This window comes from Flavobacterium foetidum, assembly GCF_004634245.1.
Lineage (GTDB): Bacteria > Bacteroidota > Bacteroidia > Flavobacteriales > Flavobacteriaceae > Flavobacterium > Flavobacterium foetidum.
Window position 1 is genome coordinate 1 of sequence record NZ_SJTF01000015.1, and the last position, 57,671, is coordinate 57,671.

Annotated in this window: 33 protein-coding genes (1 of these 33 running past the window's edge); 26 read left to right on the top strand and 7 right to left on the bottom strand. The window is 36.3% G+C overall.

What is annotated here, in order from left to right:
* Positions 1–403 precede the first annotated feature (403 nt).
* Positions 404–1,537: a UDP-galactopyranose mutase gene (glf, locus tag E0W73_RS17540; protein WP_135223346.1), complete on the bottom strand. Its 1,134-nt coding sequence runs from the start codon at positions 1,535–1,537 to the stop codon at positions 404–406.
* Between the two features lie 577 nt (positions 1,538–2,114).
* Here glf and E0W73_RS17545 point away from each other — a divergent pair.
* The 7 genes from E0W73_RS17545 to E0W73_RS17580 all read left to right on the top strand — a co-directional run bounded on the left by E0W73_RS17545 (position 2,115) and on the right by E0W73_RS17580 (position 16,337).
* On the top strand, positions 2,115–4,454 hold the full coding sequence (locus E0W73_RS17545; RefSeq protein WP_135223347.1) for a TonB-dependent receptor: 2,340 nt from the start codon (positions 2,115–2,117) through the stop codon (positions 4,452–4,454).
* A 60-nt stretch (positions 4,455–4,514) separates the two neighbouring features.
* On the top strand, positions 4,515–5,627 hold the full coding sequence (locus tag E0W73_RS17550; RefSeq protein ID WP_135223348.1) for a PepSY-associated TM helix domain-containing protein: 1,113 nt from the start codon (positions 4,515–4,517) through the stop codon (positions 5,625–5,627).
* A 192-nt stretch (positions 5,628–5,819) separates the two neighbouring features.
* A complete protein-coding gene (locus E0W73_RS17555; protein WP_244248504.1) occupies positions 5,820–7,178 on the top strand; it encodes a DUF3108 domain-containing protein in 1,359 nt (452 codons plus the stop codon).
* A gap of 226 nt (positions 7,179–7,404) precedes the next feature.
* Complete coding sequence (locus E0W73_RS17560; RefSeq protein ID WP_135223349.1) at positions 7,405–11,433, top strand: PAS domain S-box protein; 4,029 nt, start codon at positions 7,405–7,407, stop codon at positions 11,431–11,433.
* 64 nt (positions 11,434–11,497) lie between these two features.
* Entirely contained in the window at positions 11,498–12,196 is a 699-nt protein-coding gene (locus tag E0W73_RS17565) for a DUF1826 domain-containing protein (RefSeq protein ID WP_135223350.1), read from the top strand.
* A gap of 465 nt (positions 12,197–12,661) precedes the next feature.
* Entirely contained in the window at positions 12,662–12,952 is a 291-nt protein-coding gene (locus E0W73_RS17575) for a hypothetical protein (RefSeq protein WP_135223351.1), read from the top strand.
* Between the two features lie 82 nt (positions 12,953–13,034).
* Entirely contained in the window at positions 13,035–16,337 is a 3,303-nt protein-coding gene (locus tag E0W73_RS17580; RefSeq protein ID WP_135223352.1) for an AsmA family protein, read from the top strand.
* Between the two features lie 501 nt (positions 16,338–16,838).
* Here E0W73_RS17580 and E0W73_RS17585 read toward each other — a convergent pair.
* Entirely contained in the window at positions 16,839–17,831 is a 993-nt protein-coding gene (locus E0W73_RS17585) for an SDR family NAD(P)-dependent oxidoreductase (RefSeq protein WP_135223353.1), read from the bottom strand.
* A gap of 400 nt (positions 17,832–18,231) precedes the next feature.
* Here E0W73_RS17585 and E0W73_RS17590 point away from each other — a divergent pair, with 400 nt between their 5' ends.
* A complete protein-coding gene (locus E0W73_RS17590) occupies positions 18,232–18,603 on the top strand; it encodes a DUF4440 domain-containing protein (RefSeq protein WP_135223354.1) in 372 nt (123 codons plus the stop codon).
* Positions 18,604–18,827: 224 nt separating this feature from the next.
* On the opposite strand, the gene E0W73_RS17595 is transcribed toward E0W73_RS17590, so the two are convergent.
* Complete coding sequence (locus E0W73_RS17595; protein WP_135223355.1) at positions 18,828–19,418, bottom strand: hypothetical protein; 591 nt, start codon at positions 19,416–19,418, stop codon at positions 18,828–18,830.
* 330 nt (positions 19,419–19,748) lie between these two features.
* Between E0W73_RS17595 and E0W73_RS17600 the strand changes: the two genes are divergently transcribed.
* The 10 genes from E0W73_RS17600 to E0W73_RS17645 all read left to right on the top strand — a co-directional run bounded on the left by E0W73_RS17600 (position 19,749) and on the right by E0W73_RS17645 (position 42,276).
* The gene (locus tag E0W73_RS17600) at positions 19,749–21,065 is read left to right on the top strand and encodes a BNR repeat-containing protein (protein WP_135223356.1); all 1,317 of its coding nucleotides are present in this window, start codon (positions 19,749–19,751) and stop codon (positions 21,063–21,065) included.
* Between the two features lie 478 nt (positions 21,066–21,543).
* Complete coding sequence (locus tag E0W73_RS17605; RefSeq protein ID WP_135223357.1) at positions 21,544–24,657, top strand: glycoside hydrolase family 2 TIM barrel-domain containing protein; 3,114 nt, start codon at positions 21,544–21,546, stop codon at positions 24,655–24,657.
* Between the two features lie 188 nt (positions 24,658–24,845).
* Positions 24,846–28,931, top strand: a complete 4,086-nt coding sequence (locus E0W73_RS17610; RefSeq protein WP_135223358.1) for a hybrid sensor histidine kinase/response regulator transcription factor — start codon at positions 24,846–24,848, stop codon at positions 28,929–28,931.
* Positions 28,932–29,355: 424 nt separating this feature from the next.
* Positions 29,356–30,510 carry a glycoside hydrolase family 88/105 protein gene (locus tag E0W73_RS17615; RefSeq protein ID WP_208730545.1) on the top strand — a complete coding sequence of 385 codons (1,155 nt, stop codon included), beginning with the start codon at positions 29,356–29,358 and terminating at the stop codon, positions 30,508–30,510.
* A gap of 836 nt (positions 30,511–31,346) precedes the next feature.
* Positions 31,347–34,679, top strand: a complete 3,333-nt coding sequence (locus E0W73_RS17620) for a SusC/RagA family TonB-linked outer membrane protein (protein WP_135223359.1) — start codon at positions 31,347–31,349, stop codon at positions 34,677–34,679.
* Positions 34,680–34,692: 13 nt separating this feature from the next.
* Positions 34,693–36,675, top strand: coding sequence for a RagB/SusD family nutrient uptake outer membrane protein (locus E0W73_RS17625; protein ID WP_135223360.1), 1,983 nt, complete (start codon positions 34,693–34,695; stop codon positions 36,673–36,675).
* Between the two features lie 237 nt (positions 36,676–36,912).
* The gene (locus E0W73_RS17630) at positions 36,913–37,767 is read left to right on the top strand and encodes a glycoside hydrolase family 16 protein (protein ID WP_208730546.1); all 855 of its coding nucleotides are present in this window, start codon (positions 36,913–36,915) and stop codon (positions 37,765–37,767) included.
* 3 nt (positions 37,768–37,770) lie between these two features.
* Positions 37,771–38,895 carry a glycoside hydrolase family 43 protein gene (locus E0W73_RS17635; protein ID WP_135223361.1) on the top strand — a complete coding sequence of 375 codons (1,125 nt, stop codon included), beginning with the start codon at positions 37,771–37,773 and terminating at the stop codon, positions 38,893–38,895.
* A 281-nt stretch (positions 38,896–39,176) separates the two neighbouring features.
* Entirely contained in the window at positions 39,177–40,202 is a 1,026-nt protein-coding gene (locus E0W73_RS17640) for a glycoside hydrolase family 43 protein (RefSeq protein WP_208730547.1), read from the top strand.
* A gap of 58 nt (positions 40,203–40,260) precedes the next feature.
* On the top strand, positions 40,261–42,276 hold the full coding sequence (locus E0W73_RS17645) for a DUF2264 domain-containing protein (RefSeq protein ID WP_135223362.1): 2,016 nt from the start codon (positions 40,261–40,263) through the stop codon (positions 42,274–42,276).
* 296 nt (positions 42,277–42,572) lie between these two features.
* Here E0W73_RS17645 and E0W73_RS17650 read toward each other — a convergent pair whose 3' ends face one another.
* On the bottom strand, positions 42,573–43,670 hold the full coding sequence (locus E0W73_RS17650) for a DUF4958 domain-containing protein (RefSeq protein ID WP_135223363.1): 1,098 nt from the start codon (positions 43,668–43,670) through the stop codon (positions 42,573–42,575).
* Positions 43,671–43,806: 136 nt separating this feature from the next.
* Between E0W73_RS17650 and E0W73_RS17655 the strand changes: the two genes are divergently transcribed.
* The 7 genes from E0W73_RS17655 to E0W73_RS17685 all read left to right on the top strand — a co-directional run bounded on the left by E0W73_RS17655 (position 43,807) and on the right by E0W73_RS17685 (position 55,397).
* Complete coding sequence (locus tag E0W73_RS17655) at positions 43,807–46,209, top strand: TonB-dependent receptor domain-containing protein (protein ID WP_135223364.1); 2,403 nt, start codon at positions 43,807–43,809, stop codon at positions 46,207–46,209.
* Positions 46,210–46,468: 259 nt separating this feature from the next.
* Complete coding sequence (locus E0W73_RS17660) at positions 46,469–46,954, top strand: (2Fe-2S)-binding protein (protein ID WP_135223365.1); 486 nt, start codon at positions 46,469–46,471, stop codon at positions 46,952–46,954.
* The gene (locus tag E0W73_RS17665; protein WP_135223366.1) at positions 46,947–47,966 is read left to right on the top strand and encodes an FAD binding domain-containing protein; all 1,020 of its coding nucleotides are present in this window, start codon (positions 46,947–46,949) and stop codon (positions 47,964–47,966) included. The genes E0W73_RS17660 and E0W73_RS17665 overlap by 8 nt, the downstream gene beginning before the upstream one ends.
* An 18-nt stretch (positions 47,967–47,984) precedes the next feature.
* A complete protein-coding gene (locus E0W73_RS17670) occupies positions 47,985–50,222 on the top strand; it encodes a xanthine dehydrogenase family protein molybdopterin-binding subunit (protein ID WP_135223367.1) in 2,238 nt (745 codons plus the stop codon).
* A 225-nt stretch (positions 50,223–50,447) separates the two neighbouring features.
* Complete coding sequence (locus E0W73_RS17675; RefSeq protein ID WP_162847724.1) at positions 50,448–52,061, top strand: arylsulfatase; 1,614 nt, start codon at positions 50,448–50,450, stop codon at positions 52,059–52,061.
* A gap of 363 nt (positions 52,062–52,424) precedes the next feature.
* Positions 52,425–53,876 carry a DUF1254 domain-containing protein gene (locus tag E0W73_RS17680; protein ID WP_135223368.1) on the top strand — a complete coding sequence of 484 codons (1,452 nt, stop codon included), beginning with the start codon at positions 52,425–52,427 and terminating at the stop codon, positions 53,874–53,876.
* A gap of 27 nt (positions 53,877–53,903) precedes the next feature.
* Positions 53,904–55,397, top strand: a complete 1,494-nt coding sequence (locus tag E0W73_RS17685) for a DUF1254 domain-containing protein (protein WP_208730548.1) — start codon at positions 53,904–53,906, stop codon at positions 55,395–55,397.
* Between the two features lie 494 nt (positions 55,398–55,891).
* Here E0W73_RS17685 and E0W73_RS17690 read toward each other — a convergent pair whose 3' ends face one another.
* The gene (locus E0W73_RS17690) at positions 55,892–56,488 is read right to left on the bottom strand and encodes a DUF2243 domain-containing protein (RefSeq protein WP_208730549.1); all 597 of its coding nucleotides are present in this window, start codon (positions 56,486–56,488) and stop codon (positions 55,892–55,894) included.
* A gap of 278 nt (positions 56,489–56,766) precedes the next feature.
* On the opposite strand from E0W73_RS17690, the gene E0W73_RS17695 reads away from it, so the two are divergent.
* Positions 56,767–57,015: a hypothetical protein gene (locus E0W73_RS17695; RefSeq protein WP_208730550.1), complete on the top strand. Its 249-nt coding sequence runs from the start codon at positions 56,767–56,769 to the stop codon at positions 57,013–57,015.
* 56 nt (positions 57,016–57,071) lie between these two features.
* Here the strand turns inward: E0W73_RS17695 and E0W73_RS17700 are convergent, their stop codons facing one another.
* Both E0W73_RS17700 and E0W73_RS17705 read right to left on the bottom strand, forming a co-directional pair.
* Positions 57,072–57,431 carry an SPW repeat domain-containing protein gene (locus E0W73_RS17700; protein WP_135223370.1) on the bottom strand — a complete coding sequence of 120 codons (360 nt, stop codon included), beginning with the start codon at positions 57,429–57,431 and terminating at the stop codon, positions 57,072–57,074.
* Between the two features lie 49 nt (positions 57,432–57,480).
* Positions 57,481–57,671 carry the final stretch of a zinc-dependent alcohol dehydrogenase gene (locus E0W73_RS17705; RefSeq protein WP_135223371.1) on the bottom strand. The gene runs 877 nt beyond the window's last position, so the window shows 191 of its 1,068 coding nt (coding positions 878–1,068); its start codon lies beyond the right edge, outside the window — the gene reads right to left on this strand; the stop codon is at positions 57,481–57,483.

Here is a 57,671-nt window from a genome sequence, read left to right on the forward strand (position 1 = left end):
TATCGAAATGCTATAAATATTTCACCCCGCTGGGGTTTCACTTCTGAGATGTTTTTTAAGCTTCGGAGAAGCTGGATGTTTATAGCAATGAATAAACGTCTACAATATAAAGCTCCAGCGGAGCGACACATTTTGGGATTATAGAACTATGTCATTCCCCTGAAGCTTTTTTTTCGAAATGCTATAAATATTTCACCCCGCTGGGGTTTCACTTCTGAGATGTTTTTTAAGCTTCGGAGAAGCTGGATATTTATAGCAATGAATAAACGTCTACAATATAAAGCTCCAGCGGAGCGGCACATTTAGGGATTATAGAACTATGTCATTCCGCTGAAGCTTTTTTTATCGAAATGCTATAAATATTTCACCCCGCTGGGTCTTTGCTTTTAGACATTTTTTTTCATTATACAGCAGTTTGCAAAAGAGTTTTGTTTTCAAGCTCTTCAAAAAGATCAAGTGCATTTTTAAAAGCCTGATCCATGCTGAAATATTTATAGTTGGCTAATCTGCCTACAAAATGTACATCTGTTAGTTGCGCTGCATCTTCTTTGTAGCGGGAGTAAATTTCGTTATTTTTTGCAGTAGGAACTGGATAATAAGGTTCTCCTTCTTGTACGGTAAATTCTTTTACGATTGTCGTTTTATCCGATTTCTGATTCCCAAAATATTTGTATTCGGTTATTCGAGTAAAATCTACATCAGTTCCTGGATAATTTACAACAGCGTTTTCTTGAAAATAGGGCGCTTCTATTGTTTCGTTTACAAATTTAAGAGAGCGATATTCGAGTGTGTCTGTCAGGCTGTGTTTAAAATCAAAATAGCGGTCAATCGGTCCGGTGTAGAACATTTTTTCGTAATTTTTATACTGATCTTTCACATCAAAAAAATCAGTATCAAGCAATACTTCTATATTAGGATGGTCCAGCATATTTTCAAACAGCTGCGTATACCCTCCGTCGGGAAGCGTCTGGCACTGCTCAGAAAAATAACGATCATCAAAGTTGGTTTTGAACGGAATCATGTCTAATAAGCCAGCATCAAGCTCAGCGGGATTTTTGTTCCACTGTTTTTTAATATAATCCTTGAATATGTTTGCATACAAAACAGTTCCCGTGCGATTAAGAATTGCTTCTTCTCCGTTGGACGGATTTACAATTGGTGTGCGATTTTGGCTAAGCCATATTTTCATATCCGTTTCATCTTTCAAATCAAGATCAAACAGCTTGTTTATAGAATTGATATTTATAGGAAAAGGAACTGTGTGATTGTTTATACGGGCTACTTCTTTGTGTTCGTACGTATACCAGTCGGCAAAGCGGTTCACGTAACGCCATACGGCTTCGTCATTGGTATGGAATAAATGTGCTCCATATTTAGAAACCAAAATGCCGTTTTCGTCTATATAATCATAACAGTTACCTCCAATATGATTTCGTTTTTCGATAACGAGTACTTTTTTGCCAATTGTGGCATATCGTTCAGCGAGTACAGCGCCTGAAATTCCAGCGCCTATTATAAGAATGTCTATATGTTTCATTTAGCGAAGAGTTTTTTAATGGATATTGTTTGAATTGGATAATTGAATCTTTGAAAACTGATTCAATACCATTGGCTTATAAGAGAGTCGATATGATGACACATATGCTTTCGCTTTAAATGACTACAGACAAGAGTCCTGTGGTGCTGAGTCTGTCCAGATAACAATTGATGTGTATTGATATTGGTGGTTTTTAAAATTTTAATCATAAAAATGTAGTTTCGTTTTCGTAAAATAGGGCTTAAGATTCTGTTACTACTGAATCTAATGGAAACAAATGTATCTTTATTAAAAAGCTTATTCTTACAAATAAAAACTTGAGCGTTATATAATTTGCATTTTTATGATGTGAAATATGTAAACGTATTGCATAACGTTTAACGCCAATCAGACTTGTTTTTGCAGGTTTTCTAGTGATCTAAGAGAATTGTTTCGACTAGAGGTTACTTGAATTTTACGCTATAATGCTCTTTTTTAATGTTTTAGTAGCGCAGAAATTAATCGGAACTATTTTTTGTGGTATTATTTAGAATTTAGATATTTGTAAAGAATCAATCTAAATAAAAATAACATTATAATGCTTCGTTTAAACGCCTTAAAAATCGACTTAAAATCCTCGATTTTCTTACTTATTCTAGTTTTTTTTGCCATCAATCTAAATGCGCAATCCCTTCGCTTAAAAATAGAGAATGAATCCAAAAGCGCTATTGCAGGCGCCTCAATTTCGTCTGGAAATAAAATTATTGGAACAACAAACAAATCAGGTGAAGTTTCGATTTCAAGCAATGATATTCAAGATAGAACCATAGCGATTTCAGCTCCACAATATCAGCCACTTTCTTATGTTTTTTCGAATCTTCAAGAAAAAAACGTAATTTCAATCGTGTTGACAAGTGAAAACGAACTGCACGAAGTTGTAGTGACTGCGGGAAGAAAACAAGAAAATATTGCTACAGTACCTTCTTCGATCACTATCATGAGTCAGAAAGAAATACAAGTACAAAGCAGCATCAACACAAATCTGTCTTCTATTTTAGGAAATGTAATTCCGGGATTAGGAACGACCACCAATAAAGCAACCAATTCGGGACAAACCTTGAGAGGCCGACAAGTACTGGTTTTAATTGACGGAATTCCGCAATCAACGCCTCTGATGAATGGAGCCCGCGACCTTCGTGTAGTAGACGCAAACGCAATCGAACGTATCGAGGTAATAAAAGGAGCAACTTCTATTTACGGAAATGGTTCAGGAGGTGGTATCATCAATTACATTACAAAGAAAAGTCCATTGGTTGATAGTTTTTCGGGAACAACAACAGTAGGAGCAACTTTTAATCCGATTCATAGCAAAGAAACATTTGGCTATCGTGTTTCGCAATTCTTTAACGGAAGAAAAAACAGATTTAGTTACGTAATTGGCGGTGCTTTTGATTACACAGGGCTTCAAAGAGATTCAGAAGGAAGACCTTTAGGACAGACAGATGGTTTGTCTAATTCGTCTCAGTCTAATGCTTTTGTAAAATTGGCTTATGATATAGACGAACATACTAATTTTAACGTAGTGTACAATTTTTACAGCAGCACTCAAAACGCCAAATACGTTAGTCAAGCTGGTGTTTACGGACAGACTCCAACAATCGGAGTAAGAGGTACAGAACCTGGTAAAAATGCAGGAACGCCTTTTAATCATAATTTTATGTTTACTTTTTCGAAGAATAATTTATTTAATAACACACAACTCGATATTTCGGCTTATCTCAATTCATTTCAATCTATGAATCGTTATGTGGCATCAGGAACAGCTTGGTATGGTCCAGGGCAAACGATGATTAATTCCAATAAAAACGGAACGAGAATTAACTTGAATACACCATTTAAAATTGGTTCTGTAGCTTCTGAAATTACCTATGGAATGGATATTCTAAACGATGTTACTTTTCAGGATTTAGTAGATGGACGTGTTTATATCCCGAAAATGGATATGCTGAATATTGCTCCTTATGCACAATTAAAAGTAGATGTTCTGGAAAACCTAATTTTCAAGGGAGGAGTTCGTTATGAAAACGCTACTGTTCGTGTTGACGATTATAATACAATTGCTTCTGGACCAGGAAATCAAGGCAGTATTTTTGTAGAAGGAGGAAAGATTCCGTATAACGCTACCATGTTTAATGCTGGTCTTCGTTTTAACAAATATGAAATATTTAATCCGTTTGTGAGTTTTTCTCAAGCGTTTGCAATCAATGAATTGGGTAGAATTTTAAGAAGTGCAGAAGAAAGCACCATTGCAAGTTTAGAAACAGACCCAATTATCACCAATAATTATGAAGCTGGTTTTTCAAGTAAATTTTACAATTTTAATTTAACGGCAGCTTATTACATCAGTACTTCAAAATTAGGAGCAAATCTGGTTGAAGTTGACGGTAGATTGGTAGCGCAACGTGAACCTGAAAAAATCAAAGGATACGAAATTACGTTGGATTATAGATTTTCTGATAAATTGAATCTTGGCGGAAGTTATTCTTATGTTGAAGGAGAAGCAGAGTTTGACGATGGAAGAACGGTTTACTTAAACGGGTCTCGTATTGCACCGCCAAAAGCAACAGCTTACATTACTTACAAACCAACTTCTGATTGGTATTTGCAGTTGTCATGGGTAAATACAGGTTGTCGTGACCGTTTTGAGCCAAATGCAAACGGAAGATACAATAATAGCGAAGGCCCTATTTCGACAGTGAATCTCCTTAATTTTGCAGGAAGTTATGCGTTTAATAAAAACTGGTCGCTTAATTTAGGTGTTGAAAATCTATTGAATAACAGCTACTATACGCCTTTAAGCCAATATCGCGCTGTAAACGCAGATTATGTAATGGGGAACGGTATGACGACCAGTCTAAATCTTCGTTATAAATTTTAATACAAAATGATATCAAGCTTTGGTTATATTTGAAAACCATTTTTTGAAACAGTAATATAAATGAAGAAAACGCTTAAAAAAAATATTGGCTTATTGCACCTTTGGCTCGGACTTGCATCCGGGCTAATTGTTTTTATAGTTGCTCTTAGCGGAAGCATATTGGTTTTTGAGGATGAACTTGATGAGTTCTTTAATCCTGAATTTTATAAAGTAGAAGCAATCGGAGACAAAAAGCTGCCAGTTGATGCTATTGTTTCTCAAGTGCAGAAAGAATTTCACCTGAAGAAAATAGACAGAATCTATACATTTTATGATCCCGAAAGAACCTTGAAAATTCTGGCAACTGATTCTGATAAGAAAAAACAGATTATTTCCTTGGATCCTTACAGTGGTAAGGTTTTAGCATCTGTACCAGCCAAAAGTCGCTTTTTTTCAGTTGTTCTTGATTTGCATCGTCATTTGGTTTTGGGAGATTTCGGACAAGCAGTTACCGGAATTAGTTGTCTTATTTTTGTTTTTATGCTTTTGTCAGGAATTGTTTTGTGGTGGCCTAATAAAATTAAGAATCTCAAACAAAGACTAACAGTAAAATGGGATGCTTCATTTAAAAGAGTAAATTGGGATTTTCATTCAACTTTCGGTTTTTATACCTTTTTAGTGCTTTTGATTATTTCGCTAACGGGCTTGACTTGGTCTTATAAATGGTTTGAGAACGGTGTCTACTTTTTGGCAGACGGCACAACCAAGAAGCCTTCAGCCAAAGTTGAAAATCCGACTAAAATTGATCCAGAAGGAGACAAGTCGTTTTTTTATCAAAACATATTTGCTAAAACAGATAGTATTTATCGTTATAAGGGCGATACGCAAATCAGGATGCCAGCCGATACCATTAACAGCATAATGGTCATCAAAATCAATCTTGAAAAAGAAATACCAAACATTGCCAGCCTTGCTTATTTTGATAAATATACAGGCAAAGTTGTAGAAACAAGACCTTATGAATCATTTAGTAATGGAGATAAATTGAGACGATTGATCTACCCAATCCATACAGGAAGTATTTACGGTTATCCGACAAAAATAATTGCTTTTATAGTATGTCTTTTTGCCGTTACGCTTCCGATTACTGGTTTGCTGATTTGGTTTGGGCGAAAAAAGAAAAAGAAATCATAATTCGAAGTTTTCTGAACTAATTACTAATCAAAAATGAACTCTAAAAGAATTTGCTTCTTTATAGAGTTCATTTTGTTTTTACGAATTGGACTAATTTTTTTTACTGGTTTGTGCCTCTTAAATTACCATGAAATCAGGTATTTTTTTTTGTTTTTGCTCTCAGTAAATTTGTGGCTAATCAAAAAAAGTACAATGAAAAGCAGTAGTCGAGATCGTTTTTTATTCGTGAAGTCAGTATTTTTAAAAAATGCAACATCAGGTTTTCTAAAGCCGCTTTTATATGCAGCGATGTTTTTTCCGTTTATCGCCTTGAGTCAAAAAGCTATAGAACCGGGCAGTAAGGATATCAATACCAAATACATCAAAGCCGAAAAGTCGCTTTATACCGTTTATTATGTGAAAGATAAAGAATGGAAAAATATGGGGTCTTTAACCTATGATATTGTTGCGGCCAATAATCAATTGACTTTAAACAATACTTACACTCCAAAAGATAACGGAAAGCCTACTACACGCATTAGCACAGCAGATGCCCAGACGCTTAAGGCAATAAGTTATGCCGACGAAACAAAGAATGCAAAATTAAATCTTAATTTCGGCGAAACGATTACAGGCAATTTTTATTCGAAGAAAACTAAAAAAGATAAAAAGTTAAAGCTCAAACCAACTGAAAATTATTTTGACTTTAATTGGACAGATCATCTCATTGGGACATTGCCATTAGATGTTGGCTATAAAGCTCGCTTTCCACAGTTTTATTATAATGATGAATCAAATGTTTTGGTAGAATATTACACCATCAAAGAGGTTAAGAGCTACGTTTACAATTCGCCAAGAACCGGCAAACATGACACATGGATTGTTTCTGTTTTAGAAGAAAGTACGGGAGGCGTTTACAATTATATTATAGACAAAAAAGACCGCCGTCTTTGGCAGCGAGAAATGTCTATGGCCAAAGGAATGTGGGAGATTACCGTAAACGAGGAACTAGATTATCAGCCTATTAAAAACAAATTTAACAAAGAGGAAGCAGCTCGTCAGATTTCTGGCGGAAATAGTGTTATAATCGGCACGGCTTACGCAAGATCTGACTCTGGCAAGAGATTGGGTGGTTTGGTTAACACTGCTAAAAAACAGTATGCACCAAGAGGAACAGAGATAACGCTTTTTCCAAGTTCGGCTTATTATGAGGAATGGGTGGAAGTCAACAAGAAAATTCGCAAGCAGAAAAAAATGCCAGAGGTTCCTCTTCATAGTGATTTTGGCTACGCTGTCAAAAAAGCCAAAGTGTATGACGATCAAGGACATTTTGAATTTTCGGACCTAATGCCAGGTACTTATGTCGTAATGGTCAGTTTTGATTTTACGAACTCTTACAATTATTCATACGTTTCGGGCTACACAAATTATTATAATTATTTTGGTTACGCAGGTTCTACAACAAATTACGGTACAGCAAGACAGTCATACACTGATAAAGCACATATTGAAAAACGGGTAACTATCGATAAGGATGGCGACAAAAAAGAAGTGAACTTAAAAGAAATGTGATCGAGATAGATTTTCTATTCATTTAATCACCATTCTTTTTTGGCCTAGTGTAACGAAATCAGATACCAAAAATATCGGCTATTATCTTTTATAACTGCAGGATGACAAAGCATTCAGGTTGATTTTACATTCGTATTTATTTAGCATAATTATTTTTAATTTTAACAATTAGGTTGCTGATTAAATAAATACTACCTTTCCCTTAAATTTAATAAATAGAAGAAAGGTGGAGTCATTAGATTGTACAGATTATAAGTATACATTTTTAAAAACGGGTGGTGATTTGGGTAGACTTATTAATGACTTTAATTGGCATGATACTGCCTTAGGTTCAATTGAATTTTGGACCGAAAACTTTTGTTCTTCTCTTAGCATTCTTCTTGGCTCATCTGTTCCTTCTTTTTTAGTATGGGGCAATGAGCATTCTTTTTTTTATAATGATTCTTTTCGTCCTTTTTTAAAAAATTCAATCGTTGATGCTGACATCTTAGGGAGACCTGTAAATGTGGTGCTTCAGGCAGAATGGAAAAAAGTTACAGCCGCATTAGAGGATATGGCTGTCAAGCATATAGCAAAATACGAAGATAATATTACAACATCTCTTGTTCATAATGGGATAGAAAAGGAGGTGTATTTGACTCTTAGTTGCAGGGCTGTATTTGATAAAAGGGGTACAGCTCAAGGCATTTTCGTAACCTGTATTGAAAGTTCTGCAGCTTTACCAACACTTGTTAAGTCAAGCAGCGTTAGGTCGCATCTTAACAATGTATTGACGAAGGCTAATGCTGGAATTGCGCAGGCAAATATTGAGGGCTTAATTATTGAAGTGAACGAGCGTTACTGTGAGATGCTTGGATACAGCCGTGAAGAAATTCTAAAAATGAATTTAGGGGATTTGACGCATCCTGATGATTTAGAACAGAATACTATGTTGATTCAGGACTGCATTCTGAATGGGAATGATTTCGTGATGACGAAGCGGTATGTATGCAAAAACGGAAAAGAAATTTGGGTAAATAATAGTGTTTCGCTGGTCGTTGACTCTGAAGATAAAAAATACATAACAGCCATTGCGATTGATATTACAGAGCAGAAAGAAAAAGAAAAAAAACTGATTACCAGTGAGAATAGTTTTAAAAGTCTTGTTGCAAAAGCCCCAGTCGGAACAGCTTTATTTCGAGGGAGAGAATTTTATGTGGACCTTGCAAATGATGTCATGCTCGGCTACTGGAAAAAAAGTAACGAAATAATTGGACAAAAAATAACAGAGGTCCTTTCAGATATTACCAATAATGAGTTTTTAGAGCGTTTGCAACAGGTTTATTCGACGGGCTCGGCCTACAAAGCATCTGGAGCTTTAATTGTAAATAAAAAAACAGGCAAGAGGAATTATTTTGATTATTCTCTGACACCGCTTTTTGATGAAAACAATGCTGTGTATGCTGTTCTTCATATGTGTTCGGATGTAACAATCAGCGTGAAAGCGCAAAATCAGATAGCCGAAAACCATAATCAGCTGGCCTCTATATTTGAGCAGTCTCCAGTCGGAATCGCTACATTGACCGTTACCGACGATCTTGTTTTTCAAAGCGCAAATGCTTTTTACTGTGAACTTGTCGGGAGAATTAAAAAGGAGATAATAGGAAAACCACTGCTTGAAGCACTTCCCGAGCTAAAAGGGCAAGGCTTCGATGGACTTTTAAGAGAGGTTATAAATACTGGTAAAGCATTTGTTGCCAAAGAAGTCGAGGTCGAACTGTTTCGCAACGGCAAACTTGAATTTGTATATGTAGACTTAACTTATCAACTTCATCATAACCTTGAAGGCTTGCCTAATATCGTTTTGGTGATTGCTACAGATGTGACCAATCAAGTGTTAAGTCGTCGAAAAGTAGAGGAAAGCGAAGCCAAGATACAAAGCATTATAGCTACTGCTCCTGCGGGCATAGGGTTATTTGTTGGCCGTGATCTGATAATTGAAAATCCAAATCAGACTTTTATTGATATTGTGGGCAAAGGGCCGAATATTGTAGGACTTCCGTTAAGAGAGGCAATGCCGGAACTCATTACGGAGGGACAAGCTTATCTGAAAATTTTGGATGATATTTTTGAGACAGGAGTTCCGTTTATTTCTCCAGCATCATTAGTAAAGATAAATCAGAACGGGGTTTTAAATGATAATTACTATAATATTTCTTATACACCTATCTATAACAATGAGGGCGAAATTTATGCCATATTAGATATCGCAATTGATGTAACAGCTCAAGTAAAAGCACAGCAGGAAAAGGAGGAAAGTGAAGCTCATCTAGAATTGCTAAGGGATACCGTTCCAGCCATGATATTTTATCTAGATAAGGAGATGCGCTACTGTTCGTATAATTCTGTTTTTATGGATTGGTTTTCTGTAGGGAAACAAGAAGCAATCGGAAAAACGGTAAGAGAATTTATAGGAGAAGCGGCTTATGCCAAAACTCTTCCACATTTAACTATTGCATACGGTGGAGAGCAGGAAAGATACGAAATGTTTGCACCCTCCAGAATGGGTGTTAGTCGATGGCTCAGCATAGTGTATACGCCTCACAAGAATGCGCAAGGAGAGGTTATCGGACTCATCGTTCATGCCACTGATGTCACACACAGCAAACAAACAGAAATGGCTCTGAGAGAGAGTGAAGCCAAACTGCTTACGGTTATAGAAGCCGCTCCTGTATCAATTTGTCTTTTTGTGGGAGATGATCTACGTATCGAGAATCCGAATCATCCTTTTATCCTAAATGTTAATAAAGGCAATAATATTCGAGGTAAATCTATTAGAGATATACTGGCAGATACACATTCGGAAGCATTAATTGAAGATGTTGAAAAAGTATATCGAACCGGCGAGAGTTTTAATGCAGATGCAATTCCTGGTATTCATTTTAAAGATAACCAGCCTACGTATTACAATTTAAGCCTAACGCCACTATTTGATGATTCCGATCAGGTTTATGCGGTTCTTTATGTAAGTTCTGATGTTACAAAAGAAATTTCATCAATCAAAAAAATTGAACAGGCAGAAGAAGCATTGCGCGCAGCCGTAGAAGTTGCCGAAATGGGTACATGGTCTACCGATATCGCTACGGGAATAACCAGTGTTTCAGCACGTCATGCTGAAATATTTGGGTATAAGACTACTATAATGCACATTGACGAGGCAAGATCGGTAATTAAAAAATCAGATTATAAAAGAGTTACCGAGGCTTTTGCTGTAGCACAGAACAAAAATACAGGAGGAAAGTACGAAGCAGAATATAAGATTATTAATGGAATAACGGGTCAGGAACGTATCATTCATTCAGTTGGGCAGACTTATTTCAATGAGGAAGGTGAGCCCCTTATCATTAGCGGAACAGCTAAAGATATTACGCTTCAAAGAGAAATGCAGTTAGCATTAGAAAATGAAGTTAAATTAAGAACCAGTGAACTTGCAAATGTTCTTGATAAGCTGCAGGAAACAAATAGGGAACTTGAGCAATCGAATTATGCGCTTAAGCATTCTAATGAAGAACTTGCCCAATATGCATATGTTGCGAGTCATGATTTGCAAGAACCTTTGCGAAAAATCAGGTTTTTTGCAGATATGCTAGAAAATGGCAACTCGTCACTTGGCGCCCAAGAAATCATAAAAAAAATAGGAACTTCTGCCGAAAGAATGAGACAGCTCATAGGTGATTTGCTTGCTTTTTCGCGCCTTGTTCAGCCTGAAAAAATTTATCAGCAAGTAGACCTTAATTCCATTATCGAAAATATATGGATTGACTTTGAACTTATGATCAAGGAGAAAAATGCCTCTATCAAGATGGACAAATTGCCTACAATACAGGCTTCTAGTCTGCAGATGAACCAGTTGTTTTATAATCTGATAAGCAACTCCTTAAAATTTACAAATCCAAGAACTAGCCCAGAAATTACAATTAGCTCATCAATTGTTACTCCAGATTTTGTCTCCAATTTTACAAAAAGTCCATTTCAGCCATTTAATTTCCATCATTTAGTTTTTAAAGACAATGGAATTGGATTTGAGAAAAGCTTTGAAAATCAAATTTTTGAGATTTTCAAACGTCTTCATCCGCAAAACATTTATCCTGGATCGGGTATTGGTCTGGCGTTGTGCAGAAGAATTGTAATGAATCATCAAGGAGTTTTGCATGCAGAATCGGAGCCAGACAAGGGCAGTTCGTTTCATGTTTTCCTGCCGATGATGGATAATTAGGTACTAAAGATGAATGAAATAGAAATTTGTACATCACTAAAACAGTTATCTGTACTATAATACAATGAATAATACATTTCCTCTCAGCAACCAAATTGCTGTTGTGTCTACTTTTTCTGAACTTGTTAATACTGATTTCAACGGAGAAATGAATGCACTGTGCTGGTACAGAAATTTTGATGTCGATTTTAAGGAGATTGTCGCCAAATTGACTTTAAAAGAGAATATTACAGAAGTTTTTCCCGAAGATTTAATGGCACTCCAGCTATCAGAAAAAGGTAATAAAGCAAGAGAAATAATCTTAAATGATTTGCAATTACTGACCGATTTTGGTGCTTCGCCCTCTCTGAATTTATTAAAGTGTTATGAACGCGACGACGAATTTGATTTCATATCTACCGATGTGTATTCGTTTCATGTAGATCGTTCTCCCCTTGCAACAGACACTTTTTTATGCACTTATCACGGAGCTTCGAGTGACATCATACCTAATTCACAAGCAGAACAGAAAATTTTGATTCCAGCAATCAGAGCTAAACTAAGAGAATTGCACGATGGATCAGACGAAACATTCGAAGACTTTTTAAAAGAAAATTATTTTGATTTGCATTATCAGCTTCACAAAGATGCAGAACCTATTAATTTAGGATTAATGCACGTTTGGCGTCTTGCGGTAGACCATCCACAACAAAAAGTGCTGCCTTGTATTCATAGAGCACCAGTTGAAAACGAAGGGGAATATCGTTTATTATTGATTTGCTAGAATTTCGTGTTTGTCTTTTAAAAGATTGGTAGCCTGACTTCCTATTAATCCTGTGCCACCGATAATAACTATTTTCATTGTTTTGATATTTAGATGATTACAGAACAAAGTTATGCTGTGGACATTAGGAAAAACTTGAACTACTTCAAGAAAAGCATTTTCTATAGAACGATGGAGATTTTTGTGAAGTATTTCTTTTTTGTACTTTCGTCTAGAAGATTAATTTTAAACAACAAATAAATGCAGGACGACCTCAAAGTCCCAAAGACTTTACACTTTAGCTCTTTTTGTTACACGAACCTTATTTATTCTGTTCCACTGATTTTCTTATTAATTATTGGCTTTGCAAAGTTGTGTTTTTACTTTGAACCCGTTTTCCAAACAAAATTGCCAACATGGCTGGCCGCAATGGTTTACATCTTTTGCATTCTCTTTTTTACTGCCTTTATTGTAAAAGTATTTTTTATGCTGAATTTACGCAGAATTGGTGTGTCTATAGACCATGAAGGTTTTGTTGTAAATAATAAAGAAAATAAAAAGAGGTATTGGAAGGAGGTAAAGTCTTATTCATTTCCAAAAGACAAATATGAATCGAGATCAAATTCATCTGCGTCGACTGTTATTTTATCTTTCGGTTTTATGAAAATAAATGTTATCAATTGCTCGACCTGGACATTGTTCAGTAAAACACGTCGACGTGAAGAGGAAGATGCGTTTAATCAATTCAAGCAAGCTGTTGTCCAATTTTGTGATTAAAAATAGGGCAGGAGGGATTGTTATTTTTGAGTTAATATTCCGTCCAACAATTATCAGTCATCATTAAATCTCTATTTTTAAAATGTTGAAATATAAGCCTCAGTTAATGATTAAGAAGTTTTTAAAAAGAACAGCAATTTTTATTGCCTCGATAGTGTTGCTTTTAGTACTAGTCCTCACCATTATCCCTTATTTTTTTAAAGATGAAATAACAGATAAGATAGAAAGTCTTGCTAATGAAAATCTAAATGCAGAAGTGCGTTTTGACGAGATCGGACTTTCTGTTTTCAAACATTTTCCCGCATTAATCGTCTATGCTAAAAATGTCGATATAGTAAACAAAAAAGTACAGTTTGCTTCAGCACATGTTGTTAAGGCAGAGACTGCAGCTGTTGGTATTAACTTTTACAGTCTTCTAAAAGGCAAAATAGTCTTAGATGCCGTTTATCTGGATGATGCCGATCTAAATCTTGAAATTGACCCAAAAGGACATGCAAATTTCAATATTGTAAAACCTTCTAAACCTTCGGCAGATACGACTCAAACCGAATTTAAGATTAAGAAAGTTGTCATCAATAAAACAAACATTTTTTACAATGATAAAAGTACTCTTTTAAAATTTAAAATTCATGAGCTAAATTACAAAGGTACCGGAGATCTAAGTGCAGCTATTTTTGATCTTAATTCTAATGTAAAAATAAAGTCGTTTGATTTTAGCGTTGCTGGCGTCGATTATGTGCGCAGCAAACCCATAAATGCTGAGATTGTGACATACGTAGATACCAAAGCACTTAAATTTAAATTTGAACGAAATGCGATTAGAATTAAAAATTTTCCTTTTTCGTTTAACGGTCATTTTGCTTTCATAAAAGGTGGATACGATTTTGACCTGCGCATGCATTCTAAAAATTCGACCTTAGAAGAGATGTTGTCGCTTGTACCGCCCGCATATGACGACTGGAGGGAGCAAATGACGATTACGGGTAATATAAATTTTGGAATTTTTGCTCGTGGCAAGTACATGCAGGATCAATCTGAAAAACCAGTTGTTTCGGCAGATCTACAAATAAACAACGGTACAATTGCTTATAAAAAAATTACAGAACCGGTAAAAGATATCAATATTTCGGCCAAAGCTTTGGTTAGGGATTTAGACCTCAACAAGCTAAAATTTGATTTAGACAATCTTTCGTTTAATCTTGGCCAAAAGAAAACCACGGCCAATTTCCATTCGGAAGGGTTTAAAAAAATAAAAATCAAAACAGCAATAAAAGCCGATTTAGATGCAGCAAAGTTTAAAGAAGCTCTAAATCTCAATAAAAACTATATTCGTGGCGATATTGCACTTGACTTAAAAGCCGATGGTATATTTTTGAGAGATCTAGGATTTAGCCCCCGCTTGAATAAGGTAGATACCATCATTAAAAGTATTCCGAAGTTTCAGCTAAACCTCAGCTTAAAAAATGGCTATTTAAAAAATACTAAAACACCAGACGCGATAAAAAACGTAAATCTGAATCTAAGTTTAATGGCTAAAGACAGCATTTTGCGCAATGTTTCAGGAAAAATAACCAATTTGAATGCAGAGGCTCTGGGCAATTTCGTGCATGGACAATTTGAACTTCATAAATTATATCCTTTTACGGTAGATACCGAATTAGAATCTAAGATCAATTTGGCGACCGTACATCAATTTTATCCTTTAGACAGTTTAGAACTTAAGGGTGATTTGAATTTGAAGGTAAGCATGCACGGGGTTTTAAATCGTAAGCAGAAGAAGTACCCCTCATCAAAAACAATCGTAAAGATTAAAAATGGTAATGTAAAATCATTAAAATTCCCGAACATTCCTATTGAAAATATTAATGTAAGTGCAGCCATAACCAGTGTTAAGGGAACGGGAGAAGATTTGACCGTAAAGCTGCAACCAGCTGAATTTGTTCTAGCAGGTTCGCCTTTTAAAGTGCAAGGAGAAGTCACTAATCTTTATGATTTAGTGTATAACATTAAAACTCAGGGGACATTAGATGTTGGTAAATTGACGAAGCTATTTCCGATTAAAGATGTTGCTGTTTCAGGAATAATTCAGACCAATCTTATTGCTAAAGGGTCAAAAAAAGATTTGGATGCCAAAAATTACGACAACATCAAAAATGGCGGAAAACTTGAAGCTAAAAACATAGTAATCAAGACTGCAATGTTTCCGGAGACGTTTCAAATTTCCAGAGGGACATTTAAGTTTTTTAAGGATAAAATGCGTTTTGAAGATTTTAATGCCGCATACGGCAAATCGGATATTGTGCTAAATGGTTATATTCATAATGTGTTGAGATACGTTTTTAATAGAAAATACCTGCATCAAACCAATGAAAAGCTAAAGGCGGACATAGAACTTTCTAGCAATCATATAGATGCGGGCGAATTCTTTGATATGATAGCAAAATATACAGACCAAAAAGCGGAAGAAGAAGCGTCTCAAAAATCGGATTCTACTGTTGTAAACACTGCTGTTAAAGATGAAAAACCTAAAAATAAAAACTACGTAATAAGAATTCCGAAAACAGCCGATTTAAAAATTACGGCAAAAGTTCATGATCTTCGATTTGACACTTATAAGATTACTGATTTTGTAGGAAATTTAATCGTTAATGACCGAAAGGTTCAGATAACGGAGGCTGGTTTTAATATGGCCGGCACCAAAATAGAAATGACTGGAGATTATAAAGCGCAGAACCGTCTCTTGGCTAAATACAATGCGAATTTTAAAGCCAGCAATTTTGATATTCAGCGTGCTTACGCAGAAATTCCAATCTTTGCAGAGTTGGTAAGCATGGCAAAAGATGCCTATGGCGTGGTTTCGGTTGACTATAAGTTGGGAGGAAGTATAGATCAAAACATGAATATTGATTTTAAATCTATTGATGGCGAAGGAACGCTTACTCTCGAAGATATTAAATTCAAGAATTTTAAACTCTTAAACCATGTAGCCAAAAAAGCAGATGCAGCCGATTTAGAAAAGGCTTCCTTTAATAAGATTGCAATTCATTCGACTATTAAGAACAATGTAATGACCATTACGCCAACGACCATGAAAATGGCAAGTTTTAGAGGAAAACTAGAAGGCCAGGTTACGATGGACGGTAAAATAAATGTAGGTTTCCGTTTGGGCTTGCCGCCAATGGGACTTATTAATATTCCGATGAAAATTACGGGTACAGCAGATGATTTTAAAATTTCAACGGGTAAATTTAAAGAAGATACCACTTTTGCCGAAGAAAGCGATTTGAATAATGTGCAAGCATCAGAACGCAGAAGATTTAGGCGAAAAGATACTTTAAACCTACCAGTTGATCAAAGAAAAGTGGATACGATTCAAAAGAGATAAAAAAAACGTTGGGGAAATAGAATACAAAGCTTCATTCAAAAATTAAAATCCAATTTGATCTCATAAAATTCTTTTGCTTATAATTTTCATAGAGATTCATACAGATTAAAGCAGATTTAGTTAGATTTACATCTAAACTGATTTAGTAGAATTGAAAAAGAATAATTTCACCCACGGATTAAAAGCTTTCTACAGCATTTAAATTTTAGGTCGTAATAGAAAAAGCCGTTTCAAAATTTTATTTTGAAACGGCTTTACTAATAGTAACCTGTTGGGTGTAATTAAAAAATAAAAGCATTTTAACACATAGAAGCATAGTTTTTTGTGCCGAAAAAAGAAAATGGAAGAAACAAGTTTCCACACATATCTAAACTATGTGCATTTAGACTAGTGAAACGCCTTTTTTAAGTTTAGTTAAACTCTGTTTCTATGTGTTGAAAATAATTTTACCCAACGAGTTGATAGTATATCTATGTAAAAAAAGCAACAAGTGTTAACAAATTATTCAGTACCATTGCTTTTATTCAATAACATCAAGCCAATACTTAACCCAACACCAGCAAATAGGGCAAGTTTGAGATTAGATGAAGTTTTTGAGGGAGGATTTCCGTAAACTCGTAGCGGTTCTTTTGACGGAGCCAGAACATTTCCAGGATTATCTTCTTTGGCTTTGTTGAATTTCATTTTAGTACGAACAACTGCAGAGGCAGCATTAATGACCGTTTTAGGGAATAATTTATAAGTATTTGTAATTGCAGCGGACTTAAAATCTGGAAACAAATCTTTTTTAGGATTACTAGCCAATTCCACCATTTTTGCTGCAGTCTCACGAGGATCAGACGCTATAAATGGTATGGTCATGTCAAAACCAGAATATTTTGCTGAATGTAGGTTGCCAGTAGAGTTTTGCAGTTGCGGATAGAGATTGCAGATATGAATGTGCTTTCGGTTCGATATTTCGCCCTGAAGGCATTCCATCATACCTCTAATTCCGTATTTGCTGGCAGAATAAACCGCGCTGTATGGGGCAGGCATAAAGCCACCGATAGAGATATTGTTGATTAAGATTCCTTCATTCTGATCCTTGAAAATTTTGATGGCGTTGTAGGCACCGTGCATATAACCAAACAAATTGGTTTTTATTACCTGCTCGTGGATTTCTAATGGAATTTCTTCAAATTTACCGCTGGCCATAACTCCCGCATTATTTACCCATATATCGATTTTTCCTCCCAAAGCCAATGCTTCTGTAGCCACTTTTTCGACATCTTTTGCATTAGAAATATCGGCAGAAATACCAACAGCCTGAACACCTAAGTCTCGGCAAAATTTTACTGTCTCGTCGATTCCGTTTTGTCCTCTTGCTACTATAATTACATTGCATCCTTCGAGCGCAAATGCTTCAGCCGTAGCTCTACCGACACCGCTCGTCGCGCCTGTAATAACAGCATTTTTTCCTTTAAGGCTATTTTGGATTGTTAGATTATCTTTCATGATTTCGTTTTATTAGATGACTAAAAATTATGGTAAGCAGTATTATTCAGAACATTTTTGGATGTTACCGTATTGTTCTTTTCATTGGTTCTACTTGAAATGCTTTTAATGCTATTTTTTTTCTCTGATGTTCGTGAACTAAGTATTCTGTTCTTCTGATTTAGAAAATTCATAGAGCGTAATTTTAGTGATGTACAATTTTTTGTATCGTAAAATTATGCGAAACAGCTAAAATGCAGTTATATGATTTGTGGTTTATAATTGTTTAATTACAAGGTACTTAAGCTAATTGTTTGCTGGGAATTTTGTAAAACTAAAGAGAAATTAGATACTTCTAATCGGTAAGATAGCAGTAATTTTATCTTACAATATTTTGCAAATCATAAACGAATGAGTAGCTATGGAAACGAAGATTATTGAACTGGAAAAAAAATATTGGCAGGGAATGAAAAATCATGAGTACGAAACAGTAAAGAATCTTACTAATTTTCCTTGTATAATCGCGGGTAAGAATGGTATACGTACTGTTGATGAAGCCAATTTCAAGAAAATGTTCGAATCCGGAGAGGGAGATAAGATAAAAGTTGAAAGTTTTTCAGATTTTAAATTCCAGCAGCTTAGTGAAGAAAGTGCAGTAACAGCTTATGTAATTCAATTGCTGGATACAAAAGAGAATAAATCGATGAAGTGCGCCTGTACTTCTGCATGGATGAAACAAAAGGAGCAATGGACTTGTGTCCTTCATACGGAAACGGAATTATCTGCTCAATAGATTAAAATAACAGGTGACCGGCGGGATTATCTGGAACAGTGTGTGTGGAAATTTAGTTAATTAGAATACTTCTCAGGTACCGGCCGGCTGCCGAAGGACTCCTCAATTTAATGAGGAGTTTTTTTTGATTTATGAGAATTACATTAATCGTAAACTATTTGTAATTCTTAGAATATTTGCTGCAGCTATAAAAAAAGCTATCCTTTTGAGATAGCTTTTATTTTTTAGTCGTTTAAACCGAGATGTGCTTTTACAGCTTTATAATCTGACCAATCAACCTTTGAATTAGATTTTGCGGTGACATTGCCAGGAATAATCATGTATCTGTACTGTTGCACTTTTGCGGCTCCTAGTGTTCTAGTTCCTACATCAATACTGCTGTAAAGTTCAATCTTTTGTGTAGTAGCAAAAACATCAATATATGCTCCATTAAGGTTGACGTACGGAAGAGGATAAATTCCCGGATCGCTTTCAGAAGAGGTATTGATGTAGACTTTAATGTCTGCAGTACTCAACAGTTCTTTAGTAAGTTTTGGTACATTGATTGATGCGAAGTAACCCACTATTTTAGTGCTTCCATCAGCTAAAGTCTCTGTTTCTGGTGTAAAAGTTACGTCCAGCCATCCAGAATAAATGACACTACCAGTGCCGTTATCTCCTTTTGGACCCGCAGGACCCGCAGGTCCAGGAGGGCCTGCTACGCCTTCTGCACCATCTGCACCATCTGCGCCGTCGCTACTACAAGAAATCAAAGATGTGATTAAAAATAAAAACGAAAGCAGCGCTGTCGAGTAGAATACTAATTTTCTTTTCATGTTACATTTGTTTTTACAGCATCAGGCATAGTTATTCGAGAGCTTGATGCTTGGTTTTGGAGCGGCTAAAGTAGGAATACTTCATTGTTTTGGAGCAGGTATAAATACTTGTTTTGAGTGCTAATAAGAGGTTTACAGATTACGGTTTGTTTAGGATTAAATAATCATTAAATGGTGTTTTTGTTTGGTTTTATCGCAATAATACTCGTATTAATTTTAGTAAAATATATTTTTTTGTGTTTTTTTATTAGGATTATGTAGTAACTAAAATTTGCTATATTTGAAGTTTTGCCGTTACACTTATTGTGCTCAATTTAATTTTTTACAGAAATGAAAATCGATTTGAATATTCAGTTAAACAAAAAAGCATTACTTATACTGCTAATTCTTTCATTTAAAGGAAATGCCCAACTAAAAACTGTTGAGAGTCAAATTGGTTTAGGCTGGAGCAATAATTCGATCAACACAGTAATTTTTAGAAATAGCGCATTGACTTCGTTTAAAGGAAATCAATATACAGCTTACTATGATCCGGAAGGCAGAATGGTTTTGGCAAAACGAAAACTGAATTCAAACAATTGGGATAAACTAATTACGCCTTACAGCGGCAATGTCAAAGATGCTCACAACGACATCAGCATTGCAATAGACAGCGATGGTTATCTTCATGTGAGCTGGGATCATCATGATACACGTTTGCGTTATGCGAAAAGTAAGAAACCGTTTTCTTTAGAATTAGGCGAAGAAATTGCCATGACAGGTGTAGACGAGAATAAAGTAACATATCCTGAATTTCATAATCTTTCTAATGGAAATTTATTGTTTTGTTACCGTTCCGGAGCTTCTGGAAGAGGAAATTTGGTTATAAAATCTTATGATGTAAAAACGAAGCAATGGACATCATTACAAAATAACTTGCTTGACGGAGAAAACCAACGAAGTGCTTATTGGCAAATGTGTATAGGCGAAAAAGGAATTTACATTTCGTGGGTTTGGAGAGAAAGCTGGGACGTATCAACCAATCATGACATCTGCTATGCTTTTTCAGCGGATGGTGGAAAAACATGGCAAAAATCTACAGGAGAAAAATACATTTTGCCCATTACAAAAGCCACAGCCGAACATGCCTGGGAAGTACCGCAAAACAGCAGTTTAATTAACCAAACTGCAATGACTGTTGATGATAAGGGAAATCCATACATTACTACATATTGGGACAATACTGGTATTCCGCAATATAAAGTCGTGTATTTGGCCGATGGAAAATGGAATTTGATTAATACCGATTTTCATACGAAACCATTTAGTTTAGGAGGAGGCGGGACCAAAAGAATTCCGATTTCTCGTCCTGAGATTTTAGTCAATAAATCGATGCTCTATTTGCTTTTTAGAGATGAAGAACGAGATAATAAAATCACATTGGCTTATGCTAACTTAGAAATTAAAAAATGGGAGTTAACAGATTTAAGTCGTTTTACAGTCGGACAATGGGAACCTAATCTGGATAAAGAACTTTGGAAAGAGAAAAAACAACTGCACATTTTTTCTCAAAATGTAAGTCAGGCAGATGGAGAAGGATTAGTAAAAGTAAATCCTGAACCGGTACAGGTTTTGGAAGTCAAAAAACTGCCTGTTTTGAAACATTAATTATATAAGGCGTTGGTTGAAATAGAATAAAAATAGCTTTATTCAAGAATTAAAATATAATTTGATCTGCTGAAATTCTTTAAAATCTGCGTGAAATACCTTTGCTTATAAATTTTTCACGCAGATTCATACAGATTAAAGCAGATTTATATCTCAGCTGATCTATAGAATTGAAAAGAAAATAATTTCACCCAACGGTTTAATTATCTATAATAAGATTTTTTTTAGCATAAATATAATTTTTTCGTTTGCCATTTTTTGAATTAATAATTATGAATAATGTAAACTATCGCCTTATTAGCTCGCTTTTTGGTTGTTTATGCTGATATACCCCTTCTAATTTACTGTAACGTCCCTCTTGTCTTATAGGTCGTTATCTAAATTTGTAAAGTTGATTTTTATTTCGATGTCAAGCATCTATAGCCTTGTTCGAAATAAATTTTGGAGTATTAAATTTTAAAAACCTTTGTGTAGTTAAATGAAAAAAATTGTATTAGCACTTGCTTTGTTTTGGAGTCTGCAAAATAATTATGCCCAGAATAATGAATGGGAAAATCCTCAGATTCTGGACAGAGGAAAAGAAAAAGGCAGAAGTTCTTTTCTGTTATTCAGTAATGAAACGGAACTGAAAACAAACAATCCTCAAAAATCAGAATTGTATCAGAGTTTGAATGGAAATTGGAAATTTAATATTGTTAAAAATCCTTCTCAAAGACCTATGGATTTTTACGCATCCAATTTGAATGATTCCAATTGGAAAAACATTCCGGTGCCTTCTAACTGGGAACTGCAAGGTTATGATATTCCAATTTATACCAATATTACATATCCATTTCCAAAAAATCCGCCTTTTATAAACGGCGATTATAATCCGGTTGGAAGCTACAGACGCACTTTTCGAGTGGCTGATTCATGGAAAGATAAAGAAATTATTCTTCACTTTGCTTCCATTTCAGGATATGCGAGAGTATTCCTGAATGGAAAAGAAGTGGGAATGACCAAAGCATCCAAAACTCCGGCTGAATTTAATATTACTTCTTTTTTGAAGAAAGGGGAAAATCTATTGGCAGTTCAAGTAATCCGTTGGCATGATGGAAGTTATTTAGAAGACCAGGATTTTTGGAGATTAAGCGGTATCGAAAGAGACGTTTATTTACAGGCAATGCCTAAAACAACCGTTTGGGATTATTTTGTAAAAAGCGATTTAGACAATCAATACAAAAACGGACTTTTTAATGTGGATGTCACTTTAAAATATTTTGAAAAAAATAAAATAAAAAATCCATCTTTAAAAGTTGAATTGTTTGACAATCAGGATAAAGTAATGTATTCTGAAAGCAAAAAAGTCAATGATAAAGCACAAAATGTAAGCTTTGAAAAAACAATCGAAAATGTAAAATTATGGAGCAACGAAACACCAAATCTGTATCGATATACCATTACATTATTAGACAACAAAGGAAAAACATTAGAAATTATTTCTAAAAAAACAGGTTTTAGAAAAGTAGAAATTAAGGACGCTCGTTTGCTGGTAAATGGAAAAGTCATTATGGTAAAAGGAGTCAATATTCATGAACATGACGATGTAAACGGTCACGTTCCAAATGAAAAATTAACGGTGAAAGATCTCCAATTGATGAAAGAACACAACATTAATTCCATCAGAATGAGTCATTATCCGCACGATCCTCATATCTATGAAATGTGTGATCAATATGGTTTTTATGTGGTTGATGAAGCCAATATCGAAAGTCATGCAATGGGAGCAGAATGGCAGAATTGGTTTGACCAGAAAAAACATCCGGCTTATCTTCCAGAATGGGCACCGGCACATTTAGACCGTATCGAAAGAATGTTTGCGGTAGACAAAAACCATCCTTCGATTATTGTTTGGTCTTTAGGAAATGAATGTGGTAATGGACCCGTTTTTTATGATGCTTACGATTGGCTGAAAAAAGTTGATACTACACGTCCGGTTCAGTTTGAGCAGGCAGGAGAAAATAGAAATACGGATATCGTAGCTCCAATGTATCCAAGTATCAAAAGCATGAAAAACTATGCAAATTCTGATAAAACTCGTCCGTATATTATGTGTGAATATGCACACGCAATGGGACAGAGCAGTGGTAATTTCCAAGAATATTGGGATATTATCAATAATAGCAAACGCATGCAAGGTGGTTTTATCTGGGATTGGGTCGATCAGGGAATCAAAACTCAAAACGATAAAGGACAGGTTTTCTGGGCTTATGGAGGAGATTTAGGAGGTGCTGCTTTACAAAATGACGAAAATGGCTGTGCGGACGGACTTGTATTCTCAAACAGAACGCCAAAACCAGCTTTGGAAGAAGTTAAAAAAGTATATCAAAACATTGAAATTCTTTTGAACAGTAGAACGGAATTAATAATTAGAAATCATTTTAATTATACCAATCTCTCCAATTACATTTTTAAGTATGAATTGATTAAAAACGGTTCAAAAGTAAAATCAGGCGAATTTAGTTTTGATTTAGAACCGGAACAAAGTAAAAAAGTAGCAATCTATTTAGGCGATATCGACGAGAAATCAGAATATTTTTTAAATGTTTATGCCGTTTCAAAATACGATGAACCGTTGGTCGCAAAAGGATTTGAATTTGCAAGAGCACAATTTGAAATAGCAAAAGGAAATTATTTTGCATCGAATACCAAACCAAATAATATCTCTAAATTAAAATATTCAAAAGCAAACAACATTCTTTCTTTTGAAACAGAAGGCATTAAAGGCGAGTTTGATCTTAAAAAAGGAGAAATTCTGAAATATGCATCAAAAAAAGGAGAGAATGTGTTCTCGAATTTCCCAACGCCTTATTTCTGGCGTGCTCCAACAGATAATGATTTTGGAAGTGGTATGCCAAACAAATTAGGAATTTGGAAAGAAGCATCAAAAAATCCAACAGTTGTAAGTGTTGTTTCAGACGAAAAAAATACAGCAGGATTAGGAATAAAAGTAGTTTATAAATTAGCCCAAGCTGATGTTCCCTATACAGTAGATTATTTGATTCAGAATAATGGAGAAATTAAAATCACATCTTCAATCGATATGACAGGAAAAGATTTACCGGAACTGCCTCGTTTTGGAATGCGTATGAAACTAAACGGATCATTTGATAATTTAAGTTATTACGGAAGAGGGCCTTGGGAAAATTATTCAGATCGAAATTCGGCCGCATTTATCGGAGAATATTCAGATAAGGTAAGTAATCAATATGCAAGAAATTTTATTCGTCCGCAGGAATCGGGATATAAGACAGATGTCCGTTGGCTGACTTTAAAAAACAATGCAGGACAAGGTTTAAGAATTAATGGCGCACAGCCAATTGGTTTTAGCGCACTGAATATTTCGACAGAAGATTTGGATCCGGGAAAAAATAAGGAGCAACGTCATCCAACTGATTTAAACTTAGATTCTAAAGAAGCAGTTTACCTGCATGTAGATTACAAGCAAAGAGGTCTTGGAGGCGATGACAGCTGGGGAAGTCTGCCACATGAGCAATATCGTTTGTTGGGCAAAAAATACAGCTATTCCTATACCATATCATTGATTAATTAGTTAGTAGTTCGTCTTTTTGGAAAGAAAAACCTATGAGTAAAACATCATAGGTTTTTCTGATTTTTAAATAAGAGCCTTTTTTAGAAATAAAATTTTACAACATATGCTTTTTTAAAATAACAAACATCTATTTATAGATTCATCAAAAACTTAAACTAACCTAACCACCACACATTTTGAAAAATAGAATGCTATTATTTTTAATGCTTTTAGTTTGCTTTCCGGCTCAACCACAGTCGGCTGAGGGATTATCAGCTTCTAAATTTGGACAGGAAAATTATACTATCGGCTACATCGGGATAAAAAACGGTCTTGCCAATAATGCTGTTACTTCGGTTTACAAAGACAAAAGAGGCCTGATGTGGTTTGGTACTTATGATGGAATAAGCAGATATGACGGCTATAATTTTTTAAATTTTAGAAATGAACCAAACGATTCTAATTCATTAAATAACAACAGAGTTGTAAGCATTTGCGGAACCAAAGATGAAATCTGGATTGGTACAAAAGGCGGTATCAGTGTTTATAATTATCTCAACAATCACTTTAGCCGAAAATATTATTTAAACGCAAAAACGTCTAAGACAGAGCCTATAGATTTTGTGGTCAATAAGATTATGGATTATAAATCGGTGATGTATATCGGCACTGCTGGTAAAGGACTGCTTTATTGTGGAGCTAAACAAAAAAGAATCATTCAGATTCCGCTTTATGTAAACGGAAAACTGCAATGGGATTACCATGTTCAGGGAATGGATTTTGACAAATCGGGCAAATTTTGGTGTTTTGTTCAGGGAGTTGGTCTGGTGACTATGGATACAACAGTAAAAAAACTAGTTGTGGTTTTGTCCGATTATCAGCAGGGAAACTGTATTTTATGCGACAAATCTTCAAATATCTGGGTAGGAGTTGATGGTGGTTTGTTAAAGTATAATTCCCTAAATAAAACACATCGCATTTATGCAAATCAGGAATTGCAGAATCCTATTTCCGATTTGATGTGCAAACCAGACAAAAAAGAACTTTGGATCGCTACCAATGGGAATGGAATAGTAAAATACAGTTATGCATCGGATAGTTTTTCTTTGTTTAATGCCAATTCTGATGAGGAAAAATTGAATAGTAACGCTATTTCCTCACTTTTTTTGGATAATGAAAATAGAGTTTGGGTCGGAACTTTAAGAGGAGGCGTTAATAAAATTGAGGAAAGAAAAAGTCCTTTTACGACTATTTCTAAAAATGAAAAGATAAAAAACACACTTCCAAGTGATTTTATTCTTTCCTTGTCTGAACAAGACAGCAATCATTTATGGATAGGAACAGATGGAGCGGGCGCAAGTTTGTGGAATAGAAAAACCAATACGTTTACAAATTATTCTCACACCCCCAACAATCCCAATTCGATATCTAATAATTTTGTTTCCTCAATCGTAACTGATAGCAGAGGAACTTGGTTTGCGACCTATGGTGGCGGAGTTTGTTTGTTTAATTCACAGACTCATAATTTCAAAAAATACACTTTTTTTAATCCAAAAGTGGGAGCAAATCAAAAGAATTTTTGGGTGCTTTTTCGCGCTAAGAATAATGTTCTGTGGGCGGCTTCTCCAGATGATGAAGGATTGTACCGCTATAATGAAAAGGAGGATAAATTTGATTTTGTTGATGCAAAAATTAGAGGAATTATTTCTATTGCAGAAGATCAAAATGCCAATCTTTGGATAGGCAATTTTACGGATTTAGTCGAATTCAATCCAAAAACAATGCAACGCAAAGTCATTGATCTCAAATATCCTGTACGATCTGTTATTGCTGTTTCACCTTCAAAAATGCTTGTAGGAACAGAAGGAGGAGGGCTTTTGATTTTTAATCCGCACACGCTGCAAAAGAAATTCCTAACCCAGAAAGACGGAATTCCAAATAATTCGGTATTAAATATCGTAAAGGATAATAAAGGAGATTATTGGTGCAGTACGTATAATGGAATATTTGTTTACAATGCTCAAACGGGACATATTACAAGTTATCATGATGCTGATGGTCTTCAAAGCAATCAGTTTAATTATAATGCGGCGCTTAAACTTTCAACAGGCGAAATCCTTTTTGGCGGAATCAAAGGTTTTAATATCATCAACACCAAAATCAATACCCAGATTCATGATTTTCCAAAGCTGGTCATCACTTCAATAAAAGTAAATAATAAGGTTTATGATCAATCCAATTTAACTTCTTTTGGAATCGATAAATTGAAATTACCTTATGACGAATCAATGCTCAATATTGATTTTGCGGCTTTAGAATACAGTCTTCCTGAAAAAATTTCGTATGCTTATTTTTTAGAAGGATGGGATTCGCAATGGCATTATGTAGATAATATTCGAAGTGCCAATTATTCCAAAATTACAGAAGGAGATTATGTCTTGAAAATCAAATCTACTAATGCTGAAGGAATTTGGAGCAAAAGTGCTATTTCACTTCCAATTACCATATTGCCTCCTTGGTACAGAAGCGGTTTTGCCTATTTTGTCTATTTCCTGATTGTTTGTCTTGGCATTTATGTAGTTGACAAATATCAGCGTCAGCAGGCTAAATTGAAGTATGAAGTCAAACTTTCGCAGGATTTGGCCAAACAAGAAAAAGAACTGAATGAGAAAAAAATAACCTTTTTCACCAATATTTCTCATGAGTTCAGATCCCCTTTGACGATGATTATCAATCCGTTAAAAGATATCATTTACGGAACCGACCAACAGATTGATCCCGGTGCTATTGAAATGGTTTACAGCAATTCCAGAAGATTGTTGAGTTTGGTCGATCAGCTTCTTTTGTTTAGAAAAACGGAAACCGAAACAGGAAAACTTAAAGTTGGTCAAATTGATATTGTGGAATTAGCCAAAGAGGTTTTCAGCTGTTTTGTGCATCACGCCAAAGTCAAAAAAATAGATTACAGTTTTAGTATTTCTGAAGAAAAGGTTTTGGTCTATGTAGACCGTGAAAAAATAGAAATGGCTTTGTTTAATCTGATTTCGAATGCGTTAAAATTTACAGAAAAAGAGAACGGAAGTGTTGCCGTCAATTTGCGCTGTATTGATAATGAAGTTATCCTAAAAGTGATTGATAATGGCGAAGGAGTTTCAGATGCTGATAAAGAGAAAATATTTAATTTGTTTTACCAATCCAATAACAACATAAAAAACAACCGTAAAGGATTTGGTATTGGCCTTTATTTGGTGAAACAATTTGTGAATCAGCATCATGGCGAAGTTGGTTGTTATGATAATGAAAATGGTGGATCTATTTTTGAAATTAAATTGCCTTTGGGAAAAGAACATTTTGGAGACATTGAAATCAGGGAAGATTTAAGCGACAGAACCTTATTTTTAGAAGAAGCTTTGGAAGATACCGTGATACAGGAAAATGTATTGCAGACTATTGAAGAATCTGAAACAGTTAGTGATTTGATTAAAGATGCCAAAAGTATTTTGGTTGTAGATGATAATGTCCAAATAAGAAATTATTTAAAACGAATATTATCCTCAAAATATCATATTACTCTAGCCGAAAATGCCGAAATGGCATTAACTCTAATTAGAAAAGTACAACCCGATTTGATTATTTCTGATGTTGTAATGGGAGAAATGAATGGAGTTGCCTTTTGCAAGCACATCAAATCAGATGAAGAGTTAAAACATATTCCGGTGATATTGCTGACCGGAGGAACTTCCGAAGAGGTAAAACTCAAAGGAGCCGAAGTCGGTGCCGATGATTACATCACAAAACCTTTTGATAATGATTATTTATTAGCTAGAATTAGCGGTATATTAGCGAGACGTGACAGCGAACAGCATTATTTACTTAATTCGGTCACCAAAAAAGAAGCGAATCTAAAATTATCAGATGAAGATAAAAAACTCATCGAAAGGATTGTAGACATAATTGACGCCAATTTAGATGTGGAGAATTTCAATGTACATGATTTAGCGTTTCATTTAGGAATGAGTTATTCTTTGGTTTATAAAAAAATTAAAAAGATTACCGGTAAGTCGGTTTCAGAATTTACCAGAAATGTGCGTTTGCGAAAAGTAGCGACCTTATTAATTACAACCGATTTACAAATTAGTCAGGCCGCTTCGATGGCTGGTTTTGGCGATATTAAGTATTTCAGGAAACACTTTCAGCAGTTTTATAATATCAATCCCTCCGAGTTTAAGAAGAAGTATCAAAATGTAAAGGATAATAAATACATACTGAATGAAAGTTTTTGGAAATCAGCTTGATAGTTAAAAAGATTTGGAGCAAAAAACAATTAATAAGAAATTAAATGAACACAATTTTAAAATAAAACAAGAATTAACACGAAATTTAATTAGTGAAAATTTGTGGAATTTGTGGCGAAAAAAAATGTGGCATCGCAAGACTTTTGAGCAGAACTAATGAAGTTTAGAAAATCAATTTTTATGGCGATAGCTTCTCTTTCTCTTGGGACAATTGGCTGTTAATGGAAATCAGCTTGATAGTTAAAAAAGATTTGGAGCAAAAAACAATTAATAAGAAATTAAATGAACACAATCTAAAATAAAACACGAATTAACACGAAATTAATTAATGAAAATTTGTGGAATTTGTGGCAAAAAAAAAATGTGGCATCGCAAGATTTTTGAGCAGAACTACTATTAAAAATTTAACTAAAAAAATATAATAATGAAGTTTAGAAAATCAATCTTTATGGCAATAGCTTCTCTTTCACTTGGAGCAATTGGCTGTAAAACAGGAAATGCAAAACAAGAAAACGGGATAAAAGAATCTAAAGAAGAAGTTGTTGCGATTATCGATAAAGTAAATAACCATTGGCAAAGTACTCATCCTGAACTTGGAAATGCTTTTTGGCATGTTTCGGCTTATCATACAGGAAATATGGAAGCTTATAAAGTAACCCAAAACAAAAAGTATTTGGATTATTCATTGGCTTGGGCCGAGAAAAATCAATGGATGGGAGCAAAATCCAATGATAAATCCGAATGGAAATACAATTATGGAGAAACAGATGAATATGTATTGTTTGGAGACTGGCAGATTTGTTTTCAAACCTATATCGATTTGTACAATTTCACAGGAAAAAAAGATCCTCAAAAAATAGCAAGAGCAAAAGAAGTGATGGAATATGAAATAAGTACGCCGCAAAACGATTATTGGTGGTGGGTTGACGGATTGTATATGGTAATGCCGGTCATGACAAAGCTCTACAACGTTACGGGTAATGAAATGTACTTAGAGAAATTACACTCTTATTTGCAATATGCAGACAGTATTATGTATGATGAAGAAGCAAAACTGTATTTTCGTGATGCCAGATATGTGTATCCAAAACATAAAAGCGCAAATGGGAAAAAAGACTTTTGGGCAAGGGGAGACGGCTGGATTTTTGCCGGTTATGCTAAAATTATTCAGGATTTACCAAAATCGGCCAAACATAGAAATGAATATATCAATCGTTTTAAAGAAATGGCTAAAGCTTTGGCAGATGCACAGCAGAAAGGCGGCTATTGGACAAGAAGTATTCTAGATCCCGAACACGCACCAGGACCTGAAACCAGCGGAACAGCTTTCTTTACTTATGGTTTTATGTGGGGAATAAACAATGGATTTTTGGATAGAAAGACCTATTTGCCCGTTGTAGAAAAATCATGGAATTATTTAACCACATTCGCCCTGCAGCCAGATGGAAAAGTAGGTTACGTACAGCCTATCGGCGAAAAAGCAATTCCGGGACAAGTTGTCGATAAAAATTCCACAGCAGATTTTGGAGTTGGCGCTTTTTTATTGGCGGCATCAGAGGTTTATCGTTATGTGAAATAATTGATTCCGTTTTATTGTATTTGAAGAGGAAGCTGTCTTTTAAGATAGCTTCTTTTTTTTTATAAGCTTCGGAGAAGCTACATATTTATAGAAAAGAATCAATTTGAGCAATATAAAGTTAGACAAGAAGTATTAAAATTGAGTTTTATTTTGGAAAAGCTTCGGAGAAACTACATATTTATAGAAAAGAATCAATTTGAGCAATATAAAGTTAGACAAGAAGTATCAAAATTGAGTTTTATTTTGGAAAAGCTTCGGAGAAGCTACATATTTATAGCAAAGAACGGACGTTAAAAAAAAGCTCCGGAGGAGCGACATATACTAGAGATTATGAAAAATATGTCGCTCCTCCTCAGCTTTTTATCATTTTTAGGATTAAAGTTCTATAGATATCTTACCCCGCTGGGGTATTGTTAATGTATGATTTTTATAAAGATTCTTTTTAGTTAAAAAATATGTTTTGAGATTGCTTCCTCTTTTCATTTTTCTAAAGTCATTTAAGATAAATGCAGAGAGATTATACCACATATGTATTTATATCCAACTTTTAAATAATTACACATGATACATTTTGAACATGCTTTTTCTGTCATTCCAATAAAAAAATCCCGTTTTGCCTCTAAAAATGCGGATTTACCCCTTTTTTAATGTTGTAATTACCCCCTTTTGCTTGCGTCTCTTGCTATAGATTTGTAAGGCAAACTATTGATAATTACATAATAAACTGTGCTTAAAAAATTTTGAAAAACAAAATTGTAAAAAACACACTTGCAGATGTTCATTTCTATATTTTGCAGACTATTAACTTATCAATTAACCAAAACTTACAACCAAAAATGACAAACTTTATTAGGAAGACCAAGGCTCCTGATTATGGATCTGGATTTGATTTGAAAAAGAAACTTACACTGCTTTGTGTATTAGTTTCATTATCTCAAGTACATGCATTTTCTACTGAACCGGGTAGCAGGATAGGAGCAGAAAAAGTACAATCGCAAAATAGTATCAGCGGACAGGTAAAAGATAGCAAAGGTGTGCCGCTTCCCGGAGCCTCAGTTCTGATAAAAGGAACGAAAAAAGGAACGATAACAGATTTTGATGGAAAATTTACTTTGGAAGGAGATGACAATTCAATATTAGTAATATCGTTTGTTGGTTTTATAACCCAAGAAATAGCTGTAAAAGGCAAAACGAGTATTTCGATAATATTAGAAGAGAATGCGGCCAATTTAGACGAAGTGGTAGTAGTGGGATATGGTAAAATGAAGAAAAAAGATTTAACCGGATCAATTGTTCAGGTTAAAGCCGAAGCTTTAGCCAATCAAAACCCGCAAACCGTTCAGGATTTATTAAGAGGTGTTCCAGGTCTAAAAGTAGGCTACGATCCTTCTGCAAAAGGAGGTGGATCTTTGCAGATTCGTGGACAGACTTCTGTTTACAATCCTGATGGAGCAAATCATAATTCACCACTTATTATTCTGGACGGAATGCAGTTCTACGGAGAGCTTTCAGAAATTAATCCTGATGATGTTGGTCAGATTGATATTTTGAAAGATGCATCTGCAACGGCGGTATACGGTTCAAAAGCGGCAGCTGGGGTCATTGTTATATCTACAAAAAAGGGAAAAACAGGCAAACCTATTATCAATGTCACTAGCAACATGACAATTGTTAATGAAAGTGCGTATCGCAACGTATATTCTCCGGAAGGATATATAAAATACCGTCAGGATTGGGAAACGGCTAAAACATATGGTACCAATACAGCAACTGGAAATTACGAGGCATGGGTTACAGGAACAGCAGCGGGGAAACCGGGTTATTACGCAAGTCCAAGTCAATTAAGTCAGTATGGAATAACAGAGGCACAGTGGTTGGCTTATCAGCCCGCTTCACAAATACAAGGAAAAAGTTTGAATGAAGTGTGGGGACTGCGTTTAGGAATTACAGATGCAACACTTTTAAAGAATTTTACAGAAGGAAAAACGCATGATTGGTATAACAGTACTTTTAGAACAGGAATAAACCGTGACAATAATTTAAGTGTTTCTGGAGCAGGTGATAAAGTAAATTATTATATGTCTTTAGGATATTTAACCTCAGAAGGAGCAATTCAAGGAAATGATTATACTGCTGTTCGTGCGAATATGAAAGTAGATGCTAAGATTACAGACTGGCTTGAGTTTGGAGCGAACGTTAATTTTCAAGATCGTTCAGATGGAGATATATCTGTTGGTACAGGAACTAATTACTGGGATGCCAATATGTTAAGAAACAGCCCGTTTGCTAACTTTAAAGAAACAAATGGCGATTATGCAAGACAGCCAATGGGATCGACAATTGGAGGATATAATTACTACTATGATCGTCAATATATGGATCTTGATAGAGGATATACAATCTTGAATACTATTTTTAATACAAAGGTAACGTTGCCATTTGGTATTACGTATTCCTTTAATGCGGCGCCTCGTTATGAATTTTTCTACAATCGTTACTTCCAGTCGGCTGGTAATAAAAACTGGAATGCTGCTAATATTGGAGTGGATAGAGAAAACGGTAAAAAATTCACTTGGAACTTAAACAACACCCTAACATGGGATCATACATTTAATGAGAAACACCATATTATCGCAACATTTGTTCAGGAAGCAGAAGATTTAAAAACATGGTCAGATCGTATTGATGCCAATAACATACAGCCATCAGATGCTTTAGGTTATCATAATATAGCCAATGCAACACTTGCCAATAGTACTTTTACTGCAACAGATACACATCAGACAGGTGATGCGTTAATGGCGAGACTTTTCTATTCCTTTGACGATCGTTATATGATTACTGGAACAGTTCGACGTGATGGGTACTCTGCTTTTGGAGCTTCCTATCCTTACGCCACTTTCCCTTCTGTAGCATTGGGATGGAATTTTAATAAAGAAAAATGGTTTCACTGGGAACCGCTAAGCACTGGTAAATTACGTTTATCATGGGGTAAAAACGGAAACAGATCGCTTGCTGATCCTTACTTAGCTTTAGCCAATTTAAGTTCAGGTACAGGAGCAACTATGGGATATATTGATGCTTCAGGAAATATTGTGGATATGAAATATCTTGGAATAGACCGTATGGCAAATCCAAATTTGCAATGGGAAAAAACAACAGCATCCAATATTGGTCTTGATCTTGGTTTCTTGAAGGACAGAATTACAACTACAATTGACGTTTACAAATCGGTTACGCACGATATGATCATGAGTCAGCGTCTACCTGAGTTTACCGGATTCTCATCTATTGCAACCAACCTTGGAGAAGTTGAAAACAAAGGTATTGAGGTCAGCCTTACTTCTTTGAATATGAAAAAGCCAAACTTTGAATGGACAACTATGGTCGCTTTTTCATACAACAAGAATACGATTAACAAATTGTATGGCAATATGGAAGATATCAAAGATGTCAATGGAAATGTTATTGGAAGAAAAGAAGCAGATGATAAAACCAATGGATGGTTTATTGGAAAACCTATTTCTCAAATCTGGGATTATAAAGTGATTGGAATCTGGCAGAAAGACGAAGCGATTGAAGCTGCAAAATACGGACAACGTCCAGGTGATCCAAAAGTGGAGAACAGCTATACTGCTGATGATGTAAACGGAAAACCAACTTACAATGAAAAAGACAAACAGTTTTTAGGACAGACAACACCGCCAATTAACTGGTCTCTTCGTAATGAATTTACATTTTATAAAAATTGGAATTTGGCAATCAATATGTATTCATACATGGGACACAAATCAATGGACGGACGTTATATGAATACGTACAATGATGGTAGTTTGTATACGAATAACTACAATCCGTTTGTAAATCCATATTGGACCATTGACAATCCAACAAATGACTGGGCGCGTCTAGACGCAAGAGGACCTGCAGGCGCTGGAACAGCAAAATTATACGATCGCAGTTTTATTCGTTTAGACAATATTTCGTTGGCGTACTCACTTCCTAAAGATCTTGTAAACCGTTTACATGTGAGAAATTTCAAAATCTATACTTCTGTTCAGAATGTGGCAACTTGGTCAGCTTCTAAACAATGGAAATATTATGGTGATCCGGAGACTGGCGGGCTTGCTACCCGAATGTTTAATTTAGGATTTAACGTTTCACTTTAAAAATTAGTCAATAATGAAAAGATATATACAAAATAAAATTTCAAGAATAGTACCTTTAGTTGCGGTTGCTGCTCTTTTTGTTTCCTGCTCAGAGGATTTTCTGGAACCAGACCCGCTTTCGTTTTACGAGCCAGAAGCTACATTTAGTACAGAAAGCGGATTGCAAGCTGTTTTGGCAAGTGCCGATAAACAGCTTCGTAATAACTATATTCATTACAATAATGCTGGTAATAGTGTGCCTATTGGTACAGAATATGTTTTCTCTGATATGTCAAAATATGGAAAAACAGATAACACCAGCACCATTTCTGATTTTGCCAATACTATGGTGCCTACCATGAGTTACAAAACGGCAACAAATGATGATTTTTATTTCGGATTTTACTGGACTGAAGCTTATACTGGAATTAAACATGCCAATACTGTTTTAACTTATATTGATAAGGTAACAAGTTTAACAGAAGAAGTGAAACGTAAATACATTGGTCAAGCTTACTTTCACAGAGCATACCGTTATCTTAATTTGGTTTATCAATTTGGAGATATTCCACTGATTACAAAGATTTTGGAAGTTCCAAAACAAAGTTATTATTCAACTAAAAAAGAGGCTATTATCGAAATGATTACGGCTGATATGGAAAAGGCTGTAGAATGGGTGCCGGAACAATCGAAATTACCTTATCTAGGCGTAGTAAACAAAGGAGCATGTCGTCAATTATTGATTAAATGTTACCTGGCTTCCGGAAGATTCAAAGATGCAGAGAATCAGGCTGATTTACTGATCAACCAATCGGGTTATTCTTTGATGCAGGGTTCTTTTGGAACTTTTGATGCAGGAGGAAATCCAGCGACATGGACTATCACTAGAAATGTGATCTGGGATTTACACCGACCTGAAAATAAAGTTATTGCCGCTAACAGAGAAGCTATTTTGGTAATGCCGAATGGTGGCGTACAATCTTTTTTACCATTTGCATCGATGAGAATTTTTGGTCCAAACTGGAATTCAGGTACAGTTACTACTCCTGACGGAAAGCAAGCCGCAAATCGTTTTGCTTCAAACAATGCCAATTATCAGGCAAATTATGATTACGCAAGAGCTTTAGGGCGTGGTATTGCTACAATTAGTGCTTCTTATTATTCACAGCATCCAATGTGGGTGGTTAATGGAGTTGAAGACAAACAAGATCTTAGACATAACAGTACCGTTGGGAACTGGGTAAACATGGAAAATTTGAAATACAGCGACAAAACTTCTGCGTATTATGGGCAAAATTTCAGATTAAAAAATGGTGCTACTTTGTTGGCAAAAGATACACTGCGCGAATGGTTTGATTTTCCGTTGTACAAAATCTATCTGCACGATGTGGTAAATGAAACCAATCCAAATGCAAATGATTTTCAGGGAGCCAGTACAGGAAGTAAAGCACATTGGTACTTATATCGTTTGGCTGAAACTTATTTGTTGAGAGCAGAAGCCCGTTTTTATCAAGGTAATGTTGGCGGTGCTGCTCAAGATGTAAATGTTATTAGAGCAAGAGCAGGTGCTTCGCAAATGTATGGAACAGTAACAATAGGTGATATTTGTGCAGAAAGAGGAAGAGAACTTTACCTGGAAGAATGGAGGAATGTCGAGCTAAAACGTATTTCGCATTGTCTCGCACTCAGCGGACAACCAGATGAATGGGGGCAGACGTACAATAAAACGAACTGGGACAAACAGTCCGGAACGGATGACGCAGGCGGAAGTTACTGGTATCAGCGAATTGTCCACTATACTCTTTACAATAAATATCCAAGTGGAATTGTAGTTCCAAACGGAACTAAATTTTATACAATGGACAAACGTAATAACTATTGGCCAATTCCAAACAGTGCCATAACAGCTAACATCAAAGGGAAATTAAGTCAGAACTTTGGTTATGATGGTTATGACCCGAGCGTTAAGGTTTGGGACAAATGGCAGGATGCTGTCGCAGATGAGAACCAGCTTTAATTGAAATGAAAGACAAAATGCAGTTTTTTGTTTAAAGCGGTTTAAGTTTTTTAAGACTTCCTCTAATAGAAATAGATTCACATTTAGAATCGTCATGATTAAAAAATGATGAATTGTTTAAATAGATAAAGTTTGGTTTAATTAGTTCAGAGATGATTAGGGATCTTTCGGGATCCCTTTTTACAATACAAGATTTCAGTATGTAAAACGAATATATGCGATTAAAATAAATAGAAGATGAGATTTATCGGTAAGTTTTTGGTGTTGGGAATTGTCCTGATGCTGCTTTTTAGTTTTATCAGGTACAAAGAAAAAGCTTTAATGGCTGAAGATTATAAGTTGGTCTGGTCAGATGAATTCAACACAGATGGTCGTCCAGATGAAAAGAATTGGAATTACGAAATAGGTTTTGTGAGAAATCAAGAAAACCAATGGTATCAAAAAGAAAATGCATTTTGCAAAGATGGTTATTTGATTATCGAAGCTAGAAATGAAAATAAACCCAACCCAAATTTTGTATCTAAAACGCATAAAGATTTTGCTAAAAATAGAGATTCCATAAAAGTGACTTCTTCCTGTTTGATTACCAGCGGAAAGCATTCTTGGCAATATGGCCGTTTTGAAATGCGTGCTAAAATTCCAGTTGGAAAAGGAATGTGGCCAGCTTTCTGGAGTTTGGGTGTAAAAGGAAACTGGCCGGCAAACGGAGAAATAGACATTATGGAATATTATACCGGAAAAATACTGGCAAATGCCGCTTGGAAATCAAATGAATCGAAGACAGCTTGGGACAGTGAAACATTTAAACTGACTGATTTTAAAGACAAAGCATGGGCAGATCAATTTCACGTTTGGAAAATGGATTGGGATGCGCATTCGATTAAATTATATGTTGACAATCAATTATTAAATGAAATTAGTGTTGATAAAACCCTATACTCAAAAGAGCAAGAAATAATTCCGTTTCGACAGCCGCATTATTTATTGGTCAATTTGGCGGTCGGAGGAATAAATGGCGGAGATTTCACTAAAGCAGATCTTCCGTCAAGATACAGTATAGATTATATCAGGGTTTATCAAAAAAATAAATAAAAAATGAAATTAAAATTTTCAATCATTATCGGTTTTGTGTGTTCTTTTGTTTTTTCGCAAAACAATTATTTTGTTCCAGGAAAACAGTGGAAAGATACAGATGGAGTGCATATTAACGCTCACGGTGGCGGAATTCTTTTTGATGCAGGAACGTATTATTGGTACGGCGAATATAAAACTTCGGGACGTTCAGGAAATACCTCTTTGGAGGGAATCAGCTGTTATTCCTCAAAAGATTTGTACAATTGGCATAACGAAGGCGTTGTACTGCGAGTCGAACAAAATCCCAAATCAGAAATTACAAAAGGATGTGTTATGGAGCGTCCGAAAGTAATCTTTAATAAAAAAACAGGTAAATATGTGATGTGGTTTCATTTGGAACTGAAAGGGCAGGGGTATGATGCCGCAAAAGCCGCTGTCGCCATTAGTGATACTCCAAAAGGACCATTTAAATTTGTTAAATCCTATCGTCCAAATAAAGGTTTTTGGCCTTTGGATTATAAAGAGGAATTTAAAACGGCTACTGCAAATGAAAAACAGTTAAAGTCTTGGAGTCCAGAATGGCTCACAGCTATTCAGAACGGAATGCTCGTTCGCAGGGATTTTGATAAAGGGCAAATGTCCAGAGATATGACCGTTTATGTTGATGATAATGAAAAGGCGTATTTAATTCATTCTTCAGAAGAGAATTTGACGCTTCATATTTCAGAACTTACAGATGATTATTTAGATTTTACTGATAAATGGACAAGAGTAGCACCAGCGGGTCATAATGAAGCTCCTGCTATTTTTAAGAAAGACGGAATTTATTATATGATAACATCAGGTTGCACGGGCTGGGATCCAAATGCGGCAAGATCTTTTAAATCGAAATCCATTTGGGGACCTTGGGAAAGCTTAGGAAATCCGTGTGTGGGTAAAGATGCTGCATTGACTTTTCATTCACAAAGCACTTATATTCTTCCTGTACAAGGCAAAAAGGATGAGTTTATTTTTATGGCTGATCGATGGAATCCTAAAAATCCGATTGATGGGACTTATGTTTGGCTTCCCATAAAATTTGAAAATGGGAAACCTATTTTAAAATGGTTGGATAAATGGAATTTAAATGCTTTTACAGAAAATTAATAAAAATAATCCGTTGGGTGAAATAAAATAGCTTCATTCAAGAATTAAAATCTAATTTGATCTGCTAAAATCCTTTAATCTCGATAGCTATCGGGAGCTTGAAATTCTTTTGCTTATAAATTTTTCACGCAGATTCAAACAGATTAAAGCAGATTTAGACAGATTTATATCTAAGCTGATTTAAATAAAATTGAAATAAAATCACCCAACGGGTTGAAAAATAGTTTAAATTAATACATTAAGAGTTGCTAACTAGACTCATTATTAAAAAAAATATCAAAATGAAAATACAGCCAAATTATTGCAAACAGAAATCACGTCTTGTTTTTTCAATGTTTATATGTTTTTTATTTTTTTCGGTAACACAGGCTCAGAAGAAGAGAATCGTTAAAGAAGCAATTCCTTTAGACTCTATTAGATTGAGCGATCCGGCAATTTTAGCAGATAAGAAAACCAAACTGTATTATATGACCGGTACAGGAGGATTGCTCTGGAAAAGCAAAGATTTAAAATCATGGAGCGCTCCGTATGATATTGTTAAAACTGATCCTAATTCCTGGATGGGACCCAATCCTATGATTTGGGCGGCAGAACTGCATTTTTATAAAAATAAATATTATGATTTTGCGACTTTTACCAATAGAGACAAAATAATAGATAAAGTTGACGGCATTAGTATTGAACGCCGTGCAAGCCATATTTTAGTCAGTGATAAAGCGGAAGGTCCTTATGTGCCAATGAAAGACGAGATTTATTTACCTGCAACTAAACCAACACTTGATGGTACTTTTTGGGTAGATAAAGACGGAAAACCGTATATGATTTATTGTTATGAATGGCTTCAAAATGGAAACGGAACGATTGAAAAAATAGAATTAAAACCAGATTTAAGGGGTTCGGTAGGTGAGGGAAAATTACTTTTTAAAGCAAGCGATTCTCCGTGGAGCCGAGAAAAAGATGCGAATGGAAATGACAAACCCAATAAAGTGACAGACGGCCCTTATTTGTTTAAGACCAAAACGGGACGTTTAGGAATGATTTGGACGAGCTGGATTTATGATGTTTATACGCAAGGAGTTGCTTATTCTAAAAGCGGTACTTTAGACGGCCCGTGGATTCAGGAAAAAGATCCGATTACACCTCCTAATTTTGGTCACGGAATGTTATTTCAAACTTTTGAAGGCAAATGGCTGATGTCGGTTCATAGCCATAAAAAAGTGGATGGCAAAACAGTTCGAATTCCGAAATTATTTGAGGTCGATTTATCTGGAGATCAATTGGTGATAGTAAAACCTTATATTCCTTAGAACTATTTTTTGGAAAGCCGATAAATTTTGAAATTAGAAATTAGAAAAAAAAATAAAAATGAATAATTTGAAAATGTGGTTTTTAACCACAATGTTTAGTCTGTCTTTATTTTCACAACAAAAAGAAAATACGAATAACGTTTTTAAAATTGTTAATCCAGATTATAAGCTGAGTCCTTATACCGGAATGGCAAAACAGCATTGGAAAGATGCAGGACTTTATTTATTAGAAGGCGCTTTTAGTTACATTCATAATCTGGATGATCCGATGAAGTTTCCTAAACAGCCTGGAAAAAGTTATCCGCAGGATGAAGGCAGAGTACCGACAGAGAAACTGGAGGGTTTGAGCAGAACGTTGTTTATTGCTTCTCCGCTTCTTAAAGAAAATCCGAATTTAGTAATCAACAATATTAAAGTTGCCGATTATTACAGGCATCAATTCAGTAAATTAGTCGATCCTAAAAGCCCTTCTTATATTGTACCAAGACCTAAAAATGGAGGCCCAAGCCAGAATTTGGTGGAGTATGGAGCAATTGCTATGTCTTTGCTAACCAATCCAGAAGTGCTTTGGAAACCCTTACCGCAAGAGCAGAAAGATGCATTGGCAAAATCGATGCTTAGTTATGGCGATGGTCCTACGGTGTCTTCCAATTGGAAGTTTTTCAACATTTTTGTTTTAAGCTTTTTTAAAGAACAAGGTTATGCTGTTAATGAGAAACTGTTGGAAGAATACCTGCAGAAATGCTTAAACGATTACAGAGGAGAAGGCTGGTACAACGACAGTCCGGCGTACGATTATTACAGTATGTGGGGATTTCAATTGTATGGAGCGCTTTGGTCTGAATATTTCGGGAACAAATATTATCCTGAATATGCGGCGAAGTTCAAAAGTAATTTTAGAGATCTTAATTCTAATTATCCTGCAATGTTCAGTCAAAATGGGGAGATGATTATGTTTGGAAGAAGCATTAGTTATAGAATTGCATCGATTGCCGCTTTTCCGTTTATGGGATTAGAAAATGATGCTGCGGTTAATAATGGATGGTTGCGTAGAATTTCATCAGGAGTTTTAAAACAGTTTTTAGAAAATCCTGATTTTCTGAAGGATAACGTACCAACACTTGGTTTTTTCGGAGCATTTGAACCCGCCGTTCAAGTGTATAGCTGTAGAGGAAGCGTGTATTGGATGGGAAAAGCCTTTATGGGACTTTTACTGCCAGATGATAATCCGTTTTGGACAGCAAAAGAGAATGAAGGAGACTGGGAAACCAAATTCAAAAAAGAGAATGTTTATAACAATTTTGTAAACGGTTCGAAGATTTTGATTACAGATTATCCAAACATTGGAGCATCAGAAATCAGAGCGTGGTGTCATGAGAAAAAGAAAGACGACTGGCAGGGATTTCGATCAACAGAAAATTATAACCGACTTTCTTATAATAGCGCTTTCCTTTGGCAGGCTGACGGTTCTAACGGAGAAGTTGCCATGAATTATGTTTTTAAAAATGCCAAACAAGAATGGGAACCGTTAAGATTGTTCACTTTTAAAAAATTTGAAGATGGTATTTATTACCGTAATGCAGTTTTAGAAACCAACGAACGCATTCAGATGAATCTGGCTGATGTTCCGTTGCCCAACGGTATTTTAAGGATTGATCGAAATAACAGTTCAGATGCTGTTGCGATGCGATTAGGGCATTATGCTTTACCGCAATTAGACAAAGAGATTAAAACCACAACAAAGAGTATTGATGGTAAAACAGTAACCATTATTGATAACGGAAAATACCAATTGGCGATGATACCGCTTTTGGGCTGGGAAAAAGCAGAAGTTGTAGCGTGCAAAGATTTACATCCCGAAAGTGAAAACAGTAAAGTGATTGATGTTGCGGCTAGTTTTAATCCGAATGATAAGAAAGCTAATATTTACGCAACTTTGATGCTTTGGAAAAAATCAGGTGAAAAATGGAAGAATAAAGAGTTGATTCCGCTAAAAATTCAACAACAGAAAAATGGGACTATCAGCGTTCAATTTAATGATGGCACAAAAAAGACAGTTGATTTTGATAAGTGATTGCTGCAATAAGATAACTTATGAATCGTAATTGTTTGATTTATAAAATATAAGCGTTGAGTGAAATTACTTTTTTAAATCTATTAAATCAGCTTAGATATAAATCTGTATGAATCTGCTTTAATCTGTATGAATCTGCGCGAAAAATTATAAGGATTTCACGCTCCCATAGCTATCGGAATTAAAGTATTTTAGCAGATAAATTAGATTTCCAATTGGTTGTCAAAAAACGCTTAAGTGATTACTCAAATAACATAAAAACCAGCTGCAGGTGAGCTGGTTTATAAATTACTGTTTTATTCTGCTTTTGACATGTTTAAAGTTAAGGTTGTCATAAATTCAAGTCCAGTTGTTGTGATAGCCTTCACGGTGATTTCATATGCGCCTGCAGTCATTGAAGTGCTTTTCTTGACCGTGACAGAACCAGTTTTTTCGTTTATTGAAAATATGCTTTCAGTATCGCTAAAAGGCTGTCCGTCTTTTTTGATCCCATTGATAGCAAACGATGATTTGTAGGCCTCGGGCGAAAAAGCTGGAGCAGCCGATACATATCCGTTTGATAGTGCAATATGAAGATTATTCAATACTATAGTCAAATCATATTCAGGATAATAGGTGCCAAAAAAGAATTTGATTTTCGGAATAAAGATTACTCGGAATGTTGTCGATGCTACTTTGAATCCGTCTTTAAGAAGAATCGGAGTTACATCATATGCTTTTTCAGCCTTTTTATCTGGATCTCCGGCATTGGCTGGGAATTTCAAGACATTAGAACTTAGGGATACTTCTGTTCCAACAGCCGATTGATTTTCAATTGCCCAGCTCATAGCAGCCGAAATAGTTTGAGGAGCTTCAAGCTCAAAATTGGCTGCATCGCCATAAATCACATAGGCAACCGGAATTGCTGCTTTGCTTTCGATGCCTTTCATCGACAGTTTTGCGGGAGTGACTTTAAAGTCAATAGTCTGTCTGCCCTGAAAATTTTGGCTTGCAGAACTTGCGTTTACAATGATTTTGTAGCTGTCAGGCAATTTTGTACCATTAGCCGACACAGCACTATTAGGATAAAGCAAACCGCTGTCGATATTGATTTTTCCAGATTCACTGTCTACGGTTACTGCTTTCGCAAGTTTATCATTCAGATTTTCAGCGGCATTTACTTTCACATTTTCATTCAGACTAAAATCTAATTTTATCTGAAGGTCAGATGCTTTCAAAACGCTCGAGGGCAGGGCAATGCGCTGCTGTTCGCCATAAACCATTGATGTTGCTGGGGTAAGGTCTATATCAATCTGTTGTTGAGGTGTCTGCTCATTGTCGCTGCTGCAGGCTGTAATCGATAGAGCCAAAAGTCCCATGAATAGTAATCGGAAGTAGTTTTTTTCTTTTCTCATTATTTAAAATTTTTGCCAAAAGTATATTTTAAAAATCACTATCGCAACAAAGTTGCGATATTTTATTGCAATTTTGTTGCGATAATAGTTTTAAGCCCTATATTTGCGCCCATTATATTCCAAATTCAGCGTTATTATGCAAATTACAGCCCAACCTTTATGTCTCATTTTCCTTGCTTTTAGCCTTTATTCCTATTCGCAGCATAAGCCAGCCGACAGCGTTAAAACCAATGTTTTGAATGAAGTTATTATTAGTAATAACAACAAATCAGAAATAACGAGTTCTAGAAAAATTTCGAGAAAAGAACTTTTAAAAAATCAGTCGGCAACGCTTGGAGAGACGCTCAGCCATGTTCCCGGAATTCAGAATTCGTATTTCGGACCCAATTCAGGAGCTGTCGTAATCAGGAGTCTCAGCGGTAACCGGGTAAAAGTGTTAAGTAACGGAATGGCGATGAACGACCTTTCTGGAATCAGTCCAAACCTTAATCTGATTACCGATACGGATAATCTTTTGGGAATTGACATTCACATTAACGACGGAAATGTTCTTTTTGGCGGTAGAGCCATTGGTGGTGCAGTTAACCTGAAAGACAATACCATCCCGAAAGAAAAAGCACCCAAATCCCTGTCGGGTTTTGTACGGGCGGAAGGAAGTACTAATTTGGGATATAAACAATCTTTTGATTTTAACGGAAATATCGGCAAAAAATGGGTCTGGCATGCTGGCGGAATGAACCGATGGAATGATGATATCAAAATACCGGGAAACACAAAAGCCCCCATTGCCTACGATCCAAAAATTGATGACCTGACCGCTGCTATGGCGCAAGTTCATGTTGAAAAAGTGACTACAAGAAACCTTACTTTGTATCCGTACATAAGCCAGTTTGTACTAGACAATATGAATGACCCACAATGGGATCTTACCGAAGCTGATTTGTATACTTTTGAAGAAAAATCATTTGTCAATGGTGCGTATGTATCGAATCCCAAAAACAGTTTATATATCGCGGGACAACCAGCAGGAACACCTTTTTCAACTACTGTTGTAAAAAGCATAACAGATTATGCTCCAGTAAAACGAGGAACCATGCCTAACAGTCATGCCAACAGTCATGCCCTAAATTTTGGAACGGGCTATGTGGGCGAAAAATTCAATATTGGAGCCGGGTTTCGCAGAACATACGGCTATTACGGAATTCCTGGTTTTGCACTGCGCAAACTGCCCGGACATACACACACGCATGACGACGGTTACACGCATGAAGTTGAAGGAGAAAGCATATACCTGCCCATAAACACACGCTCAGAAAGCAACAGTGTGATGATGGAATCAGAATACAGACCACAAAATACGGGAGTTGCTGCCGTTAGGTTCAATTATATGCTGCAATATTCTCAAGACAGCGAACTCATTGGCGATTATCTTGCCAACAAATTTGCGGCATCACGCCAGATAGTTCGGTTGGAGGTGGATCAGCAGCCTCTTGATTTTTTAAAAGGACTTTCTGGCATAGACCTTTCGGCTATAAACATTGAAGGAAGCGGCGAACAGCGATATCTTCCGGATAACAAAAGCCGAGAGTACGGAATATTCACTCTGCAGCAGTTTGCTACAAAATTTCTGAAACTAAATGCAGGCTATCGACATGACATTGTGCAAAGGCGAGCTATGCTTACAGAAGGCTATAAACCAAGTAGGGGACTGGGAGGAGGGAAACTCTCAAATCGTGATTTTCATCTCCATCAGTTTACTTCCGCAATGCAGATAGATATTGCCAAACATGCCTATTTGCGAGGTTCTTATTCCCATTCCGAGCGAGCTCCCGATGTTAACGAATTGTATGCGGGCAATAACCACTTTGCCATTATTTTAGAAGAAAACGGAGATGACCGCTTAAACAAGGAAACCGCAAGAACAACAGAGTTTGGAGCTGGATTTAATTATGGCGGACTAAAATTTTCTGTTACCAATTACCACACTGTGTTAGATAATTATTTATATCTGGCGCATACAGGGATTTCGCGTTCAGGAGGATTTTTGGTAAAAGAATGGCGACAATCTGATACGGAGCTAAAAGGCTGGGAAGCTGAAATCGAATACAATAAAAAATTCACGGAAAGTTTTAATATACAGCTGGGATCGTATTTTGATTTGGTCAAAAACATCAATGTAGCCGAAGACCGCATGAGAGACTGGGCAGAAGGAGACTATATGCCCAATATGCCAACGAGCCGTTTTGGTTTTTCGGGTGGTATCGGTTTCAGGAAATTTGAATTAAGTGCAGCATTCGACCGTTATCTTGAACAGCGTTACCTCGGAAAAAACATTAACCCTGAACCTCCCATGCCGGCCTATTCGCTTCTTTCTGCAAGACTGGGTTATACTATGATTTTTAAAGAATATAAAATAGAATATTTTGCAGCCGGTACTAATCTTCTTAATGTTGAAGCCAGACCTCAGAATTCTTTTTTAAAGTATTTGGCCCCCTTGCCAGGTAGTAATATCTCTTTGGGAGTAACAGTAAGCATCTAAAATTATAATGAAAATTAGAATGCGTGATTGCAGATTACGCCACTATTCAAGGCTCATTATGGATGTATGATTTACCTGTTGAGAAGGATTAATTGCTTAAGATGTAGGTACGTTCAAATTATCTTGTAAAGAAGCTATAAGACTGATATCATTGAAATTATAAAACATTGTGGCTTTAAAAATATAAAATAAAGTCAAAATTAGGCTCTACTTTCATGTGACTGATAAATAGTTTCTTCACATTATAGTATACAATGCAATGACAGCTAAAAACACGCAGACGACAACTTTGCATATAAACGGATATACGCACGTACTTTCTATTGAGCCATGGATTTCTCTATTGGACATCCTACGAGAGCACCTACAGCTTACAGGCACAAAAAAAGGCTGTGACCACGGGCAGTGTGGCGCCTGTACGGTTTTGGTAAACGGGAAAAGAATCCTGAGTTGTCTAGCTTTGGGAGTTATGAAAGACGGCGCTCAGATTACAACCATCGAAGGAATTTCAAATGGCACCGAGCTGCATCCTGTGCAAAAAGCTTTTATTGAACACGACGCTTTTCAATGTGGATATTGTACGCCAGGACAAATCTGCAGCGCAATAGGTATGTTAAATGAAAATAAAGCCGAAACTAGAGAGGAAGTACAGGAATTGATGTCTGGAAATCTTTGCAGATGCGGTGCCAATAAAGGTATTATTGATGCGGTCATGGCGGTAAAGGAAGGAGGTTACAATGAATAATTTTTCCTATACTAAAGTTTCAACTCTAGCAGATGCCATACATGAAATTGATGGCGATATCAGAAATAAGATTGTGGCTGGCGGAACGAATATCAACGATCTTTTAAGATATTTTATCACAAAAGCTGATAAATTGGTTGATATAAATCCGGTTAGTGAATATAACTCGATTGTCCGGCTCGAGAATGGAGGCATTCGACTTGGAGCCCTTCACACAAATGCGGACACTGCTTACGACCCGATTGTTGAAGAACGCTATCCTCTGCTCTCAAAAGCAATCCTAGCAGGAGCTTCTGCCCAAATAAGGAATATGGCGACCAATGGCGGAAACTTGATGCAGCGCACCCGTTGTTATTACTTTTATGACATCCATACGCCCTGCAATAAACGTGATCTGGGTTCGGGATGTTCTGCTATTAACGGATACAACAGGATACACGCAGTGGTGGGACAAAGCGAAAACTGTATTGCTGTTTTCCCTTCAGACATGTGCGTGGCCTTGGCGGCGTTGCAAGCAACAGTTAATATTAGCGGTCCGAATGGTGAAAGAACATTGCCTTTTGCTGATTTTCACAGACTTCCTGGTGATACTCCCAATATAGATAATAATTTGATTCACGGAGAGATTATTACCAGCATTGATCTTCCAGAAAAAGGATTTGAGAAAAATTATTCGTACCTGAAGCTAAGAGATAGAAGTTCGTACGCCTTTGCATTGGTATCTGTCGCTACAGGATTGGATATCCAAAATAATGTTGTCAAAGAAGCGAGAATAGCTCTTGGCGGTGTAGCACATAAACCTTGGAGGGTTCTAGAAGCCGAAGATTTCTTAATAGGAAAGGAGCCTGTTCGCGAAAATTTTGCTAAAGCTGCAGATCTCATTTTAAAAGGAGCTCAAGGTTATGAGCATAATTCTTTTAAGATTGAATTGGCCAAGAGGGCTGTGATTAGAAATTGTATGATGGCGCTAAATCCAGAAGTACAGCGTCCTGGTGCCAAACCATCCGTGTAATCGATAAAGTAGTAGGATATGACAAGAAAACCAATGATAGGACAATCGATAAGCCGTTTAGAAGGGCCGTTGAAAGTTACAGGAGAAGCAAAATATGCGGGCGAATACAACGCTGAAAATTTAGTATACGGTTACGTGGTAAACAGCAGTATCACCAAAGGAAGCATTTCGGCAATCGATACTGATGATGCCAAAAAGATGAATGGAGTTATTGAAATTTTCACGCACGAAAACAGACCGCCCACAGCTTGGTTTGATATTCAATATGCTGATATGGATGCACCTCCCGGAACTGTTTTTAAGCCCTTAAAAGACAATATAATAAAATACAACGGTCAGCCAATTGCTTTGGTTGTGGCTGAGACATTTGAAATGGCCCGTTATGCAGCCATGAAAATCAAAGTGGCTTACATAGATGAAGAATTCGAAACCGATTTTAAGGCGAAACTTCATAACGAACGTAATCCTAAAAAAGGTCTGGCTTCGATGTTAAAACCTCCTCCACCAAAACCGAAGGGTGATTTTGAAGAGGCTTATCGCAATTCGTATGTACAGAGTTCGGGTACATTCAAGCACGGAACAGAACACCATAATCCGATGGAAATGTTTGCTTCTACTGTAATTTATCAAGGAAAGGGCAAGCTGAAAATTTATGACAAAACGCAAGGAACTATCAATTCGCAGCTATATGTGGCGAATGTGTTTGGTTTAAAAATGAAAAATGTTCAGGTTATTTCGCCTTTTGTAGGAGGTGCATTTGGATCTGGCCTTAGACCGCAGTACCAGCTTTTTATGGCGGTCATGGCGTCACTTGCCTTAAAACGGAATGTGAGGGTAACGCTCGATCGCACGCAGATGTTTACTTTTGGGCATAGACCGCCTACAATTCAGTATACCAGATTTGGAGCAGATCAAAACGGAAAAGTAAATGCGCTTTATCATAAAGCATCTGCTGAGACCTCGCAGTTTGAAGACTATGTTGAAATGGTTGTAAACTGGTCAAATATGCTCTATCCTGCTGAGAATACATTAATGGAGAGCAAACTGGTACCGCTAGATGTTTATTCTCCATTGGATATGCGTGCACCGGGAGGCAGTACAGGAATTCATGCTATTGAAATTACGATGGATGAACTTGCTTTTAAACTGAATATAGATCCGTTGGAACTGCGTCTCATCAATTATTCAAATGTTGATAAAAGTTCAGATAAGGAATATTCGAGCAAAGAACTTAGGGAATGTTATCTGCAAGGAGCAGAAAAATTTGGATGGTCAAAAAGAAATCCGAAACCGAGAAGCATGAAACGTGGCAATAAGCTTATTGGCTACGGAATGGCAACCGGAATCTGGGATGCAAATAGATTATTAGCACGAGTTGAGGCGAGAATGACAAGCGACGGGAAAGTCGAATTAAAAAGTGCTGTTACAGACATCGGTACAGGAACATTTACGGTCTTGAGCCAGATTGCCTCAGACGAACTCGGAATGAACTTAGAAAACGTTACATTTTCATATGCAGACAGCAGCATGCCTTTTGCACCAATCCAAGGAGGGTCTTTTACTACCGCTACTGTTGGGGCTGCTGTAAAAACGGCGTGCCAGGCATTAAACAAAAAAATATTTAAAAAAGCGGCATCGCTCAAAGAGTCATTTTTAAGCTTTGCCCAATTCGAAGATATCATTTTTAGAAATGGATTTTTAATTTTAAAAAGTGATCCAGAATCTAGAATCAGCGTTGTGGATATTTTTAAACAATTATCGATAAAAGAAATAAAAACTACCAATACGGCAATGCCCAATCCGCTTACTAGCGGAAAAAAAGCGAAGGCAGCACACAGCGCAGTTTTTGTGGAGGTCGAGGTCGATGAAGAGCTTGGCGTTATCGAGGTCACAAGAGCCGTAACCAGTGTGGCGGCCGGAAAGATCATTAATCCAAAAACGGCCGAAAGCCAGATTTTGGGAGGCATGGTTTGGGGAATCAGTAAGGCGCTTCACGAAGAGACCATAACCGATCATCAATTTGGCAAATATATGAATCCAAATCTGGCCGAATACCATATACCCGTTCATGCCGATATCCATGATCTTAGTGTAATCTTTGTAGAAGAACAGGACCAATTTGTAAATGACCTTGGTATAAAGGGAGTAGGCGAAATAGGTATTGTAGGAATGCCTCCTGCTATTGCAAATGCAGTGTTCCATGCGACAGGAAAGAGAATAAATGATTTGCCCATTCATTTTGAAAGGTTATTATAAAACCGCAGAATAAGATTTTATTTTTGCCAGCCACGGTTTAATAGATAATTTTCAGTTCTTAATAATCAAGTTTAAGATGTAATTAGAAGCGTTCCATTATTATTGTTTCATATTAAACAACTTTGTTTCATTTTAAAATTTGAAACCATATTGAAGTGATTAAAAAATAACTTCAACAGACAATACTTTAATTTTAAGATAAATAATAATCTTAAAATTACAGATATGAAAAAAAATGTACTAACAGTAGTATTGTCTGGCTTAGCCCTATTGACATTTTTCGATAGTGGAGCACAAACTAAAAAGAAACCCAACATTATTATGGTCATATCAGATGACACAGGCTGGGGTGATTTGGGAGTTTACGGAGGAGGAGTCGGACGAGGAATGCCGACACCAAATCTTGATAAAATGGCTAAAGAAGGTATGCAGTTCTGGTCATTTTACGGACAACCAAGTTGTACGCCTGGAAGGGCCGCAATGTTAACTGGCCGTATTCCAAATCGTAGCGGTATGACAACTGTTGCTTTTCAAGGACAAGGTGGTGGGTTGCCAAAAGAAGAATGGACTTTGGCTTCTGTGCTAAAAAAAGCCAACTATAAAACTTACTTTTCAGGCAAGTGGCACCTTGGCGAAGCTGACTATGCCATGCCTATAGCACACGGTTTTGACAAAATGCAGAATGTGGTCCTTTATCACTTAAATGCATATACCTATGCTTTTGAATCGTGGAATCCCGAGATGTCTCCAGAGATGTTGGCACTCTTCAAGAAAGTAACAATTGGCGTACTTGAAGGAGAGGCAGGCGGAAAAGCTCGCGAAGTAAGTAAAGTTACCGAGGAGAACATAGCTGAGCTCGACATGATGATGGTCGAAAACAACTTGAAACAGTTAGATGAATATGCTAAAAGCAAAGATCCATTTTTTATGTGCATCAACTTTGCAAAAAATCACCAGCCAAACCTTCCTTCCAAACAATTTGTGGGCAAATCTCCAGGTAAAAGCAAGTATTCTGATGCTGTGGTAGAAATGGATTACAATGTAGGACGCATTATGGATAAGATTCGTTCGCTAGGTATTGCCGAAAATACTATAGTCATCTATACAGTAGACAACGGGGCTTGGCAGGATGTACATCCTGATTCTGGTTATACTCCTTTCAGAGGAACTAAGGGAACAGATAGAGAAGGAGGTAGCCGCGTGCCAGCACTTGCTTGGTGGCCAGGACAAATTGAAGCTGGAAGCCAAAGCCACGATATTGTAGGCGGACTTGATCTGATGGCAACATTTGCCAGTCTTGCAGGCGTGGAACTTCCTAAAAAAGATAGGGCAGGCGTTGATATGGTTTTCGACAGCTATGATATGTCTAATGTTCTGTTTAAAAAAGGTACTTCGATTCGTGACAGATGGTTTTATTTTACAGAAGCTGAATTGTCTCCCGGTGCAGTTCGTATAGGAAAATTTAAAGCTGTATTTAATACTCGAGGAGATAATGGGGCTATTGCGGGAAGCGACGCACCTGGTCAGCAGTTGGGTTGGAGAGGAGACGAGACTTATGTAGCTACAGTTCCAGCGATTTACAATATTTGGCAGGATCCGCAAGAACGCTACGATCTATTTATGAACAGCTGGACAGAAAAAACTTGGACGGCTATAATTTTTAATGAAGCTATTGCGGATTTGATGAAAACTTATGCTAAAATACCGCCGAGAGCACCTCAGAGTGAAACTTTTACAGGAGAGATGCAGATAGAGCGCTATAGAACTATGGAGCAGGTGAAAAAGATGCTGAACGAAAAGAAAACAGCGCTTCCTCCCTTGAGCGTGGACTCTAAATAGTAGTACTGCCGGGCATTTGCCCGGCTTTTACTTTTAAGGATAAAGAAGATTAATCAATTTTTGCCTCAACTCAACGGCAAAATTCGCCTTCTATTACATTCCGAAAAAGTTATCGTTTCTGAGCAAAAATTCATAACGAAGCCACAAGTACAAACCATATACTTGAATCAATAGTAACTTAAAGTTGTTGATTGTTAAATACTTGTGTCTAAAAATTAATAAATTTTAAATATTTTTTTTGTAGCTTTAAACTGTATAAACATGCAATACTGTTTACTTTTTAGTAGAATATCTAAGGAATCGGCAACATCTTTAGTCCGATTTTAAAACTTGAACATTTATAACCACTAATAAATTGCTATCATGAAAAACAAGTTTATTCTTTTACTATTAATGGTGCTTACAGCAGCCTGCACTAAAAAAACCACAACAAACGAGACGGCAAAGACAAATTTAGGTGATACAGCATATACCGAATTTAAGCCCGCAAATATTCAGGAACAGATTCTATATCAGCGCGGAATAGAATCTGCTATTTGGGGGATGCCGGCAGTAAACTTCCAGCTGATGGTTGATGCTTTTTCTAAAATCAATGGAAAAGACAATCAAGTCGTAATCTGGCCAAAATTGTTAGACTGGACAAATCAGACTTTGACTCCAAATCCGGACGTGATTTATTTAATGCCCTTTTTCAATACAGAAAAAGTAGGACCGGTTGTGCTCGAAATTCCACCTGCAGAGGGTGGCGTTTTTAATGGAAGTATTATGACCTATTGGCAGAATTCTCTTGAAGATGTTGGTCCAGGAGGAGTGGATAAAGGCAAGGGAGGGAAATATCTATTTCTTCCTCCAGGCTACGATAGGACTAAAATCCCGTCAGGCTACATTCCGTTACAGTCAGATACTTATAGAGGTTATGCGCTGCTGAGATCCGTTTTGAAGAGTGGCAGTCCTGAGGATGTAGCCGCGGCCGTTGAGTATTCCAAACGCATAAAGGTTTATCCATTAAGTGAGGCTTCAAAAAATCCAACAACGGTTTTTGTCGACGCCAGCGAGAAGGTCTTTGATTCCGCTATTCCATATGACATCAGTTTTTACGAATCGTTAAATAAGATTGTACAGTCTGAACCGTGGCTCAAGAGAGACAGAGCCTATATTGATATTCTCAAAACGATTGGTATTCAAAGAGGAAAAGCCTTTAATCCCGATACTCGAACTAAAGAGATTCTCACAGCATCAGTGAAAGCCGCAAGAGAATGGCTCAATGTAAATTATGAAGCAATGCCTCCTTTTTATAAAGGTACGCATTGGGTTTTTCCTGCTACAAAAGACTTTGCCGATAATATTAAAAATAACTACGATGTTGCTGAATCCTATCCGGTAGACAATAGAGGATTAATATATATGATTATTTTCTTCAGTGCTAAACATATTGGAGAATCTCAATATTACTTAATACAAATTGTGGATAAAGAGGGAAATGTTTTAGATGGAAAAAGTTCGTATAAACTCCACGTACCCGCCAATGTGCCGGTAAAACAATATTGGTCAATGACGGTTTACGATCGCGAAACCCATACTTTCATTAAAAATGCTAAACGTGTAGGCCGCTCTTCACAGAGTCCTGGACTTAAAACCAACAGCGACGGCTCTGTAGATCTTTATTTTAGTCCAGAAGCACCTGAGTCCGGCGAATCGAATTGGGTTCCAACGGATCCTAAAGGTAAATTTGAAATTTTGGCGCGTTTTTACGGTCCGACTCCAAAGCTATATGATCAGAGCTGGAAACTAAATGATGTAGAAAAAATCAAATAATTAAGGGTAATTATTAAAATTTTAAAGATGAAAAGTAAATTTATTTTGATGATTGCAATTCTAGTATTCACAGCCTGCAATCAGAATAAAAGTAATGATAATGAAGCATTATCTTCCACAAAAACTGATTCTAATACCGTAGGCAAATTTTCGGATTCACTGTCGCCTGGGCCAGATGTAAATATGAAGATTACCGAAGCTTACGCGCGGCAAGTCGCGAGAGATGCTTACTTCTGGGCATGGCCGATGGAAAATATTTACAACAGACGCCTTGCGTTCAAGCAGTCGCCAAAAGTAGGGCTTATGAATGGCGTACTGCCATTTGCGCCATTAAACTCGTTGGCAATGCTGCATGATTATATCAAACCTGAACAGCGCTGGGTTGCCTGTCCGAATCAGGATGTAGTTTATGGAGCCGCCATTGCCGCTCTTGATGAAACCCCTGTTGTAATTCAGGTTCCAGATTTTGGTGATCGTTTCTGGGTATATCAGGTGGTGGATTTACGTACAGATGCTTTTGCACAAATCGGGAAGATGTACGGTACAAAGCCAGGGTTTTATATGCTGGCGGGCCCTAACTGGAAAGGGACAGTGCCTAAAGGAATCACTAAAGTATTTTACAGCAAAACAGGTACCGCCTTTGTTGTACCGCGAGTTTTTCAGGATGATACGCCCTCAGATAAAAATGCAGTCCAAGAAATAATTAAGTCTATTGATGTCTATGCTTTGGATAAATTTGACGGAAAAATGAAAAAGCAGGACTGGAGTAAACTCCCGTCTTTAGGTTCGCCGACAAAAGATGGCGGATCTGAAGAAACAAAATGGGTTTTCCCCGATACCTTTTTTGACCAGCTTCCTGTGGTATTAAAAGATGCTCCTCCATTGCGTGGTGAAGAGTCACGTTATGCTCAGGTGCTTGCTGTCATTGAAGCCGCAAAAAAAGATCCGTCGCTAAAAAAAGCAATGATTGAGGAAGCCCATAAAGCAGACAAAGAACTGGTTGACCCACTGCTGCAATTCCGCAATTGGGGAATAACTCTTCCTGGCAATTGGACCACTGCCGATAATTGTGCGGCTTTCGGAACGGATTATTTCACTCGTACTGCCATGGCAAAATCAAATATACTGGTAAATGCAGGTCTGGAGACCAAATACTTTTATCAGGATCTGGATGCAAAAGGAGATAGACTGAATGGTTCTAAACAGTATACCTTGACATTTGCAAAAGGCAAACTCCCGCCTGTAGACGGCTTCTGGTCTCTTACACTTTATGACAAGCATCACTTTTTCTATCCCAATGCCATAAAACGTTATTCGGTGGGAACCAAAAACCGGGATTTAAAGTACAATGCTGATGGTTCTCTTACGTTATACGTGCAGCATGCAGCGCCTGAAGGAGATAAAAAAGCCAATTGGCTGCCGAGTCCTGCCGAAGATTTCTGTTTATATTTTAGATGCTACGGCCCACAGCAGGCAGTTATTAAAAACCAATGGACGCCTCCATCTGTGGTAAAAATTTAATGTCTGCCATTGAAATTACGAAGAGGTAGGAGAGAAGAATGAGAAGTTTGATCGTGAAACCACACATTATATAAATGAAAAAAAAGTAATTCAAGTTATCGAATTGTAGAAAAAATAAAACAATGGCGTCAATTGTCTTCAATTGGCGCCATTTGGTTGTACAAGGATTTCCTGCTGGCGATTGCTGTAAAAATCAACTTTATTTCCAAATAAATTTTAATAAAATGTTCTCATATAACCCGTTGGGTGTAATTAAAAAATAAAAGCATTTTAACACATAGAAGCATAGTTTTTTGTGCCGAAAAAGAAAATGGAAGAAACAAGTTTCCACACATAGCTAAACTATGTGCATTTAGACTAGTGAAACGCCTTTTTTAAGTTTAGTTAACTATGTTTCTATGTGTTGAAAATAATTTCACCCAACGAGTTCATATAATTAATTGCAATAAAGAGAATACAATGTTTGATTTTGATTTAAAGATGATATTGGAGTCCTAGTATGTATTTCTTGTTTTTGCTTTTAAAATAAAGAGACTTCCTATAATAAGCAGTACAAGTCCAAAACCGAGGAAGCCAATATTCCACGATTCGGGTTGAGAACTTATTTCCCTGACATAATGCAGTTTTAAAATGTGATGGTTAATCAATCCTTCTATAAGATTAAAAATACCCCAACCCGCAAGCAGGCCTCCAAAAAGTAGACCTCCTTTGGTTGTAATGTTCATAAAGTGCTGGATTTTCCAAAGGAGATAAATACCGAGGACCACCGTAAGGAACGTGAAGAGATGAAAAATGCCATCCCAGAACATATTGACACTTTTGTTTAGTACCGAATTAAGAGGAGTAGTGTGGGAGAGCATTCCGTGCCATTGTAATATCTGATGAAATATAATGCCATCTGCAAAACCTCCGAGCCCGATGCCTAAAATTAGTGCAGTACAGATCATCGGTGCAGGTGAAGCCTGAGCAGAATTGTAATTGGCAATATTGCGGTATTTTAAAACACAGTAAGTTAAAAACAATAATAAGGCGGTGAGTATAATAAAAGCTGAAAAGATTAAAAAAGTATGATCGTAATAGCTTTTAATCACCGCTTCTTGCAAATTTTTATTGCAGTTAATACAGCTGTAACTACTCGTTGTGAAAAATAAGAATATTATGAGGAGTATTGTATTGAGATGAATTTGGATAATGGAATAAATTGTTTTCATAGCGGAATAATTTAAATTTTTGATTCATAAAAAATAACCGAATCTTTAGTATAATATCTGAATATCAATGGGATATTGTAAAAATGAATTTTAATTCTGTAAATAGGCCATACTGTAATGGGCTACTTTGCATCATATTAATTTAAAAAACTAAGATTATGTTATTACAAAACGAAAACACAGAAGGCACAACTGCCAAAGCGATTGAAGAACAAACTTCTAAATTGCCATCCGATTTATTTTTGTATGCTTCATTGGCATCTATGGGAACCTCACTGGCCTTGAAATGCATTGGAAAACAGCATACAGCTCTTTTTGTAGGACAATGGGCTGCGCCTTTTCTTTTGCTGGGGATTTACAATAAACTTGTAAAGCTTGAAGGGCATGATGCTCAAGATAAAGTCTAAAATAAAACGAGATTACCTTAAAAATTAAAGCTGCCATACGGCAGCTTTAATTGTATTTATACTACTTGTTTCATTGGTTTAGCACTTGTTAAAAGAGAAGCTCCGATTTCTATGATACCGAGAACTAAATGCGGTCCATAGACAGTTTCCGAAAAACCGAATAGCCAAGGCGAGGCCGCAAGAAGAGCTCCAGAGAGAAAATCAAGGATGAGGTGAAATTTCATCGGAATTAATTTCATAAATCCCAATTCGTAATTTGTGAGCAGACTGTATAATATAGCACTTACACCTAATACATAAAAAATAGTGCTTTCAATTCTGTTATGATCAAGCTCAAACAATGAAGGTGAGGCGATAAGGAAAATTCCCATGATATAATCCATATAACCATGAGTTTTGGTGTCTATTGGTTTCATAATTTTTCTAATTTAATTAATAATACTATTTATAATTGTCGTATTCAATTCAGGTAACATTTAGGGCAACAAATAAGGCGCCCGTATTTTCTTTATCACGAGCTGTTTCAAATGCCTTGTTAATTTCTTCAATTGGAAAACGGTGGCTGATCATTTTTTTAGCATTCAGTTTTCCCTTAGCCAGCAGGTCGAGACAAATTTTCATTTCGGGGTAAATATCCCAATACGAATAACTTGCAC

Excerpts from the sequence above, each read along its gene's own strand:
- glf (WP_135223346.1), bottom strand. The coding sequence starts at position 1,537 with ATGAAACATATAGACATTCTTATAATAGGCGCTGGAATTTCAGGCGCT.
- E0W73_RS17545 (WP_135223347.1), top strand. The coding sequence starts at position 2,115 with ATGCTTCGTTTAAACGCCTTAAAAATCGACTTAAAATCCTCGATTTTC.
- E0W73_RS17550 (WP_135223348.1), top strand. The coding sequence starts at position 4,515 with ATGAAGAAAACGCTTAAAAAAAATATTGGCTTATTGCACCTTTGGCTC.
- E0W73_RS17555 (WP_244248504.1), top strand. The coding sequence starts at position 5,820 with ATGAAAAGCAGTAGTCGAGATCGTTTTTTATTCGTGAAGTCAGTATTT.
- E0W73_RS17565 (WP_135223350.1), top strand. The coding sequence starts at position 11,498 with ATGAATAATACATTTCCTCTCAGCAACCAAATTGCTGTTGTGTCTACT.
- E0W73_RS17575 (WP_135223351.1), top strand. The coding sequence starts at position 12,662 with ATGCTGAATTTACGCAGAATTGGTGTGTCTATAGACCATGAAGGTTTT.
- E0W73_RS17580 (WP_135223352.1), top strand. The coding sequence starts at position 13,035 with ATGTTGAAATATAAGCCTCAGTTAATGATTAAGAAGTTTTTAAAAAGA.
- E0W73_RS17585 (WP_135223353.1), bottom strand. The coding sequence starts at position 17,831 with ATGAAAGATAATCTAACAATCCAAAATAGCCTTAAAGGAAAAAATGCT.
- E0W73_RS17590 (WP_135223354.1), top strand. The coding sequence starts at position 18,232 with ATGGAAACGAAGATTATTGAACTGGAAAAAAAATATTGGCAGGGAATG.
- E0W73_RS17595 (WP_135223355.1), bottom strand. The coding sequence starts at position 19,418 with ATGAAAAGAAAATTAGTATTCTACTCGACAGCGCTGCTTTCGTTTTTA.
- E0W73_RS17600 (WP_135223356.1), top strand. The coding sequence starts at position 19,749 with ATGAAAATCGATTTGAATATTCAGTTAAACAAAAAAGCATTACTTATA.
- E0W73_RS17605 (WP_135223357.1), top strand. The coding sequence starts at position 21,544 with ATGAAAAAAATTGTATTAGCACTTGCTTTGTTTTGGAGTCTGCAAAAT.
- E0W73_RS17610 (WP_135223358.1), top strand. The coding sequence starts at position 24,846 with ATGCTATTATTTTTAATGCTTTTAGTTTGCTTTCCGGCTCAACCACAG.
- E0W73_RS17615 (WP_208730545.1), top strand. The coding sequence starts at position 29,356 with ATGAAGTTTAGAAAATCAATCTTTATGGCAATAGCTTCTCTTTCACTT.
- E0W73_RS17620 (WP_135223359.1), top strand. The coding sequence starts at position 31,347 with ATGACAAACTTTATTAGGAAGACCAAGGCTCCTGATTATGGATCTGGA.
- E0W73_RS17625 (WP_135223360.1), top strand. The coding sequence starts at position 34,693 with ATGAAAAGATATATACAAAATAAAATTTCAAGAATAGTACCTTTAGTT.
- E0W73_RS17630 (WP_208730546.1), top strand. The coding sequence starts at position 36,913 with ATGAGATTTATCGGTAAGTTTTTGGTGTTGGGAATTGTCCTGATGCTG.
- E0W73_RS17635 (WP_135223361.1), top strand. The coding sequence starts at position 37,771 with ATGAAATTAAAATTTTCAATCATTATCGGTTTTGTGTGTTCTTTTGTT.
- E0W73_RS17640 (WP_208730547.1), top strand. The coding sequence starts at position 39,177 with ATGAAAATACAGCCAAATTATTGCAAACAGAAATCACGTCTTGTTTTT.
- E0W73_RS17645 (WP_135223362.1), top strand. The coding sequence starts at position 40,261 with ATGAATAATTTGAAAATGTGGTTTTTAACCACAATGTTTAGTCTGTCT.
- E0W73_RS17650 (WP_135223363.1), bottom strand. The coding sequence starts at position 43,670 with ATGAGAAAAGAAAAAAACTACTTCCGATTACTATTCATGGGACTTTTG.
- E0W73_RS17655 (WP_135223364.1), top strand. The coding sequence starts at position 43,807 with ATGCAAATTACAGCCCAACCTTTATGTCTCATTTTCCTTGCTTTTAGC.
- E0W73_RS17660 (WP_135223365.1), top strand. The coding sequence starts at position 46,469 with ATGACAGCTAAAAACACGCAGACGACAACTTTGCATATAAACGGATAT.
- E0W73_RS17665 (WP_135223366.1), top strand. The coding sequence starts at position 46,947 with ATGAATAATTTTTCCTATACTAAAGTTTCAACTCTAGCAGATGCCATA.
- E0W73_RS17670 (WP_135223367.1), top strand. The coding sequence starts at position 47,985 with ATGACAAGAAAACCAATGATAGGACAATCGATAAGCCGTTTAGAAGGG.
- E0W73_RS17675 (WP_162847724.1), top strand. The coding sequence starts at position 50,448 with ATGAAAAAAAATGTACTAACAGTAGTATTGTCTGGCTTAGCCCTATTG.
- E0W73_RS17680 (WP_135223368.1), top strand. The coding sequence starts at position 52,425 with ATGAAAAACAAGTTTATTCTTTTACTATTAATGGTGCTTACAGCAGCC.
- E0W73_RS17685 (WP_208730548.1), top strand. The coding sequence starts at position 53,904 with ATGAAAAGTAAATTTATTTTGATGATTGCAATTCTAGTATTCACAGCC.
- E0W73_RS17695 (WP_208730550.1), top strand. The coding sequence starts at position 56,767 with ATGTTATTACAAAACGAAAACACAGAAGGCACAACTGCCAAAGCGATT.
- E0W73_RS17700 (WP_135223370.1), bottom strand. The coding sequence starts at position 57,431 with ATGAAACCAATAGACACCAAAACTCATGGTTATATGGATTATATCATG.